At 69.0% G+C, this 55545-nt stretch carries 50 protein-coding genes and 4 pseudogenes (2 of these 54 only partly in view); 20 read left to right on the forward strand and 34 right to left on the reverse strand.

All coding sequences use genetic code 11. From position 1 onward, the window contains the following. The 14 genes from dnaJ to IPG65_RS15525 all read right to left on the reverse strand — a co-directional run. Nucleotides 1-793, reverse strand: the 5' portion of a protein-coding gene (dnaJ, locus tag IPG65_RS15460; RefSeq protein ID WP_293191474.1) for a molecular chaperone DnaJ. The gene continues 341 nt to the left of window position 1, outside the view; the window shows 793 of its 1134 coding nt (coding positions 1-793); the start codon lies at nucleotides 791-793; the stop codon falls past the left edge of the window. 114 nt (nucleotides 794-907) lie between these two features. After that, on the reverse strand, nucleotides 908-2854 hold the full coding sequence (dnaK, locus tag IPG65_RS15465; RefSeq protein ID WP_293191476.1) for a molecular chaperone DnaK: 1947 nt from the start codon (nucleotides 2852-2854) through the stop codon (nucleotides 908-910). 93 nt (nucleotides 2855-2947) lie between these two features. Next, entirely contained in the window at nucleotides 2948-3532 is a 585-nt protein-coding gene (gene grpE / locus IPG65_RS15470; RefSeq protein ID WP_293191478.1) for a nucleotide exchange factor GrpE, read from the reverse strand. Between the two features lie 170 nt (nucleotides 3533-3702). Continuing rightward, a complete protein-coding gene (locus tag IPG65_RS15475) occupies nucleotides 3703-4059 on the reverse strand; it encodes an FKBP-type peptidyl-prolyl cis-trans isomerase (RefSeq protein WP_293191480.1) in 357 nt (118 codons plus the stop codon). 139 nt (nucleotides 4060-4198) lie between these two features. Next, on the reverse strand, nucleotides 4199-4507 hold the full coding sequence (locus tag IPG65_RS15480; RefSeq protein ID WP_293191481.1) for a helix-turn-helix domain-containing protein: 309 nt from the start codon (nucleotides 4505-4507) through the stop codon (nucleotides 4199-4201). A 252-nt stretch (nucleotides 4508-4759) separates the two neighbouring features. After that, on the reverse strand, nucleotides 4760-5497 hold the full coding sequence (locus IPG65_RS15485; protein WP_293191483.1) for an amino acid ABC transporter ATP-binding protein: 738 nt from the start codon (nucleotides 5495-5497) through the stop codon (nucleotides 4760-4762). Then, the gene (locus IPG65_RS15490) at nucleotides 5484-6137 is read right to left on the reverse strand and encodes an amino acid ABC transporter permease (protein ID WP_293191485.1); all 654 of its coding nucleotides are present in this window, start codon (nucleotides 6135-6137) and stop codon (nucleotides 5484-5486) included. The genes IPG65_RS15485 and IPG65_RS15490 overlap by 14 nt, the downstream gene beginning before the upstream one ends. Continuing rightward, nucleotides 6134-6844 (reverse strand): amino acid ABC transporter permease, encoded by a 711-nt coding sequence (locus IPG65_RS15495; RefSeq protein ID WP_293191488.1) that lies wholly within the window; start codon nucleotides 6842-6844, stop codon nucleotides 6134-6136. Before IPG65_RS15495 ends, IPG65_RS15490 begins: the two co-directional genes overlap by 4 nt. Before the next feature lie 12 nt (nucleotides 6845-6856). Further along, nucleotides 6857-7663 carry a transporter substrate-binding domain-containing protein gene (locus tag IPG65_RS15500; RefSeq protein ID WP_293191490.1) on the reverse strand — a complete coding sequence of 269 codons (807 nt, stop codon included), beginning with the start codon at nucleotides 7661-7663 and terminating at the stop codon, nucleotides 6857-6859. A 260-nt stretch (nucleotides 7664-7923) separates the two neighbouring features. Next, complete coding sequence (locus IPG65_RS15505; RefSeq protein ID WP_293191492.1) at nucleotides 7924-8550, reverse strand: glutaredoxin family protein; 627 nt, start codon at nucleotides 8548-8550, stop codon at nucleotides 7924-7926. A gap of 46 nt (nucleotides 8551-8596) precedes the next feature. Then, entirely contained in the window at nucleotides 8597-10633 is a 2037-nt protein-coding gene (locus IPG65_RS15510; protein WP_293191494.1) for a M3 family metallopeptidase, read from the reverse strand. Between the two features lie 32 nt (nucleotides 10634-10665). After that, nucleotides 10666-11520 (reverse strand): bifunctional methylenetetrahydrofolate dehydrogenase/methenyltetrahydrofolate cyclohydrolase FolD, encoded by an 855-nt coding sequence (folD, locus tag IPG65_RS15515; protein WP_293191496.1) that lies wholly within the window; start codon nucleotides 11518-11520, stop codon nucleotides 10666-10668. A gap of 75 nt (nucleotides 11521-11595) precedes the next feature. Beyond that, nucleotides 11596-12222, reverse strand: a complete 627-nt coding sequence (locus IPG65_RS15520; RefSeq protein ID WP_293191498.1) for a response regulator — start codon at nucleotides 12220-12222, stop codon at nucleotides 11596-11598. Beyond that, nucleotides 12219-14759 (reverse strand): PAS domain-containing sensor histidine kinase, encoded by a 2541-nt coding sequence (locus IPG65_RS15525; RefSeq protein WP_293191500.1) that lies wholly within the window; start codon nucleotides 14757-14759, stop codon nucleotides 12219-12221. The genes IPG65_RS15520 and IPG65_RS15525 overlap by 4 nt, the downstream gene beginning before the upstream one ends. 177 nt (nucleotides 14760-14936) lie before the next feature. Here IPG65_RS15525 and aceE point away from each other — a divergent pair, with 177 nt between their 5' ends. The 3 genes from aceE to lpdA are packed head-to-tail and all read left to right on the forward strand — an operon-like array spanning nucleotide 14937 to nucleotide 21145. Continuing rightward, a complete protein-coding gene (gene aceE, locus IPG65_RS15530) occupies nucleotides 14937-17654 on the forward strand; it encodes a pyruvate dehydrogenase (acetyl-transferring), homodimeric type (RefSeq protein ID WP_293191501.1) in 2718 nt (905 codons plus the stop codon). A gap of 13 nt (nucleotides 17655-17667) precedes the next feature. After that, on the forward strand, nucleotides 17668-19305 hold the full coding sequence (gene aceF, locus IPG65_RS15535) for a dihydrolipoyllysine-residue acetyltransferase (RefSeq protein WP_293191503.1): 1638 nt from the start codon (nucleotides 17668-17670) through the stop codon (nucleotides 19303-19305). A gap of 13 nt (nucleotides 19306-19318) precedes the next feature. Further along, nucleotides 19319-21145, forward strand: a complete 1827-nt coding sequence (gene lpdA / locus IPG65_RS15540; RefSeq protein WP_293191505.1) for a dihydrolipoyl dehydrogenase — start codon at nucleotides 19319-19321, stop codon at nucleotides 21143-21145. Between the two features lie 93 nt (nucleotides 21146-21238). On the opposite strand, the gene IPG65_RS15545 is transcribed toward lpdA, so the two are convergent. Beyond that, the gene (locus IPG65_RS15545; protein WP_293191507.1) at nucleotides 21239-21973 is read right to left on the reverse strand and encodes a Crp/Fnr family transcriptional regulator; all 735 of its coding nucleotides are present in this window, start codon (nucleotides 21971-21973) and stop codon (nucleotides 21239-21241) included. 196 nt (nucleotides 21974-22169) lie between these two features. After that, nucleotides 22170-23448, reverse strand: a pseudogene (locus tag IPG65_RS15550) (IS256 family transposase). Nucleotides 23449-23471: 23 nt separating this feature from the next. Here IPG65_RS15550 and IPG65_RS15555 point away from each other — a divergent pair. Continuing rightward, nucleotides 23472-24602: a DUF1254 domain-containing protein gene (locus tag IPG65_RS15555; RefSeq protein ID WP_293191509.1), complete on the forward strand. Its 1131-nt coding sequence runs from the start codon at nucleotides 23472-23474 to the stop codon at nucleotides 24600-24602. A gap of 178 nt (nucleotides 24603-24780) precedes the next feature. Further along, nucleotides 24781-26160, forward strand: coding sequence for a Fic family protein (locus IPG65_RS15560; RefSeq protein ID WP_293191511.1), 1380 nt, complete (start codon nucleotides 24781-24783; stop codon nucleotides 26158-26160). A gap of 11 nt (nucleotides 26161-26171) precedes the next feature. On the opposite strand, the gene IPG65_RS15565 is transcribed toward IPG65_RS15560, so the two are convergent. Next, a complete protein-coding gene (locus IPG65_RS15565) occupies nucleotides 26172-26882 on the reverse strand; it encodes a hypothetical protein (protein WP_293191513.1) in 711 nt (236 codons plus the stop codon). A gap of 197 nt (nucleotides 26883-27079) precedes the next feature. Here IPG65_RS15565 and IPG65_RS15570 point away from each other — a divergent pair, with 197 nt between their 5' ends. The 4 genes from IPG65_RS15570 (at nucleotide 27080) to IPG65_RS19420 (ending at nucleotide 29061) form a co-directional block, all read left to right on the forward strand. After that, nucleotides 27080-28030, forward strand: coding sequence for a class I SAM-dependent methyltransferase (locus tag IPG65_RS15570; protein WP_293191515.1), 951 nt, complete (start codon nucleotides 27080-27082; stop codon nucleotides 28028-28030). A gap of 153 nt (nucleotides 28031-28183) precedes the next feature. After that, a complete protein-coding gene (locus IPG65_RS15575) occupies nucleotides 28184-28435 on the forward strand; it encodes a plasmid stabilization protein (RefSeq protein WP_293191517.1) in 252 nt (83 codons plus the stop codon). Continuing rightward, complete coding sequence (locus IPG65_RS15580; RefSeq protein WP_293191519.1) at nucleotides 28432-28872, forward strand: type II toxin-antitoxin system VapC family toxin; 441 nt, start codon at nucleotides 28432-28434, stop codon at nucleotides 28870-28872. Before IPG65_RS15575 ends, IPG65_RS15580 begins: the two co-directional genes overlap by 4 nt. Nucleotides 28873-28932: 60 nt before the next feature. Then, nucleotides 28933-29061 (forward strand): hypothetical protein, encoded by a 129-nt coding sequence (locus IPG65_RS19420; protein ID WP_366819837.1) that lies wholly within the window; start codon nucleotides 28933-28935, stop codon nucleotides 29059-29061. A 78-nt stretch (nucleotides 29062-29139) separates the two neighbouring features. On the opposite strand, the pseudogene IPG65_RS19425 reads toward IPG65_RS19420, so the two are convergent. Further along, a pseudogene (locus tag IPG65_RS19425) lies at nucleotides 29140-29217 on the reverse strand (hypothetical protein); the annotation flags it as partial. 137 nt (nucleotides 29218-29354) lie between these two features. After that, nucleotides 29355-29909 (reverse strand): annotated as a pseudogene (locus IPG65_RS19430) (DUF1887 family CARF protein); the annotation flags it as partial. Here IPG65_RS19430 and IPG65_RS15590 point away from each other — a divergent pair. After that, nucleotides 29905-30051: pseudogene (locus IPG65_RS15590) on the forward strand (hypothetical protein); the annotation flags it as partial. The pseudogenes IPG65_RS19430 and IPG65_RS15590 sit on opposite strands and share 5 nt — an antisense overlap. A 124-nt stretch (nucleotides 30052-30175) precedes the next feature. Here the strand turns inward: IPG65_RS15590 and cas10 are convergent. From cas10 to lptF, 7 genes are all read right to left on the reverse strand, one after another. Next, nucleotides 30176-31396 (reverse strand): type III-B CRISPR-associated protein Cas10/Cmr2, encoded by a 1221-nt coding sequence (gene cas10, locus IPG65_RS15595; protein WP_293191523.1) that lies wholly within the window; start codon nucleotides 31394-31396, stop codon nucleotides 30176-30178. Between the two features lie 9 nt (nucleotides 31397-31405). Beyond that, nucleotides 31406-32434 carry an RAMP superfamily CRISPR-associated protein gene (locus IPG65_RS15600; RefSeq protein WP_293191525.1) on the reverse strand — a complete coding sequence of 343 codons (1029 nt, stop codon included), beginning with the start codon at nucleotides 32432-32434 and terminating at the stop codon, nucleotides 31406-31408. Nucleotides 32435-32691: 257 nt separating this feature from the next. Beyond that, nucleotides 32692-33864 (reverse strand): pyridoxal phosphate-dependent aminotransferase, encoded by a 1173-nt coding sequence (locus IPG65_RS15605; RefSeq protein ID WP_293191527.1) that lies wholly within the window; start codon nucleotides 33862-33864, stop codon nucleotides 32692-32694. Next, entirely contained in the window at nucleotides 33854-34795 is a 942-nt protein-coding gene (locus IPG65_RS15610; RefSeq protein ID WP_293191529.1) for a CysB family HTH-type transcriptional regulator, read from the reverse strand. The genes IPG65_RS15605 and IPG65_RS15610 overlap by 11 nt, the downstream gene beginning before the upstream one ends. Before the next feature lie 42 nt (nucleotides 34796-34837). Further along, the gene (locus tag IPG65_RS15615) at nucleotides 34838-35227 is read right to left on the reverse strand and encodes a CbiX/SirB N-terminal domain-containing protein (protein WP_293191531.1); all 390 of its coding nucleotides are present in this window, start codon (nucleotides 35225-35227) and stop codon (nucleotides 34838-34840) included. Then, nucleotides 35224-36330, reverse strand: a complete 1107-nt coding sequence (gene lptG, locus IPG65_RS15620; protein ID WP_293191534.1) for an LPS export ABC transporter permease LptG — start codon at nucleotides 36328-36330, stop codon at nucleotides 35224-35226. The genes IPG65_RS15615 and lptG overlap by 4 nt, the downstream gene beginning before the upstream one ends. Continuing rightward, complete coding sequence (lptF, locus tag IPG65_RS15625; protein ID WP_293191537.1) at nucleotides 36327-37427, reverse strand: LPS export ABC transporter permease LptF; 1101 nt, start codon at nucleotides 37425-37427, stop codon at nucleotides 36327-36329. The genes lptG and lptF overlap by 4 nt, the downstream gene beginning before the upstream one ends. Before the next feature lie 25 nt (nucleotides 37428-37452). On the opposite strand from lptF, the gene IPG65_RS15630 reads away from it, so the two are divergent. From IPG65_RS15630 to IPG65_RS15645, 4 genes are all read left to right on the forward strand, one after another. Next, nucleotides 37453-38973 carry a leucyl aminopeptidase gene (locus IPG65_RS15630; protein WP_293191539.1) on the forward strand — a complete coding sequence of 507 codons (1521 nt, stop codon included), beginning with the start codon at nucleotides 37453-37455 and terminating at the stop codon, nucleotides 38971-38973. A gap of 32 nt (nucleotides 38974-39005) precedes the next feature. Further along, nucleotides 39006-39434, forward strand: a complete 429-nt coding sequence (locus IPG65_RS15635; RefSeq protein ID WP_293191542.1) for a DNA polymerase III subunit chi — start codon at nucleotides 39006-39008, stop codon at nucleotides 39432-39434. 2 nt (nucleotides 39435-39436) lie between these two features. Beyond that, nucleotides 39437-39766, forward strand: a complete 330-nt coding sequence (locus IPG65_RS15640) for a hypothetical protein (RefSeq protein ID WP_293191546.1) — start codon at nucleotides 39437-39439, stop codon at nucleotides 39764-39766. Nucleotides 39767-40002: 236 nt separating this feature from the next. Then, nucleotides 40003-41061: a branched-chain amino acid ABC transporter substrate-binding protein gene (locus IPG65_RS15645; RefSeq protein ID WP_293193018.1), complete on the forward strand. Its 1059-nt coding sequence runs from the start codon at nucleotides 40003-40005 to the stop codon at nucleotides 41059-41061. Nucleotides 41062-41373: 312 nt separating this feature from the next. Here IPG65_RS15645 and IPG65_RS15650 read toward each other — a convergent pair whose 3' ends face one another. The 3 genes from IPG65_RS15650 to IPG65_RS15660 form a co-directional block, all read right to left on the reverse strand. Further along, the gene (locus IPG65_RS15650; RefSeq protein ID WP_293193020.1) at nucleotides 41374-42252 is read right to left on the reverse strand and encodes an EamA family transporter; all 879 of its coding nucleotides are present in this window, start codon (nucleotides 42250-42252) and stop codon (nucleotides 41374-41376) included. 17 nt (nucleotides 42253-42269) lie between these two features. After that, complete coding sequence (gene mnmC, locus IPG65_RS15655; RefSeq protein WP_293191548.1) at nucleotides 42270-44246, reverse strand: FAD-dependent 5-carboxymethylaminomethyl-2-thiouridine(34) oxidoreductase MnmC; 1977 nt, start codon at nucleotides 44244-44246, stop codon at nucleotides 42270-42272. 100 nt (nucleotides 44247-44346) lie between these two features. Further along, a complete protein-coding gene (locus tag IPG65_RS15660) occupies nucleotides 44347-44619 on the reverse strand; it encodes an oxidative damage protection protein (RefSeq protein WP_293191550.1) in 273 nt (90 codons plus the stop codon). Nucleotides 44620-44873: 254 nt separating this feature from the next. Here IPG65_RS15660 and IPG65_RS15665 point away from each other — a divergent pair, with 254 nt between their 5' ends. Together IPG65_RS15665 and IPG65_RS15670 are read left to right on the forward strand one after the other, a co-directional pair. After that, nucleotides 44874-46166 (forward strand): aminotransferase class I/II-fold pyridoxal phosphate-dependent enzyme, encoded by a 1293-nt coding sequence (locus IPG65_RS15665; RefSeq protein WP_293191552.1) that lies wholly within the window; start codon nucleotides 44874-44876, stop codon nucleotides 46164-46166. Between the two features lie 15 nt (nucleotides 46167-46181). Then, nucleotides 46182-46538 (forward strand): YbjQ family protein, encoded by a 357-nt coding sequence (locus tag IPG65_RS15670; RefSeq protein ID WP_293191555.1) that lies wholly within the window; start codon nucleotides 46182-46184, stop codon nucleotides 46536-46538. A 10-nt stretch (nucleotides 46539-46548) separates the two neighbouring features. Here IPG65_RS15670 and IPG65_RS15675 read toward each other — a convergent pair whose 3' ends face one another. Then, on the reverse strand, nucleotides 46549-47649 hold the full coding sequence (locus IPG65_RS15675; protein ID WP_293191557.1) for a DUF72 domain-containing protein: 1101 nt from the start codon (nucleotides 47647-47649) through the stop codon (nucleotides 46549-46551). A gap of 113 nt (nucleotides 47650-47762) precedes the next feature. Between IPG65_RS15675 and IPG65_RS15680 the strand changes: the two genes are divergently transcribed. The 3 genes from IPG65_RS15680 (at nucleotide 47763) to IPG65_RS15690 (ending at nucleotide 50933) form a co-directional block, all read left to right on the forward strand. Further along, complete coding sequence (locus tag IPG65_RS15680; protein WP_293191559.1) at nucleotides 47763-48410, forward strand: FMN-binding negative transcriptional regulator; 648 nt, start codon at nucleotides 47763-47765, stop codon at nucleotides 48408-48410. Between the two features lie 76 nt (nucleotides 48411-48486). Then, complete coding sequence (tadA, locus tag IPG65_RS15685; RefSeq protein ID WP_293193023.1) at nucleotides 48487-49857, forward strand: tRNA adenosine(34) deaminase TadA; 1371 nt, start codon at nucleotides 48487-48489, stop codon at nucleotides 49855-49857. A 104-nt stretch (nucleotides 49858-49961) separates the two neighbouring features. Continuing rightward, entirely contained in the window at nucleotides 49962-50933 is a 972-nt protein-coding gene (locus tag IPG65_RS15690; RefSeq protein WP_293191560.1) for an LD-carboxypeptidase, read from the forward strand. Nucleotides 50934-50943: 10 nt separating this feature from the next. On the opposite strand, the gene IPG65_RS15695 is transcribed toward IPG65_RS15690, so the two are convergent. The 4 genes from IPG65_RS15695 to IPG65_RS15710 form a co-directional block, all read right to left on the reverse strand. Further along, nucleotides 50944-51945 carry a tripartite tricarboxylate transporter substrate binding protein gene (locus IPG65_RS15695; protein WP_293191562.1) on the reverse strand — a complete coding sequence of 334 codons (1002 nt, stop codon included), beginning with the start codon at nucleotides 51943-51945 and terminating at the stop codon, nucleotides 50944-50946. 73 nt (nucleotides 51946-52018) lie between these two features. Beyond that, nucleotides 52019-53224, reverse strand: coding sequence for a 3-oxoadipyl-CoA thiolase (gene pcaF, locus IPG65_RS15700; protein WP_293191564.1), 1206 nt, complete (start codon nucleotides 53222-53224; stop codon nucleotides 52019-52021). Nucleotides 53225-53300: 76 nt separating this feature from the next. Continuing rightward, the gene (locus IPG65_RS15705) at nucleotides 53301-53945 is read right to left on the reverse strand and encodes a 3-oxoacid CoA-transferase subunit B (RefSeq protein WP_293191586.1); all 645 of its coding nucleotides are present in this window, start codon (nucleotides 53943-53945) and stop codon (nucleotides 53301-53303) included. A gap of 27 nt (nucleotides 53946-53972) precedes the next feature. Beyond that, entirely contained in the window at nucleotides 53973-54674 is a 702-nt protein-coding gene (locus tag IPG65_RS15710) for a 3-oxoacid CoA-transferase subunit A (protein ID WP_293191588.1), read from the reverse strand. Between the two features lie 116 nt (nucleotides 54675-54790). On the opposite strand from IPG65_RS15710, the gene IPG65_RS15715 reads away from it, so the two are divergent. Beyond that, on the forward strand, nucleotides 54791-55545 hold the 5' portion of the coding sequence (locus tag IPG65_RS15715; protein WP_293191590.1) for an IclR family transcriptional regulator C-terminal domain-containing protein. The gene runs 49 nt beyond the window's last position; the window shows 755 of its 804 coding nt (coding positions 1-755); its start codon is at nucleotides 54791-54793; its stop codon lies off the right edge, out of view.

The following is a 55545-nucleotide window of genomic DNA, read 5'->3' on the forward strand; positions in this document are numbered from 1 at the left end:
CGTCGCGCTCGAAGATGTCGTGCTTCTTGAGCCGGATCTCGATGAACAGGTCGCCCGGCGGCCCGCCGTTGGTGCCCGGCTCGCCGTTGCCGGTGGAGCGGATGCGCATGCCGTCGTCGATGCCGGCGGGGATCTTCACCTCAAGGGTCTTCTGGCGCTTGACCTTGCCCTGGCCGTGGCAGGCGGTGCAGGGCTCGGGGATGATGCGCCCGGTCCCGCGGCAGTGCGGGCAGGTCTGCTGCACGCTGAAGAAGCCCTGGCGCATCTGCACCACGCCCTGGCCGTGGCAGGTGGCGCAGGTCTTGGCGCTGGTGCCGGGCTTGGCGCCGCTGCCTTGGCAGGTGCCGCACTCGTCCCAGCTGGGGATGCGGATCTGCGCGTCCTTGCCGGCGGCGGCTTCTTCCAGGGTGATCTCCATCGCGTAGCTCAGGTCGGCGCCGCGGTACACCTGCCGTCCACCGCGCCCGCCGCCGCGCTGGCCGCCAGCGCCGAAGATGTCGCCGAAGATGTCGCCAAAGGCCTCGGCGAAGCCGCCAAAGCCTTCCGGCCCGCCGCGCATGCTGGGGTCGACGCCCGCGTGGCCGAACTGGTCGTAGGCGGCTTTCTTCTGGGGGTCGGACAGCATCTCGTAGGCTTCCTTGACCTCCTTGAACTTCAGCTCGGCCCCCTGCGGATCGCCCTGGTTGCGGTCCGGGTGGTACTTCATCGCCAGCTTGCGATAAGCCTTCTTGATCTCGTCGTCCGCGGCGTTCTTGGGCACGCCCAGGACTTCGTAATAGTCGCGTTTGGCCATCTGCGTTCTCAAATCGTCCTAGCAGGAACGCCGCGCAGCCGAATGTCCTTGCGGAACATCTTCTGCGCGGCGACACGGCGCGGGCCTACCGGCGGGCCCGCGCATCGCAGGGCTTCAGCCCTTCTTGACTTCCTTGACCTCGGCGTCCACGACGTTGTCGTCGGCAGGGCCGGCGGAGCCGCCCGCGCCCGCATTGGCCCCCGGCGCGGCGCCCGCGCCAGCGGCCTGGGCGGCGGCGGCCGCATCGGCGTACATCTTCTCGCCCAGCTTCTGGCTGGCGGTCATCAGCGCCTCGGTCTTCGACTCGATGGCGGCCTTGTCGTCGCCCTTGAGGGCGTCTTCCACGGCCTTGATGGCGGCCTCGATCTGCTCCTTTTCGCTGGCGTCTAACTTGTCGCCGTGCTCGGCGAGCGACTTGCGCACGCTGTGCACCATGGCATCGCCCTGGTTGCGCGCCTGCACCAGTTCCAGCTTCTTGTGGTCCTCGGCGGCGTTCAGCTCGGCGTCCTTGACCATCTGCTGGATCTCGGCCTCGGACAGGCCCGAGTTGGCCTTGATGGTGATCTTGTTCTCCTTGCCGGTGCCCTTGTCCTTGGCGCTGACGTGCAGGATGCCGTTGGCGTCGATGTCGAAGGTCACCTCGATCTGCGGCATGCCACGCGGCGCCGGCGCGATGCCTTCCAGGTTGAACTCGCCCAGCAGCTTGTTGCCGCTGGCCATCTCGCGCTCGCCCTGGAAGACCTTGATGGTCACGGCCGGCTGGTTGTCGTCGGCGGTGGAGTAGGTCTGCGCGAACTTGGTCGGGATGGTGGTGTTCTTGGTGATCATCTTGGTCATCACGCCGCCCAGGGTCTCGATGCCCAGCGACAGCGGGGTGACGTCCAGCAGCAGCACGTCCTTGCGGTCGCCCGAGAGCACCTGGCCCTGGATGGCGGCGCCGACGGCCACGGCCTCGTCGGGGTTGACGTCCTTGCGCGGCTCCTTGCCGAAGAACTCCTTGACCTTCTCCTGCACCTTGGGCATGCGCGTCATGCCGCCGACCAGGATCACGTCGTCGATCTGGCTGGCCGACACGCCGGCATCCTTGATGGCGGTGCGGCAGGGCTCGATCGAGCGCTCGATCAGCTCCTCCACCAGCGCTTCCAGCTTGGCGCGGGTCAGCTTGATGTTCAGGTGCTTCGGGCCCGAGGCGTCGGCCGTGATGTAGGGCAGGTTGATGTCGGTGGCGGCGCTGGAGGACAGCTCGATCTTGGCCTTCTCGGCCGCCTCCTTCAGGCGCTGCAGGGCCAGCACGTCCTTGGACAGGTCGACGCCCTGGTCCTTCTTGAACTCGCTGATCACGTAGTCGATGATGCGCTGGTCGAAGTCCTCGCCGCCCAGGAAGGTGTCGCCGTTGGTGGACAGCACCTCGAACTGCTTCTCGCCGTCCACGTCGGCGATTTCGATGATGGAGATGTCGAAGGTGCCGCCGCCCAGGTCATAGACGGCGATCTTGCGGTCGCCCTTGTCCTGCTTGTCCAGGCCGAAGGCCAGCGCCGCGGCGGTGGGCTCGTTGATGATGCGCTTGACGTCCAGGCCGGCGATGCGGCCGGCGTCCTTGGTGGCCTGGCGCTGGCTGTCGTTGAAATAGGCCGGCACGGTGATCACGGCTTCGGTCACGGGCTCGCCCAGGTAGTCCTCGGCGGTTTTCTTCATCTTGCGCAGGATCTCGGCGCTGACCTGCTGCGGCGCCAGCTTCTGGCCGCGCACCTCGACCCAGGCGTCGCCGTTGTCGGCCTTGACGATCTGGTAGGGCATCAGGCCGATGTCCTTCTGCACTTCCTTTTCTTCGAAGCGGCGGCCGATCAGGCGCTTGACGGCGTAGATGGTGTTGCGGGGGTTGGTGACGGCCTGGCGCTTGGCCGGCGCGCCGACGAGAATCTCGCCGTCTTCCTGGTAGGCGACGATGGACGGCGTGGTCCGCGCGCCTTCAGCGTTCTCGATCACCCGGGTGGTGTTGCCTTCCATGATGGCCACGCAACTGTTGGTGGTGCCCAGGTCGATGCCGATGATTTTTCCCATGTCGTGTTCTCCGTGAATGCTGAAATGTGGTTGGATGTCCTGAAATTGCGGCTGGGCGCGCGGCTTTCAAGCGCGCGGACGCCCGTTGAGGCCTTATTTCGGTGCGGCGACGGTGACGAGGGCGGGGCGCAGCACCCGGTCGGCGATGAGGTAGCCCTTTTGCAGCACGCCGACGACGGTGCCCGCGTCCTGGTCGGCCGGCACCACGCTGATGGCCTGCTGGGTGGCGGGGTCGAACTTGGTGCCGGCGGGCGGGTTCACCTCGACCACCTTGTTGCGCTCCAGCGCCGACAGCAGCTGGCGCAGCGTGGCCTCGGTGCCCTCGCGCAGCTGGGCGGCGGTGGCGTTCTCGACCTTCAGGCCGGCTTCCAGGCTGTCGATGGCGGGCAGCATGCTTTCGGCGAAGGATTCGACGGCGAACTTGCGCACCTTGGCGACCTCCTCGTCGGCGCGGCGGCGGGCGTTGTGGGCCTCGGCCTGGGCGCGCAATGACTGGTCGGTCAGTTCGGCGAGCTTGGCCTTCAGGGCCTGGACCTCGGCCAGGGCGCTGTCCAGTTGCGCGGCGGCATCGGCCTCGTTCGCCGCCGCGGCGGCCTCGATCTCCTCGGGACTCATCGGCGGATCGAAGGCGTCGGGCGGGGTCTGTGCGGGGGGATGGCTGGGAATGGGGTCGGACATGCTCTGCGAAAGACGATGAAGAATCTGAAAAAGAAGGGCCTGTGTCCCTCCAGATGGCCGCCCTCGGCCGCTTTTCAAGTGCGGGAGCAGCCCCGGATTGTCCTCCCGGAAAGACGCAAGCCGCCCTGGCGTGGGCGGCTTGAAGGCGCGGGAGGGCGCAGGCCTGTGCTTCAGCCGGAGACGCCGAGCAGCTCGACGTCGAACTTCAGCGTGGCGTTGGGCGGAATGACGCCGCCGGCGCCGCGCGGGCCGTAGCCCATCTCGGGCGGGATGATGAGGGTGCGCTGGCCGCCTACCTTCATGCCGGCCACGCCCTCGTCCCAGCCCCGGATCACATGGCCCGCGCCCAGCGGGAACTGGAACGGGTCGTTGCGGTCGCGGCTGGAGTCGAACTTGGCGCCTTGCTGCCCGCCCGTGTAGAGCCAGCCGGTGTAGTGGACGGTAACCAGTTGGCCCGCGCGGGCCTCGGCGCCGGTGCCGGCCGCCGTGTCGATGATCTGGAGGCCGCTGGAAGTGGGGGAGGTCATGGTTATAAGCTACTCTTTTAATAGCTGATAGCGCAATATGGTTGCGGGCTACAGCCTGTTTTGACTTGAAATTCAACGCCGCGGCGGCAAGCTTTCCGCCGGCGCTTGGGGCCCGGTGCCGCGCGTGCGCGGCCTGGCCTTACTTCTTCTTGGTCTGCGCCGCCACCCACTTGGTGGCGAAGGCCTGCAGGTCCGACAGGCGCTTGACCAGGTCGGCGCCGGTCATGGTCAGGCTGTAGCCATCGGACCCGTGCGTGACCAGGTTGGCGGCGCGCAGTTCTTTCAGACGGGTGTTGAGCGTGTTGGGGGTGATGCCGCCCACGCTGTCCTGCAGCAGGCGGAAGGTCTGCGGGTGGCCGTCGCGCAGCGCCCACAGCACGCGGATGGCGTAGCGCGATTCGAGCAGGGCGAGCAGCTGGCCCGTGGCGGCGTTTTCTTTGGAACTCATGTCAGGCTTCTCCTCATCAATGGGCCCGGTAGGCTGTGATTGACTATAGCGCAATTTCGGCGGGCGCTACCAGTTTCATAGCTCCCGGCGGCGGCGGGCCGTGGGTTCCGTGCTACAAAATCCGGATTTTCCCTGGGCTGGCACGCCCTGGGGATGAGGTTGGTACAAATTTTGCTTAAAGTGGATTCGACCGCATTCCGCGCCGATGAAGCCCGGGCACCTTGAGGCCCGGGCGGGCCGCCAACCCAGGGGCTAGTTCACCGCGCCGATGAAGCCTGCCAGCTCCGGCGTCCGCGGATCGGCGAACAGCGCGTGGGCCGGCCCGCTTTCATGGATGCGCCCCTGGTGCATGAACACCAGCTGGTCGCCCACGTCGCGGGCGAAGCGCATCTCGTGCGTCACCATGATGAGCGTCATGCCCTCGGCGGCCAGCTGCTTGACCACGGCCAGCACCTCGTTGACCAGTTCCGGGTCGAGGGCCGAGGTGATCTCGTCGCACAGCAGCACCTTGGGTTGCATGGCCAGCGCGCGGGCGATCGCCACGCGCTGCTGCTGGCCGCCGCTGAGCTGGTCGGGGTAGGCGTCGTGCTTGTCGCCCAGCCCCACCTTGGCCAGCATCTGGCGGGCGATGCCGGCGGCCTCGCTCTTCCTGACGCCCTTGACCACGACCGGCGACAGCGCCACGTTCTGGCCCGCCGTGAGGTGCGGGAACAGGTTGAACTGCTGGAACACCATGCCCACGTTCAGGCGCAGCGCGCGCAGTTGCGCGGGGGTGGCGCTTTCGGCCTTGAGCACCGCGTCGTCCACCACGATCTGGCCATCGTCGATGGATTCCAGCCCGTTGATGGAGCGCAGCAGCGTGCTCTTGCCCGAGCCGCTGCGGCCGATGATGGCGACCACCTCGCCGCTCTCGACCTGCAGGTCCACGCCCTTGAGCACGTGGTTGGCGCCGAAATGCTTGTGCACGGCGCGGACGTCAACGAGGGGCATAGAGCTTTTTCTCCAGATGGGCGGCGTAGAGCGACAGCGGCCAGCACAGCGCGAAGTAGGCGGCGGCCACCAGGCCATAGATCAGGAAGGGCTGGAAGGTGGCGTTGGCCAGCATGGAGCCCAGCTTGGTGAGTTCGTTGAAGCCGATGATGGAGGCCACCGCCGTGCCCTTGACGATCTGCACCGAGAAGCCCACGGTGGGCGCGATCGACAGCCGCACCGCCTGCGGCAGCACCACGTGGCGCATCTGCTGCAGGTAGCCCATGGCCAGGCTGCTGGACGCCTCCCACTGGCCGCGCGGGATGGCCTCGACGCAGCCGCGCCACACCTCGGCCAGGTAGGCGCTGGTGTACAGCGTGAGGCCGATGGAAGCGGCCATCCAGGGCGAGACGTCGAAGCCCGCCATCGAGGCGCCGAAGAACACCAGGAACATCTGCATCAGCAGCGGGGTGTTCTGGAACACCTGGATGTAGGCCCCGGCCGCGCGGCGCAGCCCCTGGACGCGCCCCACGCGCGCGAACAGCACCAGCAGCCCGGCCACGCCGCCCAGCGCGAAGGCGATGAGCGACAGCAGCAGCGTGGCGAGCATGCCCGAGCCGAGCTTGCCGAGGATGGGCAGCAGCGGGATGTCGGCGATCACGCGGCGCCCTCCATGGCGGGCCTTGGGGCGGTGGCTGGCGGCGCGCGGCGGGCCACGACCCAGCGGCGCCCGATCCAGTTCAGCACGTGGCGCAGCAGCAGCGCCAGGGCGAAGTACATGGCGGTGACCACCAGATAGGTCTCGAACGCGCGGAAGTTGCGCGACTGAATGAAGTTGGCGGCGAACGTCAGGTCTTCCGCCGCGATCTGCGACACCACCGAGGTGCCCAGCATCACGATGACGATCTGGCTGCTGAGCGCCGGCCACACCTTCCGCAGCGCCGGGCGCAGCACCACGTGGCGGAACATGGCCCAGCGGCCCATGCCGAGCGCCTGGGAGGCTTCCAGCTGGCCCTTGGGCGTCTCCTGGATGCCGGCGCGCACGATCTCGGTGGTGTAGGCGCCCAGGTTGACGACGGTGGTCAGCAGGCTGGCCTGCCATTCGTTGATGTGCAGACCCAGCGAGGGCAGGCCGAAGAACACGAACATCAGCTGCACGAGGAACGGCGTGCTGCGGATCACCTCGACGTACACCTTGAACAGCCAGTGCAGCGGCGCGATGCGCCAGGCGCGGCACACGCCGCCGGCCACGCCGATCGCCCCGCCCAGCAGGGCGCCCGCCGCCGTCAGTCCCAGCGTGAAGCCGGCGCCGCGCAGCAGCAGGTCGCCGTACTCGAAAACGGGGCCGAATTGGAACTCATAGGCCATGGGCGAGCGGTCTCACAGGCTGGCGGGCAAAGGCATCTTCATCCAGCGTTGGGACATGGCGTTGAGGCGGCCGTCGGCCTTGGCCTTGGCGATGATGGCGTCCAGCTTCTGCAGCAGCGCCGCCTCGCCCTTGGCCACGCCGATGTAGCAGGGCGTGTCCTCCACCGCGAACTTGGCATCCATCTGCCGCAGTTTGGTGCGCTCGTTGACGGCGTTGGCCACGATGTTGCCCAGCGTCACCAGTTGAACCTGGCCGGTCAGGTAGCTCTGGGCGGTGGCGTTGTTGTCCTCGTAGCGCTTGATGGTCGCGGAAGCGGGCGCCACCTTGGTCAGCGCCAGATCCTCGGTGGAGCCGCGCGTCACGCCGATCGTCTTGCCGGCCAGGTCGGCGGGCGCCTTGATGGCCATCTCCTTGGGGCCGTAGACGCTTTTCGGGAAGGGCGCGTAGGCCTGCGTGAAGTCGATCACCTTGGCGCGCTCGGCGTTCTTGCCCAGGCTGGAGATCACGAGGTGGGCCTTGCCAGTGGTGAGGAAGGGCACGCGGTTGGTGCTGGTGACGGCCACCAACTCGACTTTCACGCCCAATTCCTGGGCCACGAGGCGGGCCATGTCGATGTCGTAGCCCTGCAGCGTCAGGTCGGTGCCCAGCGAGCCGAAAGGGGGAAAATCCTGCGGGATGGCCACCTGCACCACGCCGGCTTTCTGGATGCTGGCCAACGCATCGGCGTGCGCGGTGGAGCAGAGCATGGCCGCGGCCAGGGCGCCGGTAGCCAGCAAGGCGCGGGTGAAAGTGCGGCGCCGGGCGTGGGCGAAGGTCATGGGGAGACTCCTGCGGTCGGGAAACCAGAAACGGCGGCCACGCGGGCCGGACGCCAGAAGTCAAGCAAATGGCGTGCCAGATGCGGAAACCGCCATGGCGGGGCAGCGGGCGCGGGAGTTTTCGTGTGGTCGCGCGCGGGGCGACGCAGGTGCTCCGAGGGGCGTGGCGCCCCATTTTGGCGCAGCGGCGCCCCAGGACGCTGCTTTCTGAGTCAAATCAGGCTCTAGCCCGCGCCAATATTGCGCGAGAAGCTATTAAATTAGAAGCGAATGCCAGCCGGATTGGTGGGGGTATGCGGCAGCTCCGCGCTGGGGGCCTCGGGCGCGGCCGGGGCGGGTACCGAGGCGGCAGCGGCCGGGGTGGCGCGTGCCGGCACCAGCGGGCTGGCGGGGGCGCGGCGCCAGGTGCTGGGCAGTTGCGAGGTCCTGGGGTAGCCCGCGGCGTCGAGGTACTGCGACCACTCCGCGTCGGAGAAGCCCTTGAGATGCTGCGCGCCGATGGTCAGCAGCGGCAGGTCGCCGCCGCCGACCAGGCGCTGCAGGGCGGCAACGTCGCCGCCGGACTCGATCGTCTTCTCGGCGAAGGGCACGCCGCGGTTGACCAGCAGGTTGCGGCCGCTGGTGCAGGGCGCGCACTGGCTGGCGGTGTACAGGGTGACCGGGTAGCGCTGCGCGGTCTGGCCGAGCTGGTAGGGCAGGCCGGGCGAGCCGCCGCGCGGCGCGGCGGCGTCCTGCGCGGGCGCCGGCGCCTGGGCGGCGGGCGGCGTGTCGGAATAGGTGACGCGGCCGTCGGGCCCGACCGCGCGGTAGACCTGGGCCTGCGCGGCGGCGGCCAGCATCAGCGCGCTGGCGCCGACGGTCAGGGGCGGGACGAGGGATGGTCGCATGGCGGCGTTGCTCCCGGTCGGTGAAGCCGGATGAGCGTGGCAGGCGTCAGGCCATGCCCTGGTGGCGTAGCAGGGCGTCGATGCTCGGCTCGCGGCCGCGGAAGGCCTTGAACGATTCCATGGCCGGGCGGCTGCCGCCGGCTTCGAGGATGGCCTGGCGGTAGCGGCGGCCGGTCTCGACGCTGGGCGCGCCGTCGACCGACGCGGTTTCCTCGAACGCGGCGTAGGCGTCGGCCGACAGCACCTCGGCCCACTTGTAGCTGTAGTAGCCGGCCGCGTAGCCGCCGGCGAAGATGTGGCTGAAGGTGTGCGCCGTGCGGCTGTACGCGGGCGGATGGAGGACGGCGACCTCGCCGCGCACCGCTTCCAGCAGCGGCGGGATGTCCTGCGCCGGGTCGAAGCTGGTGTGCAGCAGCATGTCGAACAGCGCGAACTCGATCTGACGCAGCGTCTGCATGCCGCTCTGGTAGTTGCGGGCCGCCACCATTTTGTCGTAGAGCGGGCGCGGCAGCGGCTCGCCGGTGTCGACGTGCGCCGTCATGTGGCGCAGCACGCTCCATTCCCAGCAGAAGTTCTCCATGAACTGGCTGGGCAGTTCCACGGCATCCCACTCGACACCGCTGATGCCGGAGACGTCGTGCTCGTTCACCTGCGTCAGCATGTGGTGCAGGCCGTGGCCGAACTCGTGGAACAGGGTGATGGCGTCGTCGTGCGTCAGCAGCGGCGGCTGGCCACCCACGCCCTCGGCGAAGTTGCACACCAGGTAGGCCACGGGCGTCTGCAGCCGGCCGGTGTCGGGCCGCAGCCAGCGCGAACGCGCATCGTCCATCCAGGCGCCGCCGCGCTTGCCGGGCCGCGCGCCGGGATCGAGGTAGAACTGGCCCACCAGCTGGCCGCCCCGCTCGATGCGGTAGAACTCGACGCCGGGATGCCACACGGGAGCGCTGTCGCGACGGATGCCGACCTCGAACAGCGTCTCCACGATCTTGAACAGCCCGGCCAGCACCTTGGGCAGGGGGAAGTAGGACTTGACCTCCTGCTCGCTGAAGGCGTAGCGCGCTTCCTTGAGCTTCTCGCCCGCGTAGGGCCAGTCCCAGGCCTGCGGGTCGGCCAGCTTCAGATCCTGCGCGGCGAACTGGCGCAGGTCGGCCAGGTCGCGCTCGGCGAAGGGCCGGGCCTTGCGCGCCAGCGTGCGCAGGAAGTCGATGACCTCGACGGGCGACTGGGCCATCTTGGGCACCAGCGAGACTTCGCCGAAGTTGGCGTAGCCCAACAGTTGCGCCTCGTCGCGCCGCAGTTGCAGGATGTCCCGCATGGTGGCCGTGTTGTCGTACTGGCTGGCATCGCCTTCGGCCTGGTCGCTGGCGCGGGTGACGTAGGCGCGGTACAGGCGCTGGCGCAGCGCGCTGCTGGCGGCGTACTGCATCACGGGCAGGTAGCTGGGCAGCTTGAGGGTGAGCTTGTAGCCATCCCGGCCGTCGGCCTGGGCGGCGGCGCGCGCGGCGGCCAGCACGTCCTCGGGCACGCCGGCCACTTCGTCCGCCGTGGCGTAGTAGGCGAAGGCGTCGGTGGCGTCGAGCGCGTTCTCGCTGAACTTCTGGCCCAGCGCGGCCAGCCGCTCCTGGATGGCGGCGAAGCGCTCCTTGGCCGCGCCGCGCAGCTCGGCGCCGCCCAGCACGAAGCCGCGCAGCGCGTTGCGGTGCGCCTGGCGCTGCTCGGCGTTCAACGCGGCCGGGTCCATGGACTTGTACTTGGCGTACAGGCGCTCGTCGGCGCCCAGGCGGGTGTAGAACTCGGTGACTTGGGGCAGGGCGGCGTTGTAGGCGGCCCGCAGCTCGGGCGTGTCGGCCACGCCGTTGAGGTGCGAGACCACGCCCCAGGCGCGGCCCAGGCGCTCGGTGGCCACGTCCAGCGTGCGGGACATGGCCGACCACTCGGCGGGAAAGCCGGGCTGCGTCACCGTGTCCAGCGCGGCCTCGGCCTCGGCCAGCAGGGTGGCGATGGCAGGCGCCACGTGCTCGGGCCGGATGCGGTCGAACAGCGGCAGGTCGGAGAAATCCAGCAGGGGGTTGGCGTTGTTCATGGGTGGGCAGGTGGTGGCGCCGGGCGCCTATATCAAGCAGCCGCGCGCTCGGCCGCTTCCAGCGTGTTGACCAGCAGCATGGTGATGGTCATCGGCCCCACGCCGCCGGGCACGGGGGTGATGTGGCTGGCCACCTCGCGCACGCCGGCGAAGTCCACGTCGCCGCACAGCTTGCCGCCGTCGTCGCGGTTCATGCCCACGTCGATCACCACCGCGCCGGGCTTGACCATGCCGGCGGTCAGTACGTTGCGCTTGCCGACGGCGGCGACCACGACGTCGGCATCGCGCGTGAAGTGCGCCAGGTCGGCCGTGCCGCTGTGGCAGACGGTGACGGTGGCGTTGGCGGCCAGCAGCATCAGCGCCATGGGCTTGCCGACGATGTTGCTGCGGCCGATGACGACGGCGTGCTTGCCCCGCAGGTCGACCATGCCGATGGATTCGAGCATCTTCATGCAGCCGTAGGGCGTGCAGGGCTTGAAGCCGGGCTGGCCCACCAGCAGCGCGCCGGCGCTGGCGACGTGGAAGCCGTCCACGTCCTTGGCGGGCGAGATGGCCTCGATGACCTTGTGGTCGTCGATGTGCGGCGGCAAGGGCAGTTGCACCAGGATGCCGTGGATGGCCGGGTCGCGGTTGAGCGTGTCGATGCGGGCCAGCAGCTCGGCCTCGGTCAGCGCGGCGTCGTATTTCTCCAGCACCGAGTGCAGGCCGGCATCCTCGCAGGCCTTGACCTTGTTGCGCACGTAGACCTGGCTGGCCGGGTTGTCGCCCACCAGGACCACGGCCAAGCCCGGCGTGGTGCCGGCGGCCCGCAGCCTGGCGGCCCGGGCCTTGACCTCGGCACGCAGTTGGCGGGAGAGGGCGTTGCCGTCGATGAGTTGGGCGGTCATGGGGAAGATTTCAAATGAAAATGGACTTTAGCCCGCACCGGTATTGCGCTGAAAGCTATCAGAAGAATAGCAAATTCAGGGCTTGGCGGCGCCCTGCCCGAGGGCGATCTTGAGCAGATCGGCCACGGTGTTGGCGCCCAGCTTCTCCATGATGTTGGCGCGGTGCGCCTCCACGGTCTTGATGCTGATGCCCAGGTCGTCGGCGATCTGCTTGTTCAGGCGGCCGGCGACGATGCGTTCGAGCACCTGCGCCTCGCGCCCGGTGAGCTTGGCCAGCAGCGCGTCCCGGCTGGCGGCCTGCTGGTGCTCGGTGAAGGTGGCGCGGGCCTGATCCAGCATGTGCTCGACCAGGGGCACGAGATCGTCTTCCTTGAAGGGTTTCTGGATGAAGTCCATCGCGCCCTTCTTCATGCTGTCCACGGCCATGGGCACGTCGCCGTGGCCGGTGACGAAGGCGATGGGGAGGGGCGAGTTGCGCTCGGTCAGGCGGTCCTGCAGGTCAAGCCCGCTCATGCCGTCCATGCGGATGTCGACGATCAGGCAGGCCACCTCGCGCGGGTCGTAGCGGGCCAGGAAGGCCTCGGCCGATTCGAAGCAGCGCACCCTGAAGTCCTGGCCTTCCAGCAACCACTGCACGGAGTCCCGTACCGCCTCGTCGTCGTCGACGACATACACCGTTCCCCGCTTCGGAATCAGACTCATGCAATGACCTCGGGGCTGTTGCCCGTACCGCCCGTGGTATGGGCTCCCTGGATCGGGCTGACCGGGATCCAAAAAGTGAAGCGGCAGCCCACGACTCGGCCGGCATTGTAGAGGTTCTCGGCGCTGATCCGTCCCTGGTGCGACTCGACGATCGATCGGCACAGGTTCAGCCCGATGCCCATGCCTTCGCTCTTGGTGGAAAAGAACGCCTCGTACAACCGGTCGAGCGCCTCGCGCGACAGGCCCTGGCCCGAGTCGGTGACGCTGAACTGCACCACCTGCAGGCCGTCGATGTCGCGCGGCACGGCGCGCAGCTCGACCACGCGGTTGACGGGCGCGCGGTGCGCGGCGTCCACGGACTCGGCGCCGTTCTTGATCAGGTTGAGCAGCACCTGCTCGATCAGGATCGGGTCCACGTGCATGGCCGGCAGGTGGGGCGCGAGCTGGTGGATCAGCCGCACCTGGCGGCGGCGCAGGTCGATCTCGGCCAGCTCGACCACCTGCTCGACCATCGGCGGCACCTCGGCCAGTTGGCGGCGCGGCTCGCTGCGCTTGACGAAGCTGCGGATGTGCTGCACCACCTGCCCGGCGCGCTGCGCCTGGCGCGCGGTCTTGTCGAGCGCGCCCAGCAGGTCCTCGGGGTTGATCTGCCCGCCCCTGATGCGCGAGATCATGCCGGTGCAGTAGTTGCTGATGGCGGTGAGCGGCTGGTTCAGCTCATGCGCGACGCTGGAGGCCATCTCGCCCATGGTGATGAGGCGGCTGGCGGTTTGCGCGCGCTCGGCCTGCGCCGCGGCCTGCTCCTCGGCCTGCCGGCGCGCCGTGATGTCGGTGGCGATCACCATCTGCGCCAGCCGGCCGTCCACCCAGTTGAGGTAGCGCGAGCGGACCTCCAGCCACTTGCCCAGGCGCTCCAGGTAGATCTCGGCGTGCTCGGCCAAGGGGGAGGTGGCCAGGCTGTCCAGCGGCAGCCCGGCGAAGGAGTCCACCGTGTCCAGGCTCTCGTCCGACATCTGCGTCTCGGGCGTGCCGCCGCGCAGCACCAGCTTCAGGTGGCCCTCGGTGGTGCCGCCGAACCAGTGGCGGTAGAGCTTGTTGGCGAACAGCAGCTCCTCGCTGCCCAGCGGCGCCACCGAGACCGAGGCGTCCAGCGCCTCCAGCACGGTGGTGAAGCGCTCGTACGAGGCCGACAACTGGCGCCGCACGCGGTTGGGCTCGGTGATGTCGGTCATCGACGCCATCCAGCCGGTTTGCTTGCCGGTGGCGTCGATCAGGGGCGAGACGTACAGGCGCGCGTCGAACACCGAGCCGTCCTTGCGCTTGACCCGCATCTGGAAGCCCGACGGGTCGGCCGCGCCCCCCAGTTCCTCGGTCAGGCGCGCGGCCAGCATCTCGCGGTCCTCGAGCGGCCAGTAGCTGAAGGGCTCGGACTGGCCCAGCAACTCGGCCTCGCTCCAGCCGGTCATCTGGCAGAAAGCGGGGTTGACGTAGGTGATGCGGCCTTGCAGGTCGAGCGCGCGCATGCCGGTGAGCATCGAGTTCTCCATCGCGCGGCGAAAGCTCGTTTCCGCCTGCAGCGCGTGCTGCGCCTGCTGGCGGCGGCGCGACTGGCGCCAGTTGGCGATCAGCATCCAGGTCGTCATGGCCGCGAGGCCCGCCACCAGCCAGAACAGCGCGCCGCCCACCAGGCCCTGCGACGTGCGCCAGGCCTGGGCGCGCAGCACCAGGCCGTTGCCGACCGGCGAGACGGGGATCTCGAATTCGTTGACCTTGCCGGTCCAGGGCAGGCGCTCCGACAGGCCGGGCCGCTCCGGGATGCTCTGCCCCGCCAGGATCTGGCCCTTGGCGTCGAGCATGGCCACGGCGTACTTGGCCAGCAGCTCGCCCGGCACGGCGTAGCGCAGCAGGCCATCGACCGCGTACTCCACCAGCAGCTCACCGGCGAACTGGCCGCGCGGCGTGATCGGCACGTGCAGTTGCAGGATCGGCTCGGTATCGATGATCGCCGTGGGCTGCGCGTACACCGGCTGACGCAGGTCGCGCGCCAGCCCGAAGCCACTCTCGGCCTCGCCGGCCTTGAGCTGGCCGTCCTCCATCCAGCCCCGCCGCGGCAGCACGCTGGGGGTGGTTTCGATGGCGATCACCTGCCGGCGCGCGTCGATCCAACCGATCGACAACAGCTCGGGGTATTGGGCGACCAGGGATTCGGCGCGGCTCTCGAACTGCAACACATCGGCCTCGCGGTTGGAGATGTCGCGCGCCAGCCGCATCAATTGCTCCTGGCGTTCCAGCAGCCGCAGGCGCAGGCGTTGCTGGCCGTACTCGACATCGCGCTTGACCGCTTCCTGCTCGCGCCGGACCTCTTCCAGCCGCAGATACCAGAAGGCCGTCAGGATGACCGCCAGGAACAGCAGGACAGCCGCCAGGGGGGCCAGGTGGGTCCAGCGCTCATCCCCGCCCGAAGGCAGCGGGCGCCACCAGCGCCGCGGCGGGCGGGCCTGGCCGTCGGCGCTGCTGGAGGAGAGGATTTGCTGCATGGGTTCAGTGTAGGCGAGGCCCCTCGGCGAGGTACAGGAGAGCTGTCAGTTTGGTCGCTCTATATTTCATATTCAAAAAACTCAGATCACCATTTGAAAATAATACCCCGGTGTGCGAAGATCGGCCCCGGTTTTCGTACACAATGCCCTTCACTATCAACAAGAGGAGACGACCAGATGTCCGCAGTGCCCAACGCGCCGTCCAACGCGGCCGCAGACGCCGACACCCAGGAAACCCGCGAATGGATGGATGCGCTGTCCGCCGTGATCGACCAATCCGGCCCGGAGCGCGCCCACTTTCTGCTGGAGCAGTTGCTGGAGCATGCGCGCCAGCATTCCATCGACATGCCCTTTTCGGCCACCACGGGCTACGTCAACACCCTGGAGCCCGGCCAGGAAGAGCGCAGCCCCGGCAACATCGAGATCGAGGAGCGCCTGCGCTCCTACATGCGCTGGAACGCCATGGCGATGGTGGTCAAGGCCAACCGCTTGCACCCGGAGGACGGCGGTGACCTGGGCGGCCACATCGGCTCGTTCGCCTCGGTGGCGCAGATGTTCGGCGCCGGCTTCAACCATTTCTGGCACGCCGAGACCGAGAACCACGGCGGCGACTGCCTCTTCATCCAGGGCCACAGCGCGCCCGGCGTCTACGCCCGCGCCTTCCTGGAGGGCCGGCTGACCGAGGAGCAGTTGCTCAATTTCCGCCAGGAGGTGGATGGCAAGGGCATTTCGAGCTACCCGCACCCCAAGCTGATGCCCGAGTTCTGGCAGTTCCCCACCGTGTCGATGGGCCTGGGGCCGCTGATGGCGATCTACCAGGCGCGCTTCCTGAAGTACCTGCACGCGCGCGGCATCGCCGACACCGCCAACCGCAAGGTCTGGGTGTTCCTGGGCGACGGCGAGATGGACGAGCCCGAATCGCTGGGCGCCATCGGCCTGGCGGCGCGCGAGAAGCTCGACAACCTGATCTTCGTCATCAACTGCAACCTGCAGCGGCTGGATGGGCCGGTTAGGGGAAATGGCAAGATCATCCAGGAGCTGGAGGGCGAGTTCCGCGGCGCCGGCTGGAACGTCATCAAGTGCCTGTGGGGCAGCAACTGGGACCCGCTGCTGGCGCGCGACAAGGACGGCGCCCTGAAGAAGCTGATGATGGACACGCTGGACGGCGACTACCAGTCCTTCAAGGCCAATGACGGCGCCTACGTGCGCCAGCACTTCTTCGGCCGCGACCCGCGCACGCTGGAGATGGTGGCCAAGATGAGCGACGACGACATCTGGGGGCTGCGCCGAGGCGGGCACGATCCGGAGAAGGTGTACGCCGCCTTCCACGCGGCGGCCAACCACAAGGGTCAGCCCACCGTGTTGCTGATGAAGACCATCAAGGGCTTCGGCATGGGCAAGGCCGGGCAGGGCAAGATGGCCGTGCACCAGTTGAAGAAGCTCACCGACGAAGACATCCGCGAGTTCCGCGACCGCTTCAACATCCCCATTCCCGACAGCGAGCTGGCCAGGATCCCGTTCTACAGGCCGGCCGACGACACGCCGGAGATGAAGTACCTGCACGAGCGCCGCAAGGCCCTGGGCGGCTACCTGCCGCAGCGCCGCACCAAGGCCGACGAGAGCTTCACCGTGCCGTCGCTGGAGACCTTCAAGGCCGTGCTGGAGCCCACCGCCGAAGGGCGTGAGATCAGCACCACGCAAGCCTTCGTGCGCTTCCTGACGCAACTGCTGCGCGACCAGGCGCTGGGCCCGCGCGTGGTGCCCATCCTGGTGGACGAGGCGCGCACCTTCGGCATGGAGGGGCTGTTCCGGCAGATCGGCATCTACAACCCGCTGGGCCAGCTCTACACCCCGGTCGACAAGGACCAGGTGATGTACTACAAGGAAGACGCCAAGGGCCAGATCCTGCAGGAAGGCATCAACGAGGCCGGCGGCATGGCCAGCTGGATCGCCGCCGCCACCAGCTACAGCACCAGCAACCGCGTCATGGTGCCGTTCTACGTGTACTACTCGATGTTCGGCTTCCAGCGCGTGGGCGACCTGGCCTGGGCCGCGGGCGACCTGCAGGCGCGCGGCTTCCTGCTGGGCGGCACCTCGGGGCGCACCACGCTCAACGGCGAGGGCCTGCAGCACGAGGACGGCCACAGCCACATCCTGGCCGGCACCATTCCCAACTGCGTCACCTACGACCCCACCTTCGCGCACGAGGTGGGCGTGATCCTGCACCATGGCCTCAAGCGCATGGTGGAGAAGCAGGACAACGTCTTCTACTACCTGACCCTATTGAACGAGAACTACGCGATGCCCGGCCTCACCCCCGGCACCGAGGAGCAGATCATCAAGGGCATGTACCTGTGCAAGCCCGGCAGCGCGCCGAAGGGCAAGGGCGATGCGCTGCGCGTGCAACTGCTGGGCTCGGGCGTGATCCTGCGCGAGTCCCTCGCCGCGCAGGAACTGTTGGCCAAGGACTGGGGCGTGGCCGCCGACGTGTGGAGCTGCCCCAGCTTCAACGAACTGGCGCGTGAAGGCCAGGACGTGGACCGCTGGAACCTGCTGCATCCGACCGAGCCGCAGCGCGTGTCCTTCGTGTCGCAGCAATTGGCCGACCATCCGGGTCCGGTGGTCGCCTCGACCGACTACATGAAGGCCTACGCCGAGCAGATCCGTCCGTTCCTGCCGAAGGAGCGCACCTACCGCGTGCTGGGCACCGACGGCTTTGGCCGCAGCGATTTCCGCACCCGGCTGCGCGAGCACTTCGAGGTCAACCGGCACTACATCGTGGTGGCCGCGCTGCGCTCGCTGGCCGACGACGGCAAGCTGCCCCTGAGCCGCGTCGCCGATGCCATCCAGCAGTACGGCATCAAGACCGACAAGATCAACCCGCTGTACGCCTGAGGGAGACAAAGTCATGGCATTGGTCGAAGTGAAAGTCCCGGACATCGGCGACTTCAAGGATGTGGCGGTGATCGAGGTGCTGGTCAAGCCCGGCGACACCGTCAAGGCGGAGCAGTCGCTCATCACCGTCGAAAGCGACAAGGCGTCGATGGAGATCCCCTCCAGCCACGCCGGCGTGGTGAAGGAGCTGAAGGTCAGCCTGGGCGACACGGTGAACGAAGGCACCTTGGTGCTGATGCTGGAGGCGGCTGGCGGTTCCGAGCCAAAATCGGCTCCAGCTCCCGCCACGCCTGCGCCAGCAGCTACGCAAACCGTAGCGCCTCCGCCCCCCGCTGCCACCGCGGCCGCAGGCCCGCTCGACGTGCGCGTGCCCGACATCGGCGACTTCAAGGACGTGGCCGTCATCGAGCTGCTGGTCAAGCCCGGCGACACGGTGAAGCCCGAGCAGTCGCTGTTCACCGTCGAATCCGACAAGGCCTCGATGGAGATCCCGTCGCCCGCCGCCGGCGTGGTGAAGGAACTCAAGATCAAGATCGGCGACAAGGTCAACATCGGCGACCTCGTCGCGGTGCTCGAAGGCGCGGCGGGCAGCGCGCCCGCTGCCGCCGCACCGGCACCCGCAGCATCGTCGCCCGCACCGGCACCCGCCGCAGCAGCGGCAGCACCTGCCGCCGCCACGGCCTCGGTTCCCGCGCACCAGCCCGGCACCCCCGCGCCGGGCTTGCCACACGCATCGCCCTCGGTGCGCAAGTTCGCGCGCGAACTCGGCGTGCCGCTCGACGAAGTCAAGGGCACCGGCCCCAAGGGCCGCATCACGCAGGAAGACGTCGCCGCGTTCACCAAGCAGGTGATGGCTGGCAGCGTGCAGACCAAGGCGCAGGCCGCGAATGCACCCAAGGGTGGCGGCTCCGGCGTCGGCCTGGACCTGCTGCCCTGGCCCAAGGTGGACTTCGCCAAGTTCGGCCCCGTCGAACGCAAGGAGATGTCGCGCATCAAGAAGATCAGCGGCGCCAACCTGCTGCGCAACGCGATCGTGATTCCCGCCGTCACCAACCATGACGATGCGGACATCACCGACCTCGAAGCCTTCCGCGTCTCCACCAACAAAGAGAACGAGAAGAGCGGCGTCAAGGTCACCATGCTCGCCTTCCTCATCAAGGCCAGCGTGGCCGCGCTGAAGAAGTTCCCCGAGTTCAACAGCAGCATTGACGGCGACGCGCTGATCTACAAGCAGTACTACCACATCGGTTTTGCCGCTGACACGCCCAACGGCCTCGTCGTGCCCGTCATCAAGGACGCCGACAAGAAGGGCGTGCTGCAGATCAGCCAGGAAATGGGCGAACTCGCCAAAAAGGCGCGCGACGGTAAGCTGGGCCCGGCCGACATGAGCGGCGCCACTTTCACGATCTCGTCGCTGGGCGGCATTGGCGGGCGCTACTTCACGCCCATCATCAACGCGCCCGAGGTGGCCATCCTCGGCGTGTGCAAGAGCCAGATGGAGCCCGTGTGGGACGGCAAGCAGTTTGTGCCGCGTCTGATGCTGCCCCTGTCATTGACCTGGGACCACCGGGTGATCGACGGGGCCGCTGCCGCGCGCTTCAACGCCTACCTGGGCCAGATCCTGGGCGATTTCCGCCGTGTGCTGCTGTGAAAGGACGACTGACATGGCAGTGATCGACATCAAGGTGCCCGACATCGGCGACTTCGCCGAAGTGGGTGTGATCGAAGTGCTGGTGAAGCCCGGCGACACCATCAAGGCCGAGCAGAGCCTGATCACCGTGGAGTCCGACAAGGCCTCCATGGAAATCCCCTCCAGCCACGCCGGCGTGGTGAAGGAAGTGAAGGTCAAGCTCGGCGACAAGGTGGCCGAAGGCTCGGTGGTGCTGACGCTGGAGGCCGCAGGTGCGGCACCGGCGCCTGCGCCTTCTGAGCCAAAACAGGCTCCAGCGCCCGCCAGTCAAGCGCCGGCAGCTCCTGTTCCTGTAGCAAGCAGCTTCGGCGGCAGCGCCGACCTAGAGTGCGACGTGCTCGTTCTGGGCGGCGGCCCCGGCGGCTACTCGGCCGCCTTCCGCGCCGCCGACCTGGGCCTGAAGGTCGTCATCGTCGAGCGCTACGCCACGCTGGGCGGCGTGTGCCTGAACGTGGGCTGCATCCCCTCCAAGGCGCTGCTGCACGTAGCGGCCGTGATGGACGAAGTCAGCCACATGGCCAGCCTGGGCGTGAGCTTTGGCGAGCCCGAGGTCAACATCGACAAGCTGCGCGGCCACAAGGAAAAGGTCATCGGCAAGCTCACCGGCGGCCTGGCCGCCATGGCCAAGATGCGCAAGGTGACCACCGTGCGCGGCGTGGGCAGCTTCGTGGGCGCCAACCACCTGGAGGTGGAGGAAACCACGGGCGCCACCGGCCAGGAGAAGACGGGCACCAAGAAGGTCGTGGCCTTCAAGAACGCCATCATCGCCGCCGGCTCGCAGGCCGTGCGCCTGCCTTTCATGCCCGACGACCCGCGCGTGGTGGACTCCACCGGCGCCCTGGCGCTCAAGGAAGTCCCCAAACGCATGCTCATCCTGGGCGGCGGCATCATCGGCCTGGAAATGGGCACCGTCTATTCCACCCTGGGCGCGCGCCTGGACGTGGTCGAGATGCTCGACGGCCTGATGCAGGGCGCCGACCGCGATCTCGTCAAGGTCTGGCAGAAGATGAACGCCAAGCGTTTCGACAACATCATGTTGAAGACCAAGACGGTGGGCGCCGAGGCCACGCCCGAAGGCATCAAGGTCACGTTCGCCCCGGCGGAAGAGGGCGGCACCGCCCCCGAGCCGCAGGTCTATGACCTCGTGCTGCAGGCCGTGGGCCGCACACCCAACGGCAAGAAGATCGGCGCCGACAAGGCCGGCGTGGCCGTCACGGACCGCGGCTTCATCAACGTCGATATCCAGATGCGCACCAACGTGCCGCACATCTTCGCCATCGGCGACATCGTGGGCCAGCCCATGCTGGCGCACAAGGCAGTGCACGAGGCGCACGTGGCGGCGGAAGTCATCGCCGGCGAACTGCAGGGCAACAAGGAACTGGCCAGCGCCGCCTTCAACGCCCGCGTGATCCCCAGCGTGGCCTACACCGACCCGGAGGTCGCCTGGGTCGGCGTCACCGAAGACGAGGCCAAGGCCCAGGGCATCAAGGTCAAGAAGGGCCTGTTCCCCTGGACGGCCTCGGGCCGCGCCATCGCCAACGGCCGCGACGAGGGCTATACCAAGCTGCTGTTCGACGACTCGCCCGAGGCCCACGGCCACGGCAAGATCCTGGGCGGCGGCATGGTGGGCACCCACGCCGGCGACATGATCGGCGAGGTGGCCCTGGCCATCGAGATGGGGGCGGATGCGGTGGACATCGGCAAGACCATCCACCCGCACCCCACGCTGGGCGAGAGCATCGGCATGGCGGCCGAGATCGCGCACGGCAGTTGCACGGACGTGCCGCCGCAGAAGAAGTAGCGCGAAAAGCGCACTGCGCCGTCAACCGCAAAGGCAGCTTCGGCTGCCTTTGCTTATTCTTCTTGACTGCCGCCAGCGCCGGCTGCGCGCGCGTCAGTTTTCGCCTGCGATGCGCAGCAGTCCCGGCATGTCCAGCAAGGTGATCTGGCGATAGCCGTCGCTGTCGCCGAGGATGCCTTCATCCCGCAGCGCCGCCAGTTCCTTGCTGATGGTCTGCCTGGACACGCCGAGCATGTTCGACAGATCCGCCTGCGAGACGCGCAGTTCGGTGTGGCGCGGGGCGATCTCGGCGTGCCGCTCGCCATAGCTGTGCGCCAGGTTGAGCAGGATGACCGCGATGCGGCGGCGCAGGGGACCCAGCACCTGGCCTTCAAGACCTTCGATGTCGAGGAAGTGTCTTCGCAGCGTGAGCTGAGCGACGCCGCGCCACAGAATCGGTTCCGCATCCAATACCTGCCGCAGGGCGGCACAGGGGATGTGGATGATCTGTGAGTCCTCGCGGGCATGCCGGGTGAAGCGCGCCGGTATGTCGTCCAGCAGGAACACCAGCCCCGTGATCTGACCGGGGCCCAGCACCGCCAACGTGTACTTGTCTCCGCCGGGGTTCGTTGCCGAGATTTCGACCGAGCCCGACACGACCACGAGAGTTTCCCGGCGCTGGCTTTCGCGCGTCGCCAATGCCATGCCGCGTGGATGGCGCCGCATGCGTGCCTGGCCGGCCAGTTCCCGCAGGCGATCCGCCGGCCAGTCCAGAAACAGCGGGCATGTGCGCAGCCGGCGCGCGATTTCTTCCTGCCTGCTCCGCAGCCTTTGCTGAGGGTTTTCCATGGTGATGTTGTGGGAAATTGGTTGCCTGGTTTACAGATTGCGCCGCAGCTTCGACCTAGAGTCCAAGGCTTTCAGGGCCTGTCTGAATTTTTGTGTTCGAGGCGGTTGGTTGATCTGCTCTCGATTGATTTCTCTTCTGTCTTCAGGCCCCTGCCAGGCCGCCGGAGGCGCCCCGGTTGAGCCATGTATTCATGGTTCAACCTCCTTGCTTGCTGGCGCCATGGGTCGGCTGCGTGAAGCGATCTTCGTGGAGTATCGCGAACTGGTTCATCGCCTCCTTCCAATCCTTGGCTGCCCGTCCCCAGTCGGCCGTTATGTTGCGCAGCGCCAGCCAGATCAGCTTGGAGGCCGCATCGTCACTGGGGAAGTGTCCCCGTGTCTTGATGATCTTGCGCAGTCGCGCGTTGATGCTCTCGATGGCGTTGGTCGTGTAGATCACCCGGCGGATGGACGGTGGAAATGCAAAGAACGGAATCACCCGGTCCCACGCCCGACGCCAGGCCGCCACCACGGTGGGGAACTTGACGCCCCACGGGCCTTGAGCGAAGGCGTCGAGTTCGGCCTCGGCCGCCTCTGCGCTGGCGGCCGTGTAGATCGGCCTGATGGCCGCCGCCAGCAGCTTGCGATCCTTCCAACTGGCGTAGTCCAGGGAGTTGCGAATCAGGTGCACGATGCACGTCTGCAGCGTGGTGGCCGGAGTACACCGCCGCCAGCGCTTCGGGCATGCCCTTCAAGCCGTCGGTGACGGCAATGAGGATGTCATTGACGCCGCGGGTCTTCAAGTCGTTGAACACCTTCATCCAGAACTTGGCGCCTTCGGTGCCCTCGATCCCTAAGCCCAGGATGTCGCGGCTGCCATCGGGCAGCACGCCCAGGGCCAGGTAGATGGCCTTGTTGCGCACCACCGCGTCTTCCTTGATCTTCACGCGCAAGGCGTCGAAGAAGACCACCGGGTACATCGGCTCCAGCGGGCGCGCCTGCCAGGCGGTGACCTCGGCCATGACGGCGTCGGTGACCGAACTGATGAACTCGGGCGACACCTCCACGCCGTAGCTCTCCAGCAGGAAGCCCTGGATCTCGCGCATGGTCAGGCCGCGCGCGTACATGGCCACGATCTTGTCGTCGAAGCCGGTGAAGCGGCGTTCGTGCTTGGGGATGAGCACCGGCTCGAAGGAGCCGGCGCGGTCGCGCGGGACTTCGATGCGCAGCGGCCCATCGTCGGTCAGCACGGTCTTGGCGCTGCGGCCGTTGCGCTGGTTGGCAGTGCCGGCCTCGGGCTTGCTCGCGCCATTCGGGTAGCCCAAATGGTGCGACATCTCGGCACCCAGGGCGCGCTCGATCAACGCCTTCTTGAATGCCACCGTCGCCGCGTTCACGGCATCGCCGGTCATGGGCCCCGAGACGAACTGGTCAATCAGCTCCTTCGGGATCGACGGCAGCGCCGCCATCTTGGCGGCGATCGCCGCGTTCTTCATCTTCGTCTTGCTCGTCGGCATACATGTTCCTGGTCGTCATGCTATGCCTCGAACACAAAATTCAGGACAGGCTCGGCTTTCATGCTTATTTCAAGGAGACATCAAAAATGAAAGCTCGCTCTGTGGTTCTCACGGTCGCCGCGCTGAGCGTGGGCGCCTGCGCCATCGTATCCCCAGCCCACGCGCAGACCGCCACGCCACCCGCCATGCCCGTGAGCGTTGACAACTTCGCCCGCGCGGAGACCGACTACTACTTTGGCGAACGCGTGAAACCTGTCGGCATCGGAAAGCTCGGGCACCGCCGCGATCTCGCCTCGATCGACAATCAGGTCGTCGTCCGCATCAACCGGGACACGCTCTATTCCTCCGGGGTGTTCGACCTCGACGCCGCCCCCGTGACCATCACGCTGCCCGAGGCTGGCAAGCGCTACATGTCGATGCAGATCATCAGCCAGGACCACTACACCACGCACGTCTTCCACGGCACCGGCGCGCACACGCTGACCCGGCAGAACGTCGGCACGCGCTACGCCTACGTGCTCGTCCGGACCTTCGTGGATCCCAGCAGCGCGGACGACCTCAAACAGGTTCGCGCGCTCCAGGACGCCATCCAGGTCAGCCAGAAGGAGCCCGGCAAATTCGAGGTGCCGCAGTGGGATGCGGCCGGCCGCAAGAAGGTGCGCGATGCGCTGCTCGTGCTGCCCTCCACCGTGCCGGATGCGAAAAGGACGTTCGGCCCCAAGGCCGAGGTGGACCCGGTGCGGCACCTGATCGGGACCGCGTCTGGCTGGGCCGGGCTGCCCGAGAAGGAGACGATGTACGAGAGTTTCTACCCGGCCAACGCCGACGGAAAAACCGTGTACCGCCTGACCCTCAAGGACGTGCCGGTGGACGGCTTCTGGTCGGTCAGCGTCTATAACGTCCAGGGCTTTTTCGACAAGAACGCCGAGAACGCCTACACGCTGAACAACGCAACCGCCAAACGCGCCAGCGATGGCGCCATCACCATCCAGTTCGGTGGTTGCGACGGCGGCAAGGTCGCCAACTGCCTGCCGGTCGCGCCGGGCTGGAACTACACCGTGCGCCTGTACCAGCCGCGGGCGGAAATCGTCAGCGGCGCCTGGAAGTTTCCTGAAGCGCAGCCGGTGAACTGACCTGCAGCGTTGTTCTCCCCTCCAAGCCCGGACCGGCAACGGTCCGGGCTTTTTCAATGGCGCTTTTTATTCATTGCGCCATAATGGCGCAATGAATTCTTCAATAGCGCCACTTATGGCGCCCATGATTGCGCCAAAAGACGCTGATATTCTGCTGCGAGCGCTTCAAAGCCATGGAATGCAAGGTGCTGCCGTGGCGCAATTGTTGGCGCAATTGCCCGGCATTCCCCGCCGCACGGCGCAGCGCTGGCTGGCGCAGTGCGTGCAGGCCGGGCAGGCGCGGGCCGTGGGAGAAGGGCGGGGGCGGCGATACGTGGCCGTGGCGCCGCGGTGGCATGCGCCGCCGTTACCTGCCGCCGTACATCGGGTCAGCGAACCCAGCCCGCCGCCCCTGTGGAGCCTCGACGACCTGCCCAGCGGCCTGGCCCTCTCACCCGAGGGCCGCGAGATCTGGGCCTACGTGAGCCAGCCCGTCACCGCCCGCACGCCCGTGGGCTACCAGCGCGACTGGATCGACGGCTACGTGCCCGGCCGCAGCTTCTACCTGCCCGAACCCGTGCGCCGCCAGTTGCACGCCATGGGCCGCACGCCCGACGAGCAGGCGCCGGCGGGCACGTACAGCCGCGCGATCCTCGACCGGCTGCTGATCGACCTCTCCTGGGCGTCGAGCCACCTGGAGGGCAACACCTATTCGCGCCTGGACACGCGCGAGCTGATCCGCCATGGCACGGCGGCCGAGGGCAAGGGGCGTGTCGAGACGCAGATGATCCTGAACCACAAGGCCGCCATCGAACTGCTGGTGGATGCGTCAGCCCAGCCCGGCCCGCCCTTCAGCCCCTTCAGCCGTTATCTTCTGATGAACCTGCACGCCACCCTGGCCGAGAACCTGCTGCCCAACCCCGCCGACGAGGGCAGGGTGCGCCAACACGCGGTGGACATCGGCCAGAGCGTATTCCGTCCGCTCGATGCGCCACAGGTGCTCGATGAACTGGTCGATGTGCTGATCGAAAAGGCCAACGCCATCGCCGACCCGTTCGAGCAGGCCTTCTTCATGATGGTGCACGTGCCCTACCTGCAGCCCTTCGCCGACATCAACAAGCGCACCTCGCGCCTCGCGGCCAACCTGCCGCTGTTCCGCGCCAACCTCTGCCCGCTGACCTTCGTGGACGTGCCGCCCGAGGCCTATGCGCGCGCCATGCTCGGCGTGTATGAAATGGGCCGCGTGGAGCTGCTGCGCGACCTGTTGGTCTGGGCCTACGAGCGCAGCACGGCGGAGTACGTTGCCATCCGCCAGACCCTGGCCGAGCCCGACCCGCTGCGGCTGGCGTGGCGCCAGCTCATCAAGGACACGGTGCACGCCGTCGTCACCCAGCCCGGCGTGGATGCGGTGGGCCTGGTGGAGCAAGCCGTCGCCGCCCACGTGCCCGAGCCCGAGCGCGCGGCGGTGCGGGCCGTCATCCTCGACGAACTGCGCCGCCTGCACGAAGGCGTGCTGGCCCGCTACCGCCTGCGGCCCGGCCAGTGGAGAGACTGGATCGCGGCGCAGGGGCGCTATTGATAGCGGATGGTTCAGGACGCGCCGTTGTCCTGCGCGTCGCCGGCGAGGCCGTGCACTCCCGCGCCCATGGCCATCGCACCCCCACCACCGCCCGCGCCACCACCACCACCACCCGCGCGGCCTCCGCCGGCGCGGTCAGCATTGCCGCGCCTGTTCGCGGCGGCGCCGCCACCGGGCCGCAGCGGCCCCTGGTGGGGAACGGGCAGCGTGGCCGGGATGGGCTCCAGGTCCAGCGCGGCGCGGATGAACTGGCGCAGCGACACCACCAGCGCCGCCGTCTCGATGCTGCGGCCCGCCACCATGTCCTGCGCGGTCTGGGTGGCCAGCCGCACCTGCTCCTCGGTGCCGAGCAGGATCACGTCGGACAGCGCGGCCTCCACCGCGTCGCGGATGCGGCGCTGGCGCTCGGTGCTGGCGGACGAGGGCGGGCGGGCGTCGTCCGCCTCATCCGCATCGGCCGCGTCGCCGGCCGGCGGGTGCAGGTCGCGCATGTGGATCGGGCTGACCTGCAACTGCCCGGTGAACGAGCCGCCCAGCGTCTTGTAGGCGGCGATCAGCGTCTTCAGGCGCTCGTTGATCTGGCGGTTCTCCCGCTCGCGGCGGCGCTGCATGGTCTGCATGAAGACCAGCCGGATGCCCACCATGACCAGCGACGCCAGCAGCAGCCCCAGCACGGTGGAGAGCAAGGCGGGCCAGGAGCTGAAGTCCAGCATGTTGCGCATGGCAGGCTCGGGCGGGCGGGCCGCCGCGGGAGTGATCGACGGGCCATGATAGACGGCCGTGCATGCCCGCGCAGCCCGCCCGGATGGCAAGATCGCCGTCCCGGGCGTGCTGCGTCGCTGTCACGGATACTACTTAATTGATAGCTGCCTGCGCTTGATACACGCTGGCCAGCGCCCGAAAACACTTGAAAAATCCCTTGCAAGCCTTGCTCGACGCCATCGCCGCGATGCCGCTGCCCACGGACGCCTGCCGCATCTTCCATGGCCGGGGCGGCCTGCACCCGGGCTGCGAGGTGTGGACGCTGGACGCCTACCCGCCCGTCTTCGTCCTGACCAGCTTCGCGCCCGCCAGCGACGCGCAACTGGCCGCCGTCGGCGCCGCGCTTCAGGCGCGCTGGGCCGACCTGGCGCCAGGTCGGCCGCTCGACTGGATGTTCCAGCAGCGCGGCGAGGCCCAGCGCCTGCAGGGCCGCAGCGACACCCGCCTGATGGCCGGCAGCGTGCCCGACCCGCACCTCGTCACCGAGGCCGGCGCGCGCTTTCGCGTGCATGTGCTGCGCGGCCAGAATCACGGCCTGTTCCTGGACATGGCCGAAGGCCGCCGCTGGGTGCGCGAATTCGCGGCGGCTTATCTGGCGCGCGAAGGGCGCGGTGCCCGCGTGCTCAACCTGTTCGCCTACACCTGCGCCTTCTCGGTCGCCGCGCTGCAGGGCGGGGCGGCTCGGGTGGTCAACGTGGACATGGCCCGCGGCGCCCTCGCGCTGGGCCAGCAGAACCACCACCTCAACGGCCTGGCCACCGGCGCCGTCTTTCTGGCGCACGACATCTTTTCATCCTGGGGCAAGATCACGCGCGGCGGCCCCTACGACCTGGTCATCGCCGACCCGCCCAGCTACCAGAAAGGCAGCTTCGTCGCCACCAAGGACTACGCCCGCATCCTGCGCCGCCTGCCCGCCTTGCTGGCGTCCGGTGGCCACGCGCTGCTGTGCCTGAATGCGCCGGAGCTGGGCCTGGACTTCCTGCGGCAGCAGGTGAGCGAGCAGGCGCCGGAACTGGCGTTCGTGCGGCGTGTGGCGAACCCGGCGGTGTTCGCGGATGTGGATGAGCAGAGGGGGTTGAAGGTGGCGGTGTATCGGCAAGGGGCGTAGCGGCCAGCCGTGACGGGTGTCCCGGCGGGCTCGCTGCAGGCCCCTTTCACAGGCAACGGCCAGGGTCCGCGCAACCAGGCTCTGCCGCGGCGCCATTGACAGCAGTGATGGCAATGACGACAATGAAGTCATTCCAGGCTCGGAGCTGCAATCATGGCGGTACTGACCATTCGCAATGTGGATGAAGAGATCAAGACGTCCTTGCGCGTGCGTGCCGCGCGGCGGGGCGTGTCGATGGAGGAGGAGGCGCGGCGCATCTTGCGCGACGTGCTGGCCCCCGCGGACGCGCAGGCGCCGTTGGGCCAGCGTTTGCTGAACCGCTTCAGCGGCCTGGCCCGCGAGGACTTCACGCCGCCTGGGCGGCAGGCGCCGCGCCCGCCGCCCGCATGGGATGACGGCCCATGATCTTGCTCGACACCAACGTGCTGTCGGAATTCATGCGCCCCCAGCCCGCGCCCCAAGTGGTCGCCTGGCTGGATGGGCAGGCAGCGCATGCGCTGCACGTGAGCGCGGTGAGCCGCGCTGAAATCGAGCTGGGCCTGGCCCTGATGCCCGCAGGCAAGCGCCAGTCGGCGCTGGCGTCGGCGGCCAACGGGATGTTCGAGGAAGACTTTGCCGGCCGCTGCCTGCCTTTCGACGAGGTGGCCGCCACGCACTACGCCCGCATCGTTGCCGCCCGCACCCGCATCGGCAGGCCCATCAGCGTGGAAGACGCGCAGATCGCCGCCATTGCATTGGCGCGCGGCATGCGCGTGGCCACCCGCAACACGGCGGATTTCGACTTCATCGAGAGGTTGCGGTTGATCGACCCGTGGACAGTTCAACCTGACTTCGGCAATTGATCTCTTGTCCTTGCCTCGAAACCCGAATGGAAGGGCTCCGACGAGGCCGACAACCACGTTCTGGAACTGGCGGTGGCTGCATCCGCCCAAGCCATCGTGACGCACAACACCCGTGATTTCCGCCGTGCCGAGCTGCGTTTTCCGAATCTGGCCGTGCGAACCCCGGCCGAACTCCTGATGGAGGATTGACAGGTCTGTGGTGACGCTTTCTTCGTAGGCGGCGTAGTAGCGTTGGCGCCCGGCCTTGCCCAGCAGGCAGCCGGTGCTGGACTGGCTGAAGTGGTCTTTGGTGAGGGTTTGCTGGCGCACGAGTTGCAGGCACAGGCCGTCGGCCAGGGGGCGCACGGTTTCGAGCAGATCGCAGGCCAGCGATTCGCGGCCGAAACTGGGCTGGTGCCGTAACCACCGATGCGGCGGCAGTTTTCCGCCAACTTGAACAGGGTGTCATTGGCTTTGGGCGGCGCGGCCCGGTCGCTGTTGCCCTGGGGCTTGTCGATGCGGGCCGTCTTGCACTCGATGACGAACAGGCGATTGCGTGCCATGAAGGCGATGTCGAGTTCGTTGCGGGTCTGGGTGGCTTGGTCTTGCACTTCCAACCCCATGGCTTTGTCGCGGATGTTCAGCGAGCCGGTCACCTCATGCACGGCCTGGATGACGTGCAACTCGAGCCAGCCGCCTTTGACGAAGTCGCGCATGGCTTCGCTGGCAAATTGGATGCGGTCGCCCTTCAAGGTCAGCGCCTGAGCGCGTTCGAAGTCGCGCAGCAAGACATCCAGGCTGCGGCTGTCGAGCTGTCTGGCGTCGAGTTGCACGCTGAGGTTTCGGTGCTCTTCGGCGTTTTGCGCCAGCCAGTTGAGGTCAGCGAGCGCATCTTTCAGGCTGTCCACCTGTTGCGTCAGGTTTTGCGTAAGGGTTTGCTGCGCAGCCGTGGCCTGGGGGCGAGCGGGCTTTTGAGTCAATTCAAAGCCATAGCTGCGCAAGTAGTGGCGCAGCTTGAGTTGTTGCGCGAGGGGCTGCGCGGGGGGTGCATCCTTGATCTACCGCGTGGTGGACGGCCAGGTCGTCATCTACCTGATTGCCGACGGGCGCCGAGACATGCAGGCCCTGCTGGCGCGCCGCTTACTCGGCGCTTCATCGGTAGCCACCCAGGTGCAGCAGGTAGACGTTCAGGGTTGGTGATCGTGCACCGACAACGGCGGCGTGCTGGCGTGACTTAACAGGCGGAAGGTGGCTTGATCGGCTGATTTGAGCAGTGCTTCCCGCTCAGCGCTGGGCAGGAAGGCATGGACGAACGATTGCCGTATCAACGCCAGGGCTTCCCATTGGCTGAGCCCCTGTTCGCACATGCGTGCGGCAGCAAGGTACTCGTCAGCCAGCGTGGTGCGAGAGATACCAGGGTTGCCTCGTCCAGCAGGCGGGCCAGCACCTCTTGCCCGAGCTGTTGCAGCCATTCGCGTACTTGTTTTTGCACTTCCTGAGCCAGCGTTTGGGCCTGGCTGGCCGGCACGACGGCCACGAAGCGGTTGGGCAGGGCGGCCGAAAACAAGGGGTTGCTGTCGGTGTTGCCGTTTTGCCAGTCGCACTCGTCGAACAGTTCGGCCGGCAGTCCGCAGGCGTCCTTGAGCCACAAATCCACTTGCGGCACGCCGCGCAGGCGCGGGAACAGGATGGCGTCAGGCCCCAACTGCTCGCACACCACGCGCATGGCTTCCCACGACAGGCGTGCCAGCAGGTGCGAACCGGCCCAGAGATCGTCCATCTTGCGGGCGGCGGCAATGAAGGACTGGACGGGCCCGATGGCCAACGTGAGCAGCGCGACCTCGCCCTGGGGATCGCCAGCAAAGGCGCCCGCAAAGGCGCTGGTCAGGTCCAGGTGATCCCAGATCGAATGGTCGGGGATGCGCGTGTCAGCGGGCAGCATCTTCCACAACGCGCCCAGTCGGCCGTTGTCATCGGTTTCGCGCAGCTCGGGGGCGAAGCGCCAGAGGGTGAGCAACTGTTTTTTCCAGTCTTGCGCGCCCGGGGCCTGGCGCTCAAGGGCGACCAGCAAGTGGGAGATGTGATCGAAGCTGCGCGACTTGATGTCGTGGAAGTCGGTGTCCGCCAGACCGCCGTGTGCGCCCAAGTCGAACTGTGCGCCGGTGAGCGGGTGGATCAGCACGGGCTTTCCCGCCCAGTGCACCTGCGCCCAAGAGGCGACCTTGAACGTTCGCTCGCCCACGGTGAGTTCTTCCATCGGCCACTGCGGTCGATCGGCCGCCGCCGCCCACCAGTCGGCGCGCTGCACGTCGCGGTACATGGCACGAGGAATGCCTTTCTTGAACACGGTGCGGGCCAGCGCTTCGTCGTTGTCGGCGTCCACGTCGCCTGACGCGATGTCTGTATAGCCCAGCAGCCGGGTGAGCGCGCGGCTGGTGCCTTTTTCATGACCTTCAGGGTCGCGCAGCAGTACCAGGGCCTTTTCAGCGGGGTCGTGCAGGCGCGCGGCGACTTTGGTTTGCCAGAGGGTGTTGTCGATGGTCATGGGCGGGGCTCAGGCGGAAACGCGAGACAGGGACTGATCCAGGAATTTGTGGACGTCCTGCCAGACATCCGTGATGGCATGCAGATCCGGCCGGAAGGCGGGCGGCGGCAGGCAGGGAACATGAAAGATCACGCCCACGCATTGCTTGGGGTTGCTGGGTGCGGGCCGCACCTTGAAGCGCAGACTGTTGGGCAGGCGGGCGTTGTTGCCCCAGGCATCGACCTTGTGATTGGTCACGGGATAGCTCAGCCAATGGCGTGGATGGATGTGTCCATCGGCGCGTTGGTGAGGAAACTTGAATTGGGTTCGCAAGCCGATCTTGAGGCTCGCCAATTCCCGCATCAGCTTCGTCCAGTCGTCGAATGCCGGTGTCGCCCAGATCAGCGTGCCCTTGCCGTCGGTGCCCAGGCCGTGCGGCCAGTCACGTCTCAGCGCATCCTGCCAAGGCAGGGTGAGGCGGTCGTCGAGGGTGCCGGTAAGTGCCGGTGTGTCGCCCTGCGCCTCCAGCGAAACGGAGCCCCAGCCGTTGCGGCTGCGCCCGCCCAGGCTGCCGTAGCGATCCATGAGCCACAGGGCCGTGGCAATTTCTGACGCGAATTCTTCGGGGAAAGCCAGGCGGAGTGCGGCGTTCTCGCCAGCCTGGATGGCGGCGTTGTTCTTGAGCGCTGTACCCTTGCTTTTTTCATAAATGAGCGGTCCATAGCCAAGGTACAGGTCACTGCCCACGGGGCTGGTCACATCGGGGTGCTTGACCGTTCCCAGGCGGGTCCAATCCTTGAGCGTGCCTGGGTTCCAATGACCGAGCCGGATGCGAATCTGGCTTTGTCGGGAACCCGCCCCATCCGCCGCCACACCGAACAACTCGCCTTCGCGCTGGCGCAGCCGCTCCACGTTGAACGAAAGCTCATGCGCCACCGCCACCCGCCACCACTGCCGCAGCAGTGCCTTGATGGGCGGCGTGCGCCATTGGGATGTTTGCGTTGCGTTGCCGAGAAAAGCCGGCGAGAGGAAAGTCAGGTGTAGGTTCCGGATGTGCATGGCAGCCGTCGGCAGTCGCTGGAATTGGCGGTGTTGAACTAATTTTTTCGCTGGACGCTCGGCGCCTCATGCGCCAGAGCGAAGCAGTAGAGCACAGGATTTCCGGCCGAAAATCCGTCGCAAGCTTGCCGGCAACAGCAAGCGGTTTTCTGTGGCGCGATGAAGCCCATGGATCGGCGTTCCGCGCACATCGCCGGCGATTTTCGGCGCGAAGTTTCATCCGGGCAGCGCCGTTGCCTGCCGGCCGGTGGCGCGCTTCACAGCCGCGCCAGGCGCTCCAGCGCCGCGCGGAGCGTGTCGTCCCGCTTGGCAAAGCAGAAGCGGATCACCTTCTGGTCGAACCCGTCGCCATAAAAGGCCGACAGCGGGATGGCGGCCACGCCGATCTCGCGCGTGAGCCATTGGCAGAACTCGCCTTCGGGCAGGTCGCGTTCGGGCACGGCGAGGTCGGCGATGGAGACGGTCTGGAAGTAGGTGCCCTCGCAGGGCAGCAGGCGGAACTGGGTGGCGGCCAGGCCGGCGCGGAACAGGTCGCGCTTGGCGCCGTAGAACGCGGGCAACTGCAGGTAGGGCGCGGGGTCTTGCATGTACGCGGCCAGCGCATGCTGCATGGGCGTGTTGACGGTGAACACGTTGAACTGGTGCACCTTGCGCAACTCGGCCGTCAGCGCCGCCGGCGCGACCACGTAGCCCACCTTCCAGCCGGTGACGTGGTAGGTCTTGCCGAAGCTGCTGACGATGAAGGCGCGTTCGGCCAGGCCCGGGTAGCGCGCCACGCTTTCGTGGCGCAGCGGGGCGTACACCATGTGCTCGTAAACCTCGTCGCTGATGACCAGCACGTTGGTGGGCGCCAGCAGTTCTTCCAGCCGGCGCATGTCGGCGGCCGACCACACGGTGCCGCTGGGGTTGTGCGGGCTGTTGATGACGATGGCGCGCGTGCGGGGCGACAGCGCGGCGCCGATCTTGCCGAAGTCGGGCCGGAAGGTGCCGGGCGTGAGCGGCACGCGCACCACGGCGGCGCCGGTCAGCTCGATGTTGGGGACGTAGCTGTCGTAGCAGGGCTCCAGCACGATCACTTCGTCGCCCGGGCCGGCGCAGCACAAGATGGCCGTCAGGATGGCCTGCGTGGCGCCAGCGGTGACGGTGACCTCGGCGTCCGCGTCGCAGCGACGGCCGTACAGCGCCTCGATCTTGGCGGCGATGGCCTCGCGCAGCGGGGCCGCGCCGGGCATGGGCGGGTACTGGTTCAGCCCCTGCCGCATGGCGGCGGTGACGGCATCGACCAGCGCCGGGTCGCAGTCGAAGTCGGGGAAGCCCTGGCCCAGATTGACCGCCTGGTGGCGCGCGGCCAGCGCCGACATGACGGTGAAGATGGTGGTGCCGACGCTGGGCAGGCGGGAGGGGAAGGCGGGGGTGCGCTCAGAGCTCATAGTCGTGGGGCTGGCCGCTCATGGCCTTGAGGATCAGCGCCTTGTCGAGGCGGTCCGACAGCAGGCTGGCGAAGTGGTAGACGAAATCGCGCAGGTAAGCGCTGCGCTTGAGCGCGATGCGCGCCACGTTGTGGCCCAGCAGCTGGCCCAGCGGGCGCGCCACCAGGTCGCCGCCAGCATCGCCCTGCACGGCCATCTCGGCCACGATGCCGATGCCCAGGCCCAGGCGCACGTAGGTCTTGATGACGTCGGAGTCGATGGCCTCCAGCACGATGCGCGGGGCGAGATGGCGCTGGGCGAAGGCGGTGTCCACGCGCGTGCGGCCGGTGAAGGAGGGGTGGTAGGTCACCAGCGGCTCGGCGGCGATGTCTTCCAGCGTCAGGCGCTCCTTGCGCGCCAGCCGGTGGCCGGCCGGCAGCACCAGCATGTGCTGCCATTCGTAGCAGGGCAGGGTGACCAGCTCGGGGTAGCTGGACAGCGATTCGGTGGCGATGCCGATGTCGGCCGTCTCGTCGATGACCATGCGCGCCACCTGGTCCGGCGCGCCCTGGTGCAGGCTGATGTTGACCTTGGGGTAGCTCTCGCGCAGGCGGGCCACCGGCACCGGCAGCACGTAGCGCGCCTGCGTGTGCGTGGTGGCGATCGACAGCGTGCCGGTGTCCTGCGCGCTGTACTGCTCGCCGATGCGCCGTAGGTTGCCCACCTCGCGCAGGATGACGGCGATGCTTTCCAGCACGTGCTGGCCGGGTTCGGTGATGCGCTTCAGGCGTTTGCCGTGGCGGGTGAAGATCTCGATGCCGAGCTCTTCCTCCAGCTCGATGATGGCCTTGGACACGCCCGGCTGCGAGGTGTGCAGCGCCTTGGCCGCCTCGGTCAGGTTCAGGTTGCGGCGCGCCGCCTCCTGAACGAAGCGGAATTGGTGGAGATTCATGGGATTCGGTATATGAAACCCCGTCATTATGGCGGATTTGATCTAAACCGAAGGCCGCTCCAGCGCCGCCCGCGCCATGGCGTCCACCACGCCTGGGTGTTCGCCGATGGCCGGACCCAGGCTGAAGGCGATGGCCGGATGGCGCGCGCGCAGCGCCTCGACCAGGCGCGGCAAATCCTCGCGCGCGTGGCGGCCGGCACCCAGGAACATCGGCCACACGGCGACGGCCCGCACGCCCTCTGCCAGCAGCGCGGCCACGGCCGTGGCCAGGTCGGGCTCGGTCAGCTCCAGGTAGGCGCAGGCTACGCGGACGCCGGGCTCGAGTTCGCGCACGCGGCGCGCCACGGCCTCGATCGGCGCGCGCCACGCGGGGTCGCGCGAACCGTGCGCGAACAGCACGATGCCGGCGGGGCGGGCCGTGGCCGGGGTCATTGCCTCAGCACCAGCCAGCCGAAGGCCGCCAGCGACAGCAGCGAGTACAGCAGGCCGGGCGCGCCGGCGGCGATCCAGGGCTCCCAGTTGCGCAGGTTGCCGATGAAGCCGAACACGTTGTTGAGCAGGAAGAAGCTGATGCCCACCAGCACGCCCAGGAACACGTAGCCCGCGATGTTGCCGGAGCGGAAGTGCAGGTAGGCGAAGGGCAGGGCCAGCACCATCATCACCAGGCAGCTCAGGGGGTAGAACACCTTGCGCCAGAACTCGATCTCGTAGCGCTGCGCGCTCTGGCCGTTGTCCTGCAGGTGGCTGATGTAGTGGAACAGGTCCACCGTCTGCATGCGGTCGGGGCTGAGCAGCGCGGCGGCCACCATGTCCAGCGAGATGCTGGTGGGCCAGCGCCAGTCGGCGAGCTTCTCGATCCGCACCTCGGGCCGCGGCGTGCCGGCCTGCTCGAAGTCGCGCCGCTCCACGTCGCGCAGCGCCCAGCCGTCCGCCACGAACACGCCCCGGGCCGCCTTGGTGGTGGACAGCAGGCGCCCGTGCGCGTTGTCGAACTCGAAGATGCGGATCTGGCTCATGGTGCCGTCGGAAGCCAGCGCGCCCACGTTGACCGAGTAGTTGCGCGCGTCCTGGCGGTCCTTCATCCAGGCGCCGGTGCGGCCGACGGTGATGTCGCCCACGAAGCGCGCCTGCATCGTCTGCGCCGTCCGGCTGGCGGCGGGCGCCACGTAGTCACCGAAGACGAAGGTCAGCACGACGAAGCCGACCCCCAGCGCCAGCAGCGTGCCCAGCGCCCGCAGCGGCCCCAGGCCGCTGGTGCGCAGGATGGTGTATTCGGAGCTCTCGGCCAGCCGCGCCATGACGTAGATGGTGCCGATCAGCACGGCGATCGGCAGCAGCTCGTACAGGTGGCTGGGCATCTGCAGCGCCACGTAGAGCAGGGCGTAGCCCAGCGTGTAGCCGCGCGCGCCGTGCTCGCTGACGTCGCCGAGCTGGTCCACGAGGTCGAAGAAGAAGAACAGCAGCAGGAACGCCACGGCCACGAAGCCCACCGCGCGCAGCACTTCGCTGTAGATCAGGTGGCGGATGGTCCTCATGCGCCGGCCTCCCTGGGCGTTCGCGGGCGTTCGCGGCCCCGCCAGTCGCGCTGGCGCAGCGCCAGCCAGCCCAGGGCGGCCAGCAGGATGCCGCCGTGCAGCAGCACCATGAACAGCGGCAGGCCGATGCGCCCGTTGCCGATCCAGCTCTGGCCGGCGCTCATCAGGTTGTAGTAGCTGGCGAAGGCGAACAGCGCGAAGATCAGTCCGGCGCTGCGCCCCACGCGCGGGTTCACCCGCGTGGCGGCCAGCGCGATCAGCACGCAGTTGATCGCCGCCAGCGCCAGGCCCAGCCGCCACGACAGCTCGGCCATGTGGCGCGGCGTCGGCTCGCGCAGCAGGGCGGCGGTGGACTTGAGGCGCGGCGAGTCGTTGGTGGTGGGGCCGATGATGCGGGCGTTGATGCGGTTGCCGTACTCGGCGAACTCGCTCACCCGCATCGCGCCGGTGGCGGTCTCGGTCTCCAGGCGGTGGCCGTTGTCGAGCACCAGCCAGCGCTCCTCGCCCGCCGCCTCGATGCGGCCGCTCTGGGCGGAGATCACCGCTTCCTTGCCGCGCTCGCTGGCGGCGATGAAGATGTTGCTGCCGGTCTGCGCGTCGGCCGAGTCCTTGTCGATGAAGAACACGCGCTGGCCGCCCGCCGATTCGATGAAGCGCCCCGGCGCCACGCGCTCGATGTCGTCGCGGCCCTGGTAGCGGTCGCGCAGCTCGCGGATCTGCAGGTTGGACCAGGGCCACACCAGCAGCGCCAGCACCGCCACCGCCAGCAGCACCGGCCAGGCGAAGCGCAGCAGCGGCCGCAGGAAGGACGTCAGGCTCTGGCCGCACGAGAACCACACCACCATCTCGCTGCTGGCGTACATGCGTGTCAGGGTGGCGGTGATGGCCACGAACAGGCTCAGCGTCAGGATGGTGGGCAGGTGGCCGAGCACGGTGAAGCCCATCACCAGCAGCACCTCGGACGGGTTGACGCGGCCGATCGAGGCCTGGCCCAGCGTGCGGATCAGCATCACCGTCATGACGATGGTGACCAGCACCACCAGGGTCGCGCCAAAGCTCCGGCCAAGCTCTTTGCGTAGGGAGGAATCGAATAACATCGGTCGAAAGGAAAACGCCGCGATTATGGACTTCGAGCTCACTTCCCTGCGCCTGGACGAGGCCGCCGCCCGCAAGACACCTGCCCTGGTGGTGCTGGTGGCCGACGGATTCCAGCCCGAGGGCGATGCGCTGTCGGCACTGGTCCGGCGCGCCACCGGCAGCGGCGACTTCAAGACCGAGGCCGGCGGCCTGCTGGCCACCTACGGGGCCGAGGGCGTGGCCGCCGAGCGGGTGGTGCTGGCCGGCGTCGGCGACGGCAGTCCGGCGCGCGTGCGCAAGGCGGTGGCGGCCGCCATCGGCGCGCTGCGCGGCGGGCCGGCCCAGGCCGTGACCCTGTGCTTTGCCCAGGTTCCCGACGGCGCCGCCGTGTACGCGGCCACCCTGGCGGTGGCCGATGCGTGCTACGTCTACACCGCCACCAAGGGCAAGGACGGCAAGAAGGACGCGCCCAAGCTGGCGCGCGCCACCCTCGGCGTGCCCGATGCCGACGCGGTGCGCGGCGATTTCCAGCAGGCGCTGGGCACGGCGCGCGGTGTCGAGTTGGCGCGCGAATGGGCCAACCGCCCCGCCAACCACGCCACGCCGACGATGCTGGCCGAGGCGGCGCAGGCGCTGGCCAGGCTGCCGCGCATCGGCTGCGAGGTGCTGGGCCCCAAGGAAGTCGCCAAGCTGGGCATGGGCGCGTTCCAGGCCGTGGCGCAGGGCTCCGCGCAGGAACTGCGCTTCATCGTGCTGCGCTACGCCGGCGCGGCCAAGGGCGAGGCGCCCGTGGTGCTGGTGGGCAAGGGCATCACCTTCGACACCGGCGGCATCTCGATCAAGCCCGCCCCCGAGATGGACGAGATGAAGTTCGACATGGGCGGCGCCGCCAGCGTGCTGGGCGTGTTCCGCGCGTTGGCCGAGCTGAAGCCGGCGATCAACGTGGTCGGCCTGATCCCCGCGTGCGAGAACATGCCCGACGGCCGCGCCCTCAAGCCCGGCGACGTGGTGACCAGCCTGAGCGGGCAGACCATCGAGGTTCTCAACACCGATGCCGAGGGGCGCCTGGTGCTGTGCGACGCGCTCACCTACGCCGAGCGCCTGAAGCCGCGCACCGTGATCGACATCGCCACCCTCACCGGCGCCTGCGTCGTCGCGCTGGGCGGGGTGCGCAGTGGCCTGTTCGCCCCCGGCGACGCGCTGGCCGAGGCGCTGCTGGCGGCGGGCGAGCGCGCGCTCGACCCGTGCTGGCGCCTGCCGCTCGACGACGAGTACGCCGAAGGCCTGAAGACCCACTTCGCCGACGTGGCCAACGTCGCCGGGCGCCTGGCCGGCTCGGTGACGGCGGCCAAGTTCCTGCAGCGCTTCGCCGGCGCATTCGACTGGGCCCACCTGGACATCGCCGGCACGGCCTGGAAGAGCGGCGCCGCCAAGGGCGCCACGGGCCGCCCGGTCGGGCTGCTGGTGCAGTACCTGCTCGGCCAGGCCGGCGGGCGCACCGCGGCCGCGCGCAAAGGCGCCGCCAAGCCCGCCGGCAAGGGCGGGGCCAAGCGCGCCCGCGCCTGAGTTCGACTCGCACCGGAGCCGGGCTCGCCGTCATGACCGAGGTGACCTTCCACTTCAACGTGCCCGACAAGCTGGGCTATGCCTGCCGGCTGCTGCGCAAGGCGTATGCGGCCGGCGGCCCGGTGGGCGTGGTGGCGCCGCCGGACACGCTGCGCGCGCTGGACACGGCGCTGTGGAGCTTTTCCCCGCTCGACTTCATCGCCCATTGCGCCGCGAATGCGCCGGCGCCCATGCTGGCCGCGTCGCCCATCGTGCTGGCCGCCGACTGCGGCGCGCTGACCCACGGCGGCGTGCTGGTGCACCTGGGCGCGTCGGTGCCGGCGGGGTTCGAGCGCTTCGAGCGCCTGATCGAGGTGGTCGGCAGCGACGCCGCCGACCGCGACGATGCGCGCCAGCGCTGGCGGCACTACGCCGATCGCGGCTATGCCATCCAGTCCCACGACGTTGCCGCCCGGCAGTAGCCATGTCCATCGACGACACCCCGCCGCCGCGTCCCGTCCCGCGCAACGTGCCCACCCTGACCGAGATCGTGACCGTCGCGGGCGAGCCGGCGGCACCGCTCCCGCCGGCGGTGCCTGCGATGCCGGCCGCGCCCGTGGCGGCGCCGACGGCGCAGCAACTGCTGGCGCTGCTGGGCGCCGACTTCGACCAGCTCATCGCCGATGCCATCGCGCGTGCGCTGCACGAGCAGATGCAGGGCCTGCGGGCCCGCGTGCAGCACACGGTGGCCGAGGTGGTGCGCGACGCGCTGGCGCGCGAGGCGCATCGACGGGCGGTCGGTGAAAACCCGTGAGTCGCCGCCGCCACACGTTGGGCATGCGGCTTCATGACGATGCGGCCGCGACCCCGGATACCGTATAGCATTACGGCTTTAACTATGGAGGTGTAACTGTGCTGAACACACGTACTTTGGCCCTGGTCCTGGTTGGCGGCACGATCGCCGTGGGCTGCGGCAAGAAGGAGGAGGCCGCGCCGGCTCCCGGGGCTCAGGCGCCCGCCCAGTCGGCCCCGGCCGCGGGTGGCGAGGAGATGGTGGTCCGCATCGGCCACGTCGCACCGGTTTCGGGGCCGCAGGCGCACTACGGCAAGGACAATGAAAACGGCTCGCGGATGGCGATCGAGGATCTGAACACCCAGAACATCGTCATCGGCGGCAAGAAGGTCCGCTTCGAGATCCAGGCCGAGGACGACGCGGCCGATCCCAAGCAGGGCGCGGCGGCGGCGCAGAAGCTGTGCGACGCCAAGGTCAATGGCGTGGTGGGCCACCTGAACTCGGGCACCACCATCCCCGCCTCCAAGGTGTACAACGACTGCGGCATTCCGCACGTCACCGGCGCCGCCACCAACCCCGACCTGACCAAGCCGGGCTACAAGACCACCTTCCGCATCATCGCCAACGACCTGGCGCTGGGCGCGGGCCTGGCCAACTACGCGGCCGACACCCTGAAGCTGAAGAAGGTCGCGGTCGTCGACGACCGCACCGCCTACGGCCAAGGCGTGGCCGACGTGTTCAAGAAGACCGCTCTCGCCAAGGGCATGCAGGTGGTCGACGAGCAGTTCACCACCGACAAGGCCACGGACTTCATGGCCATCCTCACGGCCATCAAGGCCAAGGGGCCCGACGCCGTCTTCTACGGCGGCATGGACCCGCAGGCCGGCCCGATGCTGCGCCAGATGGAGCAGCTCGGCCTGAGCAACGTCAAGTATTTCGGCGGCGACGGCATCTGCACGGCGGAGATCGCCAAGCTGGCGGCCGGCGCGAAGACGCTGGGCAACGTGGTCTGCGCCGAAGGCGGCTCGTCCATCCAGAAGATGCCGGGCGGCCCCGACTGGAAGGCGCGCTACGACGCCAAGTACCCGGGCCAGTTCCAGGTGTACAGCCCGTACACCTACGACGCGACCATGCTGCTGGCCGACGCGATGAAGCGCGCCGACTCAGCCGACCCGAAGGTCTACCTCCCCAAGCTGGCGGAATCCGACTACAAGGGCGTGACGGCCAACATCCAGTTCGAGCCCAACGGCGAGATGAAGAACGCCGCCATCACGCTCTACAAGTACGAAGACGGCAAGAAGACGCCGATCGAGTGATTTCCAGCCATGACGGACTTCAGGCCACCCCATGGGGTGGCCTTTTTCTCGCCTGTGCCGCAGGCATCACGGACCGAGAAAGAAGGGGGATGAAGGCATGCGCTCATACCCATGGCTGATCCTGGTTGCTTCCGTCGTATCGGCGGCTTGCGCGACGGCGCCCGCGGATGTTGGCCGGCTGGACTGGGTGGATGCGTTGGGTAACCGCGACCGTCAGGTGTCGGAGCGCGACCACCGCTGGTGCGCGCGGCTGGTGGAGAACCATCGCTCCCAGCTTTCCTCCTGCATGCTGCAGCGGGGATGGCGTTTGCGCTAGCCGCGCCGCCACCGCGTCGCGATGCGCGGCCACAGCAGGTTCAGCGCCAGGCCGCCCATCACCAGGCCGGCGGCCAGCAGCTTCCAGGGCGGCAGCGGCTCGCCCAGGGCCAGGGCGGCGGCGCCCATGCCGAACACCGGCACCAGCAGGGCGAAGGGCGTCACCGTGGCCGCCGGGTAGCGCGCCAGCAGCCAGGCCCAGGCGCCGTAGCCGAAGATGGTGTTGCCCAGCGACTGCCACAGCACCGCCGCCCAGGTGGCGGCGTCGGCCTGCGCCAGCCCGGCGGCGATGCGCGGCCAGCCTTCCAGCGCCAGGCTCAGCAGCGCCAGCGGCGGCACGGCGAACAGGCTCGACCACGCCACGTAGGCCAGCACGTCCACCGGCCCGGCGGCGCGGCTGGCCATGTTGCCCAGCGCCCACGACAGCGCGGCGGCCAGCGTCAGCACCAGGCCCAGCGCGGTGGTGTGCCCGTCGGTGTGGCTGGCGATGACGGCGATGCCGGCGGCGGCGACCAGCGCGGCCACCCCCTGGAAGGGCCGCAGCCGCTCGCCGGCGAGGGCCATCGCCAGGCCGACGGTGAAGAACACCTGGGCCTGGATCACCAGCGAGGCCAGGCCGGGCGAGATGTAGCGCGTCATGACGAAGAACAGCAGCCCGAACTGGCCGACGCCGATGGTCAGGCCGTAGAACGCCAGGTTGCGCCACGGCACCGCCGGGCGCCGCACGAACAGCACCAGCGGCACGGCCGCCAGGGCGAAGCGCAGCGCGGCGAACAGCAGCGGCGGCAGGTGCGCCAGCGCCAGCTTGATGACGACGAAGTTGGTGCCCCAGACGGCCACCACCGCCAGCGCCAGCAGCAGGTGGCGCCCGGTCAGGGCGGGCGGGGCGGCGGTCATGCGAAGCGGCTGGCGCGCAGGCGCGCGGCCAGCGAGCGCGCCACGGGCAGCGGCTCGCCGTGCAGGGTGGCGGCCAGCACCTCGCCGCACAGCACGGCCAGCGTCAGGCCGCGCGCGCCCAGGCCGGTGCACAGGTGCGGCGGCAGCAAGGCGCCGGATACTCCTGGTTCGATAGCTGTTGACGCAATATCGGTGCGGGCTAGAGGCCTGTTTTGTTCAAAAACCTGCCACGCGCCGACGGCCGGCAGGCGGTCGGGCAGGGTGGCGCGCACGCCGGCCCAGGCTTGCGCGCGGCCGTCCGCCCATTGCCGGTCCAGCGCGGCGGCGGCGTCCGGCAGCAGTTCGGCCAGGCGCTGGCGGTTGGCGGCGTGGTCGGGCGCGGTGAGATCGGGCCGGGGGTTGGCGCGCTCGAAGGTGGCGCCGGTGACCCATGCCGGGCCGCCTTCGCCCGGCAGGTGCGCGATCAGGCTGCCGTGGCCGTTGACGGGAAAGGGTGGCAGCGCCGCGTCCGCCGCGCCGCCGGGCATGGGGCCGTGAGCGACCTGGCCGCGCAGGGCGTGCAGCGGCAAGGGGCCGTCCAGCAGGGCCAGCGAGCCGAAGCCAGCGGCGATGACGACCAGATCGGCCTCGGCCAGCACCGCGCCAGCCTCATCGCGCACACGCCACTCGGCCTCGGCCGGCCCGATGAGGGCCACCACCGCGCCGCCGCGCCAGTCGATGCCGGGCGCCCGCAGCAGGGCGCGCACCAGCGCCGCCGGGCGCACCCAGCCGGCGCGGGCGTGCCAGAGGGCGCGGTGTCCGGCGTCCAGCGGCACGCCGGCGGCCTGCGCGCGCGCCACGGTGACGGGGCTGTCGGCGCCGAAGCTCTCGGCGCGGGCGGCGTCCGATGCCGTGGCCTCCAGCCAGCTCTCGGGCAGGCGCCGCTCGCCGGGCGCGTGGCGCTCCAGCACGCCGGTGGCGGCAAAGTCGATGCCGCCTTGCAGCAGCCCCCGCGCGCGCGCCAGCGTGGCCCGCGCGCCGGCGCGGGTCAGGCGCGAGACGGGCCGGTCGTCGGGCGAGACGTGCGGCGCCACCACGCCGGCGGGCAGGCCGCTGGCGCCGGCGGCGGGTTCGGGCGCGCGGTCCAGCACCGTCACCTGCCAGCCGCGCCGCGCCAGGCTCCAGGCCACCGAGGCGCCGGCCAGCCCGCCGCCGACGACGGCGCAGCGGCCGGGCTGCGCGACGGTGGGCGCGGGCACGTCGCCGGCGCGGCGCCGGGGCTGCCAGCGCGGCGCGAAGCGGGCGCGCAGGGTATGGCGCTTGGGCGGCAGGCCGGGCGCGCGCTCGACCTCGAAGCCGCAGGTGACGAGGCGATCGCGCACCTCGCCAGCCACGCACCAGCTCGCCGCGCGGGCGCCGCGCCGCGCCAGCCGCGCCACGGCCTGGAGGGTGTGCAGGCTCCACATGGCGGGGTTGCGCGCGGGGCTGAAGCCGTCGAGGTAGATGGCGTCGTGCGTGCCGCCCAGCTCGGCCAGCATGGGCTGCGCGTCGCCGATGGCCAGGGTGAGCTGCACGCGCTCGCTGTCGAAGCGCAGCCGGTGCACGCCGGGCAGCAGGCCGTGCCACTGGGCGGCCAGCTCGGCCGCCAGCGGCGCCAGCTCGGGGAAGGACGCGGCGCTGCGCACGAGGTCGCTCGGCTCGGGCGGAAAGGCCTCGACCGCGCTGTAGAACAGGTGCGCGGGCCGCGCCGGGTCCTGCCGCCACGCCCGCCAGGTCGCCAGGAAGTTCAGGCCCAGGCCGAAGCCGGTCTCCAGCACCGCCCAGCGCGCGGCGTCGGCCCAGGCGGCGGGCGCATCGCCCTCGGGCAGCAGGCCGCAGCCGCGCAGGAACACGTGCCGCGCCTGCGCCAGCCCGCCGGCGCCGCGGTAGATGTCGCCGAAACGCGGGCTGGTGGGCGTGCCGTCGCCGCGCCAGTGGACGGTGGGGTCGGACATGCCGATTGCTTCAGTTTTAATAGCTTTTGGCGCAGTATCCACGCCGGCTTGTGGCCAATTTGGGCCAAAATATGCCGGCCAGCGCCGGGCGGCGCGGAGATCAGGCGCTGGGCGGCACGTAGCCGACGGCCTGGTCGGCGCCGGCGCCGAAGAAGTGGTTTTCCATCTGGCGCTTGAGGTACTCGCGCGCGCGCTGGTCGGCCAGGTTCAGGCGGTTCTCGTTGACCAGCATGGTCTGGTGCTTGAGCCAGTCGGCCCAGGCCTGCTTGCTGACGTTTTCCCACAGGCGCTTGCCCAGCTCGCCGGGGTAGGGGGGGAAGTCCAGTCCTTCGGCTTCCTTGCCGAGCTTGATGCAGTGGACCATGCGTGCCATCGGGGTTCCTTTCGTTTTTCGTCTGCCGGCGGCGCGCGTCGCGGCCGGCCGAATGGCGGGACTGTAGCCGAGCTTGGCGCGCCACCCGGACGCGGGGCCTTGGGGGGCGGGGCGGGCGCCGACTTGGCCGATACTGCGGCCCTGCCGGCGATGTGGCGCCGCACCCTGGCGGAATTTGAATGAAATTGGCCGTCAGACCGCATGGATACTGCGCTACAAGCTATTGTTTTTGAAGTCAACGACAGGAGAAGCCCATGTCCGCCCACTGGAAATTCGAGACCCAATCCGTTCACGCCGGCTACACGCCCGACCCGACCACCAAGGCGGTCGCCGTGCCTATCTACCAGACCGTGGCCTACGCCTTTGACAGCGCGCAGCACGGCGCCGACCTGTTCGACCTGAAGGTGGCGGGCAACATCTACAGCCGCATCATGAACCCCACTTGCGACGTGCTGGAAAAGCGCGTGGCGGCGCTGGAGGGCGGCATCGGCGCGCTGGCGGTGGCCAGCGGCCAGGCGGCGATCATGTACGCCCTGCAGACCATCGCCGAGGCGGGCGACAACATCGTCAGCAGCACCGCGCTGTACGGCGGCACCTACAACCTGTTCGCGCACACGCTGCCGCAGCTCGGCATCACCACGCGCTTCGCCGACCACCGCGACCCGGCCAGCTTCGACCGCCTGATCGATGAGCGCACCAAGGCCGTGTTCGTCGAGACCATCGGCAACCCCGCCGGCAACGTGACCGACATCGCCAGCGTGGCCGCCATCGCGCACCGTCACGGCGTGCCGCTGATCGTGGACAACACGGTGGCCACGCCCTACCTGCTGCGGCCCTTCGAGCACGGCGCCGACATCGTCGTCCACTCGCTCACCAAGTACATGGGCGGCCACGGCACCACGCTGGGCGGCGTCATCGTGGACAGCGGCAAGTTTCCGTGGGCCGAGCACAAGGCGCGCTTCAAGCGCCTGAACGAGCCCGACGTCAGCTACCACGGCGTGGTCTACACCGAGGCGCTGGGCCCGGCGGCCTACATCGGCCGCGCGCGCGTGGTGCCGCTGCGCAACACCGGCGCGGCGCTGTCGCCCTTCAATGCCTGGCAGATCCTGCAGGGCATCGAGACGCTGGCGCTGCGCATGGATCGCATCTGCGACAACACGCTGAAGGCGGCGCAGTTCCTGCAGAAGCACCCCAAGGTCGCCTGGGTCAGCTTCGCCGGGCTGCCGGACCACGAGGACCACGCGCTGGCGCAGCACTACATGCAGGGCCGCGCCTCGGGCCTGTTCACCTTCGGCGTCAAGGCGGCACAGGGCGGGCGCGAGGCCGGCGCGCGCTTCCTGGACGCGCTGCAGCTCTTCACGCGCCTGGTCAACATCGGCGACACCAAGTCGCTGGCCACGCACCCGGCCAGCACCACGCACCGCCAGCTCTCGCCCGAGGAACTGGCCAAGACCGGCGTGAAGGAGGAGACCGTGCGCCTGTGCGTGGGCATCGAGCACATCGACGACCTGCTGGCCGACCTGGACCAGGCGCTGGCGGCGGTCTGAGCCGGGAGCATGCGCATGGGCTGGTTCTCCAAATCCTCGGGCGACTTCTTCCTCTCCACCGTGGTGCCGCAGGGGCAGGGCGGGGCGCAGGTGGCGCAGTTCCTGGGCCTGGTCAACGGTGAGGCCGTGATCGGCGCCAACATCTTCCGCGACGTGTTCTCCAGCGTGCGCGACGTGGTGGGCGGGCGCGCCGGCGGCTACGAGCGCGCGTTGGCCGGCGCGCGCGAGGCGGCGCTGGACGACATGAAGGCCGCCGCCCGCGCACTGGGCGCCAACGGCATCGTCGGCATCGACTTCGACTACGAGGTGCTGGGCGAGACCAACGGGATGATGCTGGTGTCGGTGTCGGGCACGGCGGTGACGATGGGGTGACGGCGCCGCCTCAAGGCCGCGGCGCCAGCGCTTCGGCCAGGGCCAGCACCGACAGCGGCGCCGAGCCCTCGGCCTTGTTGTTGATGGTGACGTAGGCCGGCTGCCCCGCCGCGGTGGTGCCGGCGATGACGCGCGCCAGGGTCGCGCGGGTGTCCGGATCGGGATCGACCAGCGCATCGAAGGGCTCGTACAGTTGCCGGGCGGCGTCGTAGCCGTGGGCGCCGTGGCGGCGGTGCAGGTTCCAGCGGCAGACCAGCGGCCCGGGCCACAGGGCGCGCAGCAGGGGCAGCTGGTCCTCGATGGGCGGCATCTTGGCGTGCAGGCCCAGGCCGTAGGTGACCGCGTTGCGCGCACGGGCGCCCCGCAAGGCGGCCGCCAGCAGGGGCGCGTGCTCGGCGCTCAGGAAGGCGGCGTCGCGCACCTCCACCGCCAGCACGCCATCGGGTGCTGTCGGGGCGAGCGGGGGCAGGGCGGCCAGCAGCGACCCGAGGCGCGCGATCAGTTCGGGCAGGCGCGCCAGCCACGGGCTGGGCAGGGGGCTGATCTGGAACACCAGCGCGCCCACGCGCTCGCCCAGGCCCTGCAGCGCCGGCTCGACGAACTGGCGCAGGGCCAGTTCAGGATCGAGAAACGCCGGGTTCGGCGCCTTGCCCCGGCCGTCCGCGGCGCGCACCAGGGCGTCGGTCACCAGGCTCGGTGCCTTGACGACGAAGCGGAAGCGCGGCGGCACCTGGGCCGCGCAGCGCGCGTATTCGCTGGCGCTGAGCGGGCGGTAGAAGGCGCGGTCCAGGCTGACGGTGCGCAGCAGCGGGTGCCGCGCGTAGGCCGCCAGTCCGTCGCGGGAGAGCCGGTTTTCGGCGTAGTCGCCGTCCCAGACCAGCCCGCGCCAGCCCGGGAAGTGCCAGGACGAGGTGCCCAGGTACAGGCGCGGCGGCAGCGCCTGGCCGAGCGCCTGCCAGGACGGGTCCGGCGCCACGGGCAGCACCTCGGCGGCGGCGCGGCGCCGGGAAGCCGCCGCGGCGGTCTCCTGGACGGCCCCGTCCTGCGCGGAGGGGTCCGGCCCGGCCTCGAACAGCGTGCCTTGGGGAAGGTGGGGCGGGGTGGTGGCCATGATGGGGATCGAATCCTGTGCCAGCGCTTTCTCCGTCTGCGCCGGTAGCTATGATGATGATAGCGCAGCGGGCGCGCGGCTGTCTGGGCGGGGCTGCGCTACCATCCTCCGCCATGTATCTGCCCCCTCCGTTCACCTGCCGCGATGCCGCGCTGGCCGCCGGCATCGTGCGCGCCCACCCGCTGGCGAGCCTGGTCACCACGGATGACGACGGAATGCCCGAGGCCAGCCACCTGCCGATGCACCTGTCGATCACGGACGACGGGCGCTGGACGCTGTGGGGCCACATGGCGCGCGCCAACCCGCAGTGGCGCCACTTGCAGGCGCGGCCGCAGGCGCTGGCCACCTTCCTCGGCCCGCACGCCTACCAGTCGCCGCAGGTGTACCCCGACACGGCGCGCGTGCCCACCTGGCACTACGTGGCCGTGCATTGCCGGGTGACGGCGCGGTTGATCGGCCATGACGACGCGGCCGCCAAGGACCGGCTGCTCAAGGCCCTGATCGACGATCACGAACCCGCCTACGCCGACCAGTGGCGGGCGCGGGACGAGGCGTTCCAGCGGCGCATGCTGGCCGGCATCGCCGCGTTCGAGCTGCAGGTGGACGAGTGGCAGTGCGCCCTCAAGCTGAACCAGCACCGGCCCGAGGCGCACGCTGCCATGCAGGCCCGCTACGCCGCCGGCACACCCGACGAGCGGGCGCTGGCGCGCTGGATGGAACGGTTGGGCCTGCTGCCGGCGGGCGCGGCGGACGCCGATTGATGTTCATGGTCAAAATGGCCTTCAGCCCGCTTCCATACTGCGCCACAAGCTCTTGAAATAAGAGTAAACCGTGAGCATGCCTGCCGCTGACGACACCCACTGGATGCGCCACGCCCTGACCCAGGCCCGCGCCGCCGCCGACGCGGGCGAGGTGCCGGTGGGCGCCGTGGTGGTGCGGGACGGCCGCGTCATCGCCGCCGGCCGCAACGCCCCCATCGGCGCGCACGACCCCACGGCGCACGCCGAGTTGGTGGCGCTGCGCGCCGCGGCGGGGCAACTGGGCAACTACCGCCTGGACGGCTGCACGCTCTACGTCACGCTGGAGCCCTGCGCCATGTGCGTCGGCGCCATGCTGCACGCGCGTCTGGACCGCGTGGTGTTCGGCGCGCCGGACCCGCGCACCGGCGCCGCCGGCTCGGTGCTCGACCTGTTCGGCGAACCCCGCTTGAACCACCGCACGCAGGTGCACGGCGGCGTGCTGGCCGACGACTGCGGCGCGCTGCTGCGCGGCTTCTTCAAGCTGCGGCGCGTCAACCCCAGCCCCTTGCGCGACGACGCGCTGCGCACGCCCGACGCGGCCTTCGAGCACCTGCCGGACTACCCCTGGCCGCCGCGTTACGTCAGCGATCTGCCCGCGCTGGGCGGCTGGCGCCTGCACCACCTCGACGAAGGCCCCCCGGACGCGCCGCTCACTTGGCTGTGCCTGCACGGCAATCCGAGCTGGAGCTACCTGTACCGCCGCATGGTCCCGGTCTTCACCGCCGCCGGCCACCGCGTGGTGGCGCCCGACCTGATCGGCTTCGGCAAGAGCGACAAGCCCAAGAAGGAGGACGCCCACGGCTTCGCCTTCCACCGGCAGGTACTGCTGGAGCTGGTGGAGCGGCTCGACCTGCGGCGCGTGGTGCTCGTGGTGCAAGACTGGGGCGGCCTGCTGGGCCTGACGCTGCCGCTGGCCGCGCCCGGCCGCTACCACGGCCTGCTGGCGATGAACACGATGCTGGCCACCGGCGACACGCCGCTGCCGCCGGGCTTCGCCGCCTGGCGCGAGATGTGCGCCCGGAACCCGGCCTTCGACATCGCGCGGCTGCTGGCGCGCGGCAACCCGCACCTGGGCGCGGCCGAGTGCGCCGCCTACGGGGCGCCGTTTCCCGACGCCGGCCACCGCGCCGCCACGCGCGCCTTCCCGCGCCTGTTGCCCGAGCACTCCGGCGACGACGGCGCCGCCGTCTCACGCGCCGCGCGCGACTTCTGGCGCCAGCGCTGGCAGGGCTGCGGCCTGGTGGTGGCCGGCGCGCGCGACCCGGTGCTGGGCGAGCCGGCGATGCGCGCGCTGCAGGCCGACATCCAGGGCTGCCCGCCGCCGTGGGTGTTGCCGCAGGCCGGCCACTTCGTGCCCGAGCACGGGCGCGAAATCGCCGAGCGGGCGGTGGCACACTTCGCCCCCTGACCGGCCGCGTCCGGCCGCCGCGCCGAATCTATAATTTTGATAGCTTGAGGTGCAGTCTGCATCCCGGCTGACGCCCGATTTCATTCAAAAATCCCCGATCTGCCATGGCCCGCATTTACGTCTACTCTCCCTCCGGTGCCGTGGGCGACCGCGCCGCCTTCCGCCGCGGCCTGAAGTGCCTGCAGGCCCTGGGCCACGAGGTCGAGGTGGACCCCGACGCCCTGACCCGCTGGCAGCGCTTTGCCGGCGACGACGCCACGCGCCTGGCCGCCATCGGCCGCGCCGCCGCCAGCGGCGCCGACGTGGCGCTGACCACGCGCGGCGGCTACGGGCTGACCCGCCTGCTGCCGCAACTGCCCTGGCGGCAGATCGCCCGCGCCATCGAGCGGGGCACGCAGTTCGTCGGCTTCAGCGACTTCACCGCGCTGCAACTGGGGCTGCTGGCGACGACCGGGGCCACGACCTGGGCCGGCCCGGCGCTGTGCGCGGACTTCGGCGCGGCCGACGCGGGCGACACCGCCGACGGCCATGGCGGCGCGCCCGTGCCCGCCGGCCCGGACGAGATCATGCTGGCCTGCTTCGACGACCTGGTCAGCGGCAGCAGCGAAGGCACGGGCTGGCGCCTGCCCCTGCCGGACGTGGCGGCGCTGGCCGGCCGGCAGGGCCTGCTGGCGCACCACGCGCCGCTGTGGGGCGGCAACCTGGCCATGGTGGTGTCGCTGCTCGGCACGCCGTGGTGGCCCGACGTGCAGGGCGGCGTGCTGTTCCTGGAGGACGTGGGCGAGCACCCCTACCGCGTCGAGCGCATGCTGGCCCAGCTGCTGCATGCCGGGGTGCTGGCGCGGCAGAAGGCCGTCGTGCTGGGCCAGTTCACAGGCTACCGGCTGGCGCCGCACGACCGCGGCTATTCGATGGCCAAGGTCGTCGACGGGCTGCGCGGCCAGCTCAAGGTGCCGGTGCTCACCGGCCTGCCGTTCGGCCACGTGCCGACCAAGGTGCTGCTGCCCGTGGGAGCGAAGATCGACCTGCTGGTGGAAGGACGCGAGGCCCTGCTGCTGTGGGGCCACCAGCACTGAAAGGCCGGTGTCAGCCGGCGGTGGCGCCGGACTCCTTCACCACCTTCTTCCACTTCTCGTTCTCGGCCTTGATGAAGGCGGTGAATTCGGCCGGCGATTCGGCGACGATCTCGCCGCCCTGCTCCTGGATCTTCTTGACCACGGCGGGGTTCTTGAGCGCCTTGATGATGGACTCATGAAGCTTGGCCTGCACGGCGGCCGGGGTCTTGACGGGCACGAACAGGCCGAACCACGACATGGCCTGGTAGCCGGGCACGCCGGCTTCGGCCACCGTGGGCACGTCAGGCAGCTCGGGCGAGCGCTTGGACGTGGTCACGGCGATGGGACGCAGCTTGCCGGAGCGCACGTGCTGAATGGCCGAGGGCATGTTGTCAAACATGATGGCGATCTGGTTGCCCAGCAGGTCGGTGATGGCCGGCGCGCTGCCCTTGTAGGGCACGTGCGTCAGCTTCACGCCGGTCATGGTCTCGAACAGCGCGCCCGACAGGTGCGGCGACGAGCCGTTGCCCGGCGAGCCGAAATTGACCTTGCCCGGGTTGGCCTTGGCGTGGGCGATCAGTTCCTTCACGGTCTTGAAGGGCTGCTGCGGATGGGACACCAGCAGGTTGGGCACGTTGGCCACGCGGGTCAGCGGCGCGAAGTCCTGGTTGGGGTTGAAGGGCATCTTGGCGTAGAGCCATTCGTTGATGGAATGCGTGCCCACGGTGCCCATGAAGAGGGTGTAGCCGTCGGCCGGGGCGCGGGCCGCGTGCTGGCCGCCGATGTTGCCGCCGGCGCCGGCGCGGTTGTCGATGATGACCGGCTGGCCCAGGTCCTCGCTCATGGCCTGGCCGACGACGCGGGCCAGGATGTCGGTGGTGCCGCCCGCCACGAAGGGCACGACGATGGTGAGGGGCTTGCTGGGAAAGCGGTCCTGGGCCAGGGCCGGGGTGGCGGCCGCCGCGGCCAGGGCCGCCGCCGCCAGGGTCTTCAGGCCGGCGCGGCGGGAGAGGGTGCGGAAAAATTCAGTCATAAGGGTTTCCATGAAATGGGCGAGGGGCCCGGGAGCGGATGGATGGGTGGCGGCCTGTGCTTGGTCGAGGCCTTCAGACTTTTTCGAGCACCACGGCGATGCCCTGGCCCACGCCGATGCACATGGTGCACAGCGCGTAGCGGCCGCCCAGCGTGTGCAACTGGTTCACCGCCGTGGTCGCCAGGCGAGCGCCCGAGGCGCCCAACGGGTGGCCCAGCGCGATGGCGCCGCCCCATTGGTTCACGCGCTGGTCGTCGTCGGCGATGCCCAGGTCGCGCAGCACGGCCAGGCCCTGGGCGGCGAAGGCTTCGTTGAGCTCGATCACGTCCATGTCGGCCACCGTCAGGCCGGTCTGGGCCAGCACCTTGCGCACGGCGGGCGCGGGGCCGAAGCCCATGATGCGCGGCGCCACGCCGGCCGTGGCCATGCCGACCACGCGGGCGCGGGGCGTCAGGCCGTATTGTTTGGCGGCTTCTTCATTGGCCAGCAGCAGCGCGCAGGCGCCGTCGTTCACGCCGCTGGCGTTGCCGGCGGTCACCGTGCCGTCCGGCCGCACCACGCCCTTGAGCTTGGTCAGCGCCTCCAGCGTGGTGCCACGCGGGTGCTCGTCCTGGCTGACGACAATGGGGTCGCCCTTTTTCTGTGCGATGGAGACGGGCACGATCTCCTGGGCCAGGTAGCCAGCGGCGATCGCGGCGGCGGCCTTCTGCTGGCTGGCCAGCGCCATGCGGTCCTGCGCGGCGCGCTCGATCTTGAAGTCGTCGGCCACGTTTTCGGCCGTCTCGGGCATGGAATCGACGCCGTACCGCGCCTTCATCAGCTTGTTGACGAAGCGCCAGCCGATGGTGGTGTCGTAAACCGCGTTGTGGCGGCTGAAGGCGCTTTCGGCCTTGGGCATGACGAAGGGCGCGCGGCTCATGCTTTCGACGCCGCCGGCGATCATCAGCGTGGCTTCGCCGGCCTTGATGGCGCGCGCGGCCGTGCCCAAGGCGTCCAGGCCCGAACCGCACAAGCGGTTGAGGGTGGCGCCCGGCACCTCGGGTGGCAGGCCCGCCAGCAGCGCGGCCATGCGCGCCACGTTGCGGTTGTCCTCGCCGGCCTGGTTGGCGCAGCCGTAGAGCACGTCGTCCACGGCCTGCCAGTCGACACCCGGGTTGCGCTCCATCAGGGCCTTGATGGGCAGGGCGGCCAGGTCGTCGGTGCGCACGCCGGACAATGCGCCGCCGTAGCGGCCGATGGGGGTGCGCACGGCGTCGCAGATGAAGGCTTCTCGGGTCATGGAGTCTCCTGAAGGTTGCTATGAAAACGTGAGCTATCAGCGCTTTATGGGTACGGGCTGATGGCCGATTCGATGCTTATTGCGCGATCAGCAGGCCGATGATGCGCTGCAGTTCGGCGTGCGACAGCCCGGGCACAGTATCGATCAGGCGCAGGCCGCCGGGCGAACATTCCAGCGTGCACAGATCGGTGTAGATGCGTTTGACGCAGGCCAGGCCCGTGAGGGGATAGGTGCAGGACTGGACCACCTTGCATTCGCCGGTCTTGGTCATCAGGTCCATCATCACCCAGGTCTGCCTGGCGCCCACGGCCAGGTCCATGGCGCCGCCCACGGCGGGAATGGCGCCGGGCTCGCCGGTGCTCCAGTTGGCCAGATCGCCGGTGGCGGACACCTGGAAGCCGCCGAGCACCGAGATGTCCAGGTGGCCGCCGCGCATCATGGCGAAGCTGTCGGCATGGTGGAAGTAGCAGCCGCCGGGCAGCAGCGTCACGGGCTGCTTGCCGGCGTTGGTGAGGTCGTAGTCCTCCTGGCCTTCGGCGGGCGCCGGGCCCATGCCCAGGATGCCGTTCTCGCTTTGCAGGATGACTTCGCGGCCGGCGGGGATGTGGTTGGCCACCTGGGTTGGCATGCCGATGCCCAGGTTGACGTAGGCCCCGTCGAAGATGTCCTGCGCCACGCGTTGGGCGAGTTCCGTCTTGCTTCTTTTGTGATAGCTGGTCACGCTTGTGGCTCCTGGGCTAGAGGGCGATCAGGCCGCATTCTTGAACCCGCCGGCCTTGGTGGCCACGCGGTCGATCTTCACCACCTTGCTGACGTAGATGCCGGGGGTGACGATGGCTTCCGGGTCGAGCTGGCCGAGTTCCACGATCTCGTGCACGGTGGCCACGGTGAACTTGGCGGCGGTGGCCATCACGGGGCCGAAGTTGCGCGCCGACATGCGGTAGGTGAGGTTGCCCCAGCGGTCGCCCTTTTCGGCCTTGATGAGGGCCACGTCGCCGTGGATGGGGTACTCCAGAACGTACTGGCGGCCGTTGATCTCGCGCGTTTCCTTGCCGCTGGCGAGTTCGGTGCCGTAGGCCGTGGGACAGAAGAAGGCGCCGATGCCCGCGCCGGCCGCGCGCATGCGCTCGGCCAGGTTGCCCTGGGGCACGAGTTCGAGTTCGATCTTGCCGCCGCGGTAGAGGTCGTCAAACACCCAGCTGTCCACCTGGCGCGGAAAGCTGCAGATGATCTTGCGCACCTGGCCGCTGTGGAGGAGGGCGGCCAGCCCTTCGTAGCCGTTGCCCGCGTTGTTGTTCACCACCGTCAGGTCGCGCGCGCCCTGGGCGATCAGGCCGTAGATGAGTTCGTTGGGGTTGCCCGAGGTGCCGAAGCCGCCGATCAGCACCGTGGCACCATCCTGGATGCCGCTCAGCGCTTCGGCCACCGATTCGGTGATCTTGTCGATCATGGATGTGTCTCTTCAGGGTTTGTTCTAATGTCGAACAAAAGTTCGTTAATAGAATAATTATGGTGGTTGCGATCCAGGCTGTCAATGCAGTTGTGGTGGGTTTTGGCAAGGTATCAATGATGGATCGAACGGGAAAAGACAACGCTCCGCGTCCTAGCGACAGCTATGTGCAGTCCTTTGCCCGAGGACTGCAGGCCATCCGCAGCTTCAGCGGCCAGGCGCCGAGCCAGACGCTGAGCGAGGTGGCCGCGGCCACGGGCATGACGCGCGCCGGCGCGCGGCGCATCCTGCTCACGCTGCAGGCGCTGGGCTACGTGCGCAGCGATGGCAAGTATTTCGAGCTCACGCCCCGCATCCTGGACTTGGGATTCGCGTATCTCTCGTCCATGCCAATCTGGAACCTGGCGCAGCCGGTGATGGACGCGCTGGTGGAGCAGGTTCGCGAATCGTGTTCCATTGCCGTGCTGGACGGGCAGGACGTGGTCTACGTGATGCGCGTGCACACGCACAAGATCATGAGCACCAATCTCGGCATCGGATCGCGTCTGCCGGCATGCTGGACGTCGCTGGGCCGCGTGCTGCTGGCGGCGCTGCCGCAGGATCAACTGTCGTCGGTGCTGGCGGAGCGGCCGCGCCAGGCCTTCACCCGTCACACCCTGCAGGACGACGAGGCCTTGCGAGGCGCGATTGCCACGGTGCGCCAGCAGGGCTGGTGCCTGCTCAACCAGGAGCTGGAAGAGGGCCTGATTTCCATCGCCGCGCCCATCCGCGATGGCCGGGGCGCCACCGTCGCCGCGCTCAACCTCAGCGGCCAGGCCAACCGGACCAACCCCGAGGTCATGCGCGAGCAGATGCTGCCGCATGTGCTGAA

Origin of the sequence: Ottowia sp., from assembly GCF_016703145.1 — a bacterium.
Taxonomy (GTDB): Bacteria; Pseudomonadota; Gammaproteobacteria; order Burkholderiales; family Burkholderiaceae_C; genus Ottowia.

Coding starts and splice junctions, on each gene's coding strand:
- IPG65_RS15565 (WP_293191513.1), bottom strand. CDS start 26,882: ATGCGCAACATGCTGGACTTCAGCTCCTGGCCCGCCTTGCTCTCCACC.
- aceF (WP_293191503.1), top strand. CDS start 17,668: ATGGCATTGGTCGAAGTGAAAGTCCCGGACATCGGCGACTTCAAGGAT.
- IPG65_RS15605 (WP_293191527.1), bottom strand. CDS start 33,864: ATGAGCTCTGAGCGCACCCCCGCCTTCCCCTCCCGCCTGCCCAGCGTC.
- cas10 (WP_293191523.1), bottom strand. CDS start 31,396: ATGACCATCGACAACACCCTCTGGCAAACCAAAGTCGCCGCGCGCCTG.
- IPG65_RS15635 (WP_293191542.1), top strand. CDS start 39,006: ATGACCGAGGTGACCTTCCACTTCAACGTGCCCGACAAGCTGGGCTAT.
- lptF (WP_293191537.1), bottom strand. CDS start 37,427: ATGTTATTCGATTCCTCCCTACGCAAAGAGCTTGGCCGGAGCTTTGGC.
- IPG65_RS15495 (WP_293191488.1), bottom strand. CDS start 6,844: ATGGCCTATGAGTTCCAATTCGGCCCCGTTTTCGAGTACGGCGACCTG.
- folD (WP_293191496.1), bottom strand. CDS start 11,520: ATGACCGCCCAACTCATCGACGGCAACGCCCTCTCCCGCCAACTGCGT.
- lpdA (WP_293191505.1), top strand. CDS start 19,319: ATGGCAGTGATCGACATCAAGGTGCCCGACATCGGCGACTTCGCCGAA.
- IPG65_RS15675 (WP_293191557.1), bottom strand. CDS start 47,649: ATGGCCACCACCCCGCCCCACCTTCCCCAAGGCACGCTGTTCGAGGCC.
- IPG65_RS15630 (WP_293191539.1), top strand. CDS start 37,453: ATGGACTTCGAGCTCACTTCCCTGCGCCTGGACGAGGCCGCCGCCCGC.
- grpE (WP_293191478.1), bottom strand. CDS start 3,532: ATGTCCGACCCCATTCCCAGCCATCCCCCCGCACAGACCCCGCCCGAC.
- IPG65_RS15695 (WP_293191562.1), bottom strand. CDS start 51,945: ATGACTGAATTTTTCCGCACCCTCTCCCGCCGCGCCGGCCTGAAGACC.
- IPG65_RS15670 (WP_293191555.1), top strand. CDS start 46,182: ATGGGCTGGTTCTCCAAATCCTCGGGCGACTTCTTCCTCTCCACCGTG.
- IPG65_RS15545 (WP_293191507.1), bottom strand. CDS start 21,973: ATGGAAAACCCTCAGCAAAGGCTGCGGAGCAGGCAGGAAGAAATCGCG.
- IPG65_RS15640 (WP_293191546.1), top strand. CDS start 39,437: ATGTCCATCGACGACACCCCGCCGCCGCGTCCCGTCCCGCGCAACGTG.
- IPG65_RS15505 (WP_293191492.1), bottom strand. CDS start 8,550: ATGCGACCATCCCTCGTCCCGCCCCTGACCGTCGGCGCCAGCGCGCTG.
- IPG65_RS15520 (WP_293191498.1), bottom strand. CDS start 12,222: ATGAGTCTGATTCCGAAGCGGGGAACGGTGTATGTCGTCGACGACGAC.
- IPG65_RS15485 (WP_293191483.1), bottom strand. CDS start 5,497: ATGCCCCTCGTTGACGTCCGCGCCGTGCACAAGCATTTCGGCGCCAAC.
- IPG65_RS15600 (WP_293191525.1), bottom strand. CDS start 32,434: ATGCACATCCGGAACCTACACCTGACTTTCCTCTCGCCGGCTTTTCTC.
- IPG65_RS15610 (WP_293191529.1), bottom strand. CDS start 34,795: ATGAATCTCCACCAATTCCGCTTCGTTCAGGAGGCGGCGCGCCGCAAC.
- IPG65_RS15680 (WP_293191559.1), top strand. CDS start 47,763: ATGTATCTGCCCCCTCCGTTCACCTGCCGCGATGCCGCGCTGGCCGCC.
- aceE (WP_293191501.1), top strand. CDS start 14,937: ATGTCCGCAGTGCCCAACGCGCCGTCCAACGCGGCCGCAGACGCCGAC.
- IPG65_RS15575 (WP_293191517.1), top strand. CDS start 28,184: ATGGCGGTACTGACCATTCGCAATGTGGATGAAGAGATCAAGACGTCC.
- IPG65_RS15510 (WP_293191494.1), bottom strand. CDS start 10,633: ATGAACAACGCCAACCCCCTGCTGGATTTCTCCGACCTGCCGCTGTTC.
- IPG65_RS15645 (WP_293193018.1), top strand. CDS start 40,003: ATGGTGGTCCGCATCGGCCACGTCGCACCGGTTTCGGGGCCGCAGGCG.
- IPG65_RS15660 (WP_293191550.1), bottom strand. CDS start 44,619: ATGGCACGCATGGTCCACTGCATCAAGCTCGGCAAGGAAGCCGAAGGA.
- IPG65_RS15710 (WP_293191588.1), bottom strand. CDS start 54,674: ATGATCGACAAGATCACCGAATCGGTGGCCGAAGCGCTGAGCGGCATC.
- IPG65_RS15500 (WP_293191490.1), bottom strand. CDS start 7,663: ATGACCTTCGCCCACGCCCGGCGCCGCACTTTCACCCGCGCCTTGCTG.
- IPG65_RS15665 (WP_293191552.1), top strand. CDS start 44,874: ATGTCCGCCCACTGGAAATTCGAGACCCAATCCGTTCACGCCGGCTAC.
- IPG65_RS15475 (WP_293191480.1), bottom strand. CDS start 4,059: ATGACCTCCCCCACTTCCAGCGGCCTCCAGATCATCGACACGGCGGCC.
- mnmC (WP_293191548.1), bottom strand. CDS start 44,246: ATGTCCGACCCCACCGTCCACTGGCGCGGCGACGGCACGCCCACCAGC.
- IPG65_RS15525 (WP_293191500.1), bottom strand. CDS start 14,759: ATGCAGCAAATCCTCTCCTCCAGCAGCGCCGACGGCCAGGCCCGCCCG.
- tadA (WP_293193023.1), top strand. CDS start 48,487: ATGCCTGCCGCTGACGACACCCACTGGATGCGCCACGCCCTGACCCAG.
- IPG65_RS15560 (WP_293191511.1), top strand. CDS start 24,781: ATGCAAGGTGCTGCCGTGGCGCAATTGTTGGCGCAATTGCCCGGCATT.
- pcaF (WP_293191564.1), bottom strand. CDS start 53,224: ATGACCCGAGAAGCCTTCATCTGCGACGCCGTGCGCACCCCCATCGGC.
- IPG65_RS15615 (WP_293191531.1), bottom strand. CDS start 35,227: ATGACCCCGGCCACGGCCCGCCCCGCCGGCATCGTGCTGTTCGCGCAC.
- IPG65_RS15690 (WP_293191560.1), top strand. CDS start 49,962: ATGGCCCGCATTTACGTCTACTCTCCCTCCGGTGCCGTGGGCGACCGC.
- IPG65_RS15555 (WP_293191509.1), top strand. CDS start 23,472: ATGTTCCTGGTCGTCATGCTATGCCTCGAACACAAAATTCAGGACAGG.
- IPG65_RS15480 (WP_293191481.1), bottom strand. CDS start 4,507: ATGAGTTCCAAAGAAAACGCCGCCACGGGCCAGCTGCTCGCCCTGCTC.
- dnaK (WP_293191476.1), bottom strand. CDS start 2,854: ATGGGAAAAATCATCGGCATCGACCTGGGCACCACCAACAGTTGCGTG.
- lptG (WP_293191534.1), bottom strand. CDS start 36,330: ATGAGGACCATCCGCCACCTGATCTACAGCGAAGTGCTGCGCGCGGTG.
- IPG65_RS15580 (WP_293191519.1), top strand. CDS start 28,432: ATGATCTTGCTCGACACCAACGTGCTGTCGGAATTCATGCGCCCCCAG.